Origin of the sequence: Muribaculum gordoncarteri, from assembly GCF_004803695.1 — a bacterium.
GTDB lineage: Bacteria > Bacteroidota > Bacteroidia > Bacteroidales > Muribaculaceae > Muribaculum > Muribaculum gordoncarteri.
Window position 1 is genome coordinate 634,386 of record NZ_CP039393.1, and the last position, 57,671, is coordinate 692,056.

The window sequence follows — 57,671 nt, forward strand, 5'->3', positions numbered from 1 at the left end:
TTCCAGCTCGAAGGGTGTCTTGACGGCCCGTGACACACGCAAAACCTGCGACGCATTGCTTATGGTCGAGGAGGGAAACAGCTTCGACAGCCTCTCGACGGTCATGTAGTCGGTCACGCTCAGCTCGAGGCCGAGGTTGCGCGGCTGCTCGATGCCTTTAGCCTCAAGGTATTCGGCGATTTGCTCGGGCTTGCGGATGTAGTGGATGTTGTCGCCTTTCAGCTCAAGCGGGCGTCGGATAAAATATGTGACATCACCGTCGGCCGGCAGGTAGACATAGCCGTTTATCACGCGGCCTGTCACATAGTATATGTTGGCATTGTCGGATATGAGAATGGCGTCAAGATTCTGCTGAATCATGGCGCTGCGTATCTTGGCAATGCGAAGGTTGATTTCGTCAATCGGGGTCAATGCATGTAATTCCATAATTGAATTTTGGGTTTTGGCCCTCGGGGAGCCGTGGTTGTCATTTCTTAGGAGAAACGAATGTGATACCTATTTGTTCAATGTCGCATAGTGTGTCGACACGCATTATGTGTCGAACCATTAGCGGAGAGCCGTTTATTATCGAAGCGGGATATTCCACCGTGTCGCTGTACTGGTAGCTTGCGCCGAAACCGTTGCCGTGCCAACGCCCGTAAATGTCGGATAGCTCAAGATTTACGGTGTCACGCCGCAGGACGCCTCCGGGGGTGTTGCGCGTAATCTCCAACCACAGGTTGCTGAACTCATATTCATTGTTGTGGCGTATTGCTACGGTGAGCAGTCCGGTTGCTGTCGAGTCCTCGATCGACGGGACGAATTTGACTGTGTCGCCGTAAAGCCAACCTTCGGCAGGCAGATTCCTGAATTCACTAAAATCATTGTGCCCGGGAACGCATGCTCCCAGACACAATGTCATTATTGCTATTATGGAAAGTAGTTTAGGCAGGTGTGTCATTGCTCGGTTGAGTTGACGGTTTGTTGCCGTTGTCGCGACGGTTGTTGTTGCCGTCACGTTGCGGCTGGCGATTGTCATTGCGCTTGTTGTCACGCTTGGGCTGCTGGCGTTGACCGTTATTGTCGGGCCTTGGCTGACGGTTGCCGCCTCCATCCTTGCTGGAATTGCCGTTGGGCTTCGGCGGGCGTGGCGGTCGCTGTTGCTGCTGTTTGGGCTCGCCGCCCTCCTGCTTGTTGCGCTCCTTGGGCTGATTGGGCTGTGGTGCGTTATTGCCGTTTTTGCGCTTCTTTTTCTTCGCTTTGTCAAATCGAGTCACGCTGTCCTGGCCAACAAGCTCGACAAACTCCTTGGGCGGCTTGGGCTTCTCGTTGTCCTCCAATGCCAGCTTTTCGGGCTTCTCGCCGCGCTTGTTCATTGTGATCACCTCAAATGCCCGGTCGGCGCTTATAGTCACCAGATTGGCCGGCATCGACTTGTCGGTCGAGTAGGTTATCTCGCGCTTGAATATATCGGTCTTGAAGTGATAGTAGGTGCTGTCGAGGGTTTCGAGGGCGATTTCACGCGAAGGCATGCGCTTTACGCTTTCGACATAAGTGTCGACCTCGAAGTTGAGGCAACATTTCAGCTTGGCACACTGTCCGGCAAGTTTCTGCGGGTTGAGCGATATGTCCTGATAGCGTGCCGCGCTTGTAGCCACCGACACAAAGTTGGTCATCCAGCTCGAGCAGCACAGCGGTCGTCCGCACGGGCCTATACCGCCGATGTGACCAGCTTCCTGGCGTGCGCCAATCTGCTTCATCTCGATTCTCACCTTAAATGTTTCGGCAAGAACCTTGATGAGCTGTCGGAAGTCGACACGCTCGTCGGCGATGTAGTAGAATATCGCCTTGTTGCCGTCGCCCTGATACTCGACATCGCCGATTTTCATGTTCAGCTTGAGGCTTTCGGCGATTTTGCGCGAACGTATCATCGTGTCGTTCTCCTTGGCTTTGGCCTCTTCATACTTTTCGAGGTCGTTGGCCTTTGCCTTGCGGAATATTCGGCGTATTTCGGCATCGGGACGCACATTGGCTTTCTTCATCTGGATAGCCACAAGGCGTCCGGTGAGCGTCACCATGCCTATGTCGTGACCCGGTGAAGCCTCTACGGCAACCATGTCGCCGATGGAGAGCTGCAGGTTGGACGAGTTTTTGTAAAACCCTTTTCGGGTGTTCTTGAATTGGACCTCGACCATGTCGAAGTCGGCATATCCGCCGGGAATGTCATCGAGCCAGTTGTAACAATGCAACTTGCCTCGCGGAGCGCATTTGCTGCTGCAATTGCCTTCCGTGCACTTGGAGCATCGGTCGCATTCCGACAACTCGCGACGGCATTTGTCGTCAAATTCTTTTGCCATAGTACTCTCTTAATGAAAGATTACTTGGCGAAGCTTACCGAACGAGTTTCGCGGATTACAGTTATCTTTACTTGGCCCGGATAGGTCATTTCGTCCTGAATGCGCTTAGCGATTTCAGCCGACAGCTTTTCGGTTTCGACATCGTCTATCTTGTCGGCTCCTACGATTACGCGGAGCTCGCGTCCGGCCTGTATAGCATAGGTCTTTATTACTCCGGGGTAGGAGAGTGCGAGCTGCTCAAGGTCGTTGAGGCGCTTGATGTAGGCTTCCACGATTTCGCGGCGAGCGCCGGGACGGGCGCCTGATATGGCGTCGCACACCTGTACGATGGGTGCAAGCAGTGTTGTCTGCTCGATTTCGTCATGATGGGCGCCTATGGCGTTGCATATTTCGGGCTTTTCCTTGTATTTCTCGGCGAGCTTCATACCCAGCAGTGCGTGGGGCAGTTCGGGCTCCTCGTCGGGCACTTTGCCTATGTCGTGCAACAGTCCGGCGCGACGGGCCTTCTTGGGGTTGAGGCCGAGTTCCGAAGCCATGATTGCACATAGGTTGGCTGTTTCGCGTGAGTGCTGGAGCAGGTTCTGTCCGTAGCTTGAGCGATATTTCATCTTTCCAACGAGGCGAATCAGGTCGGGGTGCAATCCGTGGATACCGAGGTCGATGGCGGTTCGCTTGCCGGTTTCCACGATTTCTTCTTCGATCTGCTTGCGCACCTTGGCCACCACTTCCTCGATGCGGGCGGGGTGGATGCGGCCGTCGGCCACGAGCTGATGCAGGGCGAGGCGGGCGATTTCGCGGCGCACGGGGTCAAATCCTGAAAGTACGATGGCCTCGGGGGTGTCGTCGACTATGATTTCAATGCCGGTAGCGGCTTCAAGTGCGCGTATGTTGCGGCCTTCGCGACCGATGATGCGACCTTTGATTTCGTCGGAGTCGATGTGGAACACGGTGACCGAGTTTTCGATAGCCGTTTCAGTGGCTACGCGCTGTATCGACTGCACTACGATGCGCTTGGCCTCCTTGTTGGCGGTGAGCTTGGCTTCATCCATGATGTCGTTGATGTAGCTGGCCGCTGCTGTCTTGGCTTCGTCACGCAGTGATTCGATTAATTTTTCCTTTGCTTCGTCGGCCGACAGTCCCGATATGTGTTCCAGGGTGTCCTGAGCGGTGCGGGTGAGCTTGTCGAGCTCGGTCTTCTGGCTTTCAAGCACTTGTGACTGTGCGTCAAGGTTTGCCTTTATTGCTTCGTTTTCGTTGCGACGGCGGGCTATGTCGCCTTGCTGCTGATTAAGCTGCAGTTCGCGCTGCTTGATTCGGGCTTCGGCCGCTTGTATCTTAGTCAAGCGCTGGTTGGCTTGCTTTTCGGCTTCGGCTTTTATCTGTAGTTCTTCTTCGCGTGCTTCGAGCAGTTTCTTTTGCTTAATCATCTCCGATTCCTGTTGAGCCTCTTCGATTATTGTCTTGGCTTGGCTGCGTGCCGATGACTTCTGGATGGCCACTCCTATGGCCAGACCTATGACGGCCGCCGCTATGCCCACTAAGACGTATATTAATAATGATGTCATAAAATGGTATATAATAAATGGTTAAAAAAATTGCACCCTCAATTGTCGACATCCCCGATGGAATGCGGTGACAATTGTAAGTGCAGGTTAATACGCTCTAATACTGTGGGATAGAGCTGAGATAACTATATCATTCGACCTTCAGAAGCATTTGGTCGAGTTCGTCCTCAAATTGTGTCAAAACCTCTTGGGTGGCCTGTGACTGTTGGCGTTGCTCAAGATACATTTTGGCAAACTGATAGGCCACCATGGCCAGAACTTCCTTTGAAGTCTTGTTTTTCTTGTAGGCTTCCATCCATTTGCTCCAGACGAGATTCACGTTATACTCGGCTGAACGAACGATTTCTTCCTCCTGAAGCTTCACCGACATGGCCATCGGGTCGAGGTCGGCAAGGCGTATAGTTATATTCAGTTTATCTTTCATTGCATCATTCGCTTAGTTCGGAGATGCATCTGTCGATTTCCCGCACTAACTCGGAAAGCCTGGCACGGCTCAGCTCAATGTCCTTGCGCGATGGAATCGCGGTAGTGACAATGGTCAGATATTCGACTCTGCGGTTTAGCTCTTCTATCTCCTTGCGCATGTCGTAAACAGTCGTTTCCAACTCTTCTATCCGTGCCTGTGCCTCATCTCTCTCTTTGAGAACTATAGAGTAGCGTTCTGTGAGCAATCGGGCTTTACGGCTTATGCGGTCAAGTGTTTGCTGCAGGTCGCTTGCCATTATTTCCAAGTTTTTACAAAAGTACTAAAAAATATTGTTGTTCCACAATTTTGCTGAAAAAAATTGCGTAAAAAAGTTATCCCACGTTAACAAGTATTGGGGAGCGGGGTTAAATGTGACAATATGACCGTGCTAAAGTACGGGGCTTAACAGCCTTACGAGCGACTCCTTGACTTTTTGTGTAGCGGGGCGTTTGCGCCACTGGTTGGAACTTACCCTCATGCACTTCTTCTGGTCCTCCAGAAATATTTCGCGCATGCGGCTGTTGACGGCGTGGGAGTATATGAACACGTTGCTCTCGAAGTTGTATTCAAAGCTTCGGAAGTCAAAGTTGGTGGAGCCTACCGACACAAACTCGTCGTCGACGATCACCGTCTTGGCGTGCATCATGCTTGGCTCGTAGAGATAGACCTTTATGCCCGAGCGCAGGCACTCCTGGATGTAGGAGAATGAGGCGTAAGTGAGTATCGATGAGTCACTTCGGGCGGGGATCATGAGCCGCACATCGACTTTTGACAAGGCCACTGTCTGCAATGTGCGCAGCAGGCTCTCGGTGGGCAGGAAGTAGGGCGTTTGGATGTAGACACACTGCTTCGCTCCCGCTATGGCTTTGTGAAACATCATTGCGATGTTGCTCCAATGGCTTGTGGGACCGCTCGTGAGCATCTGTATGCCCGATGTGAATCCCGGTGCATCGGGAATGTTGGTATCGGTGGTTTCTTCAAGCAGCGGCTGACCCATGAAGCTCCAGTCGACGGCAAATGAGTATTGGAGTGCGCCTACAGCCGGACCGGTTATGCGCAGATGTGTGTCGCGCCACGGCCCTTCGCCGGTGCCGTAGATGTAACGGTCGGCGATGTTCATGCCGCCTATGTAGCCTATGGTGCCGTCGATTATCACTATCTTGCGGTGGTTGCGCCAGTTTATGCGTGTGGCGAAGTGGGGGAATGTCACGCGGAAAAACGGATAGACCATTACGCCCGCCTCGCGAAGCTGCTTGAAAAACTTGTTTTTGGTCTTTATGGAGCCTATGTGGTCATATATTATCCTCACCTTGACCCCTTCGCGCGCCTTGCGCATGAGCAGCTCGCCTATCCGGGTGCCTATGCGGTCGTCGTCGAAGATGTAGTACTGCAGGTGTATGTATTGCCGTGCGTTTTCGATGTCGGCCATGAGCGAGTCAAATTTCGCTTGGCCCGAGGTGAATATCTCCACTTTGTTACCTGGATAGTAAATGGCTCCCGACAGGGTCTGCGCCAGCTTGACCTGCTGTATGCTCTCGTCGCTGAAGGGTATAGTGTTGATGTCGATGCTGCGAAATGACTCGCGCTTGCGCAGTCGCCTGCGGTTGCGGCGTGTGATCATGCGCGTGTTCTTCAGGCTTCGGCCGAAAAATATGTAGAAGATGACGCCGAGCACCGGCACCATCAGCAGCACCGTTATCCACGCGAGCGACTTTACCGGATTGCGATTTTCCGATAGCACGACGGCTACGAGGCTTATTATGGTGCCAACGTAGGCGGCGATTAGCAGTGCGTAATACCAGGCCATTGATTTATTATGTGCATTAAATCATCCGCTAAGATAGTAAAAACTTGCTTAGATTGTTCAGCAGGGCGGTAAAAAAAATAGCGGAGATTGCAACATTGTGCAATCTCCGCTGATGAGCGTTATGTCAAATTCCGATTATTCGGCTACTACTTCAAAGGGAATCTCAACTGAAACTTCCTTGTGAAGCTTGATGGTAGCGTTGTATTTGCCAACTTCCTTTACATTCTCCTTGAGAACGATGAGCTTGCGGTCGATGTTGTGACCGAGCTTCTCTAGAGCCTCGGCGATCTGGAGAGCGTTGACTGAACCGAATATTGTGCCGGTTGCGCTTGTCTTTGCTCCGATGGTGAGGGCTACTCCTTCAAGTGAAGCTGCAACTGCCTCGGCGTCGGCCTTGATCTTGGCGAGCTTGTGGGCGCGCTGGCGCTGATCCTCGGCAAGAACCTTGAGGGCTGCGGGGGTTGCGATGACTGCCTTTCCCTGGGGGATAAGGTAGTTGCGGCCGTAACCGCTCTTTACTTCAACGACATCGTCCTTGTATCCAAGGTTGTTAATGTCTTCTTTAAGTATAATTTTCATAATGTATTGTCTCCTTTAACGTTAAAGATTATTTCATCAAGTCGGTTACATAGGGAAGCAATGCCAAGTGACGGGCGCGCTTTACGGCCTGAGCCACGCGACGCTGAAACTTGAGCGAAGTGCCTGTGATGCGACGGGGAAGGAGCTTTCCTTGCTCGTTGAGGAACTTCTTGAGGAATTCGGGATCCTTGTAGTCGATATACTTGATGCCACTTCTCTTAAAGCGACAATATTTTTTCTTCTTAACGTCAACCGACAGAGGGGTGAGATAACGGATTTCTGATTGAGCTTGTGCCATGTCTTAGTTCTCCTTTACTTCTTGTGATGCATTATTTTTTGCTGCTCTCAGGCTGCGACGCTTGATGGCGTACTCTTCAGCGTACTTGTCAAGACGGAATGTGAGGAAACGCAGAACGCGCTCGTCGCGACGGAATTGAGTTTCGAGCTTCTTGATTACTTCGGGATTTGCGTCAAATTCCAAAAGTGTGTAGAAGCCGGTCGACTTCTTCTGGATGGGATAGGCAAGCTTGCGCAGTCCCCAGTTCTCTTCGTTGACAATAGCTCCGGCGTTGTCGGTGATGACTGCCTTGAACTTGTCTACCGCTTCCTTCATCTGAGCATCAGACAAAACGGGAGTTAAAATGAAAACGGTTTCGTAATGGTTCATGTTAAACGTTAATTTAAAATGTTTTGTTAAAAAATCGAGTGCAAAGGTATTGATTTTTTTTGGATTGCGCAAGTGAAGGGCTGATTTTTAAGCTATAAAAATCAAGAAGGCCGTCGCTGTTGTTGATGCGACGGCCTTGCAATGTAATCTTTAAGTAGAGCGCAGGGCTTACTTGCGGATACCAAGCTCCTTCTGGGCGATGATTGCACGGTAGCGGTTGATGTCCTTTCTGATCAGGTAGTCGAGAAGACGACGACGCTTACCTACAAGTGCCTTAAGAGCGCGCGCAGTGGTATAATCTTTGTGATTTGACTTAAGATGTTCAGTCAAATGAGCAATACGAACCGAGAATAATGCTATCTGAGCTTCAGGTGAGCCAGTATCAGTCTTGCCCTTACCGTATTTCTCAAAGATTTCTACTTTTTCTTCAGAATTTAAATGCATTCTTAAAGGAATTAATAGTTAATAATTATGATAGTGCTCGCAAATGAGCGCACAAAGGTAGTGATTTATCCCGTTATGGCCAAATCCTTAGTCGAGATTTTTGCCTTTTGCGGGGTTGCGATAATGAATTTTGCCTTCAAGATACTCCTGAGTGGCAATCAGTGTGGGCTTCGGGAGCTTCTCGTAGTAGCGTGAAATCTCGATTTGCTCACGGTTTTCCGAAATTTCTTCGAGGTTGTCGTTGAGCGATGCAAACTCCTGCAGCTTCTTTTCAAGGTCGTGCTTCATCTCGCCGGCAATCTGGTTGGCGCGTTTGGCGATGATGCACACGGTTTCGTAAATGTTACCGGTGTCCTCCGACATCTTAATAAGGTCACGAGTCGTGGTCGTGAGGGGTGCATTGGATTTCTTGTAGTCCATTATTAATAATGTATAGTTGTGAGATTTATTCGTTTACGTATTTGCTGGCAATCTTCATTATATTGTCGGCCTCCTTGCGGTTTTCCGAGTCGGGATAGTTGTTGATGAACGAGTAGTATTCATCGACTACATCGCGGAATCGGTCGGCTTTCTTCTCCTCGATACTTTGTGACGCTTCCTGATAGCGTGCTTTCAGTATGAGCATCTCAAGCTCCTCCTTGTACTTGGAGTAGGGATAGTTCTTTATGGCGTTGCGGGCCACAATCACGGCCGACTCGTAGTTGTTGCCGCCGTAATTGCCGAGATTGTAGTAGAGCTGTGCATTCTGCAGCTCCTTGAGGGTGAGCTTGTCCTGAAGCTCGAATATCGCGTTTTGTGCCACGGGCACTTTGTCGCTGCGCGGGTAGTAGTCGAGAAACGCCTGAAGCTCCTCGATGCCTTTTATGGTTTCGCTCTGGTCGAGCTGAGGTTCGGGCGAGTCGAGGTAGTAACCGTAGCCCGAGTAGAAGCGTGCAAGCTCGGCATATTTGCCTTTGGGGTAGCGGCTGTAGTAGGTGTGGAAATAGAGTCCCGAGTTGTAGTAGTCCTTGTTCTCGTAGTAGCTGAGGGCAAGTAGATAGAGCGATTCCTCGGCGTTTTTGGTGCCTTTGAGCTGCGTTACGATGTCGGTCAGCACGGTTGTCGCCTGGGTGTAACGCTTCTGCTCGAATGCACGGCGCGCGAAGTCGAGCTTCTCGTCGGGATTGGTGCTTTTTAATATTCGCTGGTACTCGCCGCATGATGTGAGGGCGAGCATTAGAACGGATAATGTTATATAAATGTATTTACGCATATATGCAATCAAATATTCAAGCTGCAAAGTTAAAAATAAATCGCGACAGGAGCAGAAAAATGTGCGCTTTTTTTGATGAAAAACGCTATTTGAGCTTTTTTAAGCTACAAAATTAATATAAATAGCCTCCCGTTTCGGCTTTTTTAGTTAAGTTTGCACTCGGTAGTTTGACAGTTGCATTTTCATGAATCTTTTTTGCTGGCACGCTTGCACGTGTCAAATTTTATTACTATCTTTGTAGCACCGTGTAGCAATCAACGGCAGGGCGGCATAATATGAAGCTGAAAATAACCAAGACAAAAAAGACTTCCATCCTTTATGTACAGAAGGCATACAGGGACAAGAACGGCAAAAGTACCTCAAGAATCCATGAGCGCCTTGGAACGCTTGAGGAAGTTCGTCAGAGATGCGGAGACAGAGATCCTGTTGAATGGGCCAGGGGATATATCGCCAGGCTTACGGCACAGGAGAAGGAGGGCCGGCAGGTGATAATATCACGTCTGTCGCCCACAAAGCTTATTGAAAAAGGCGAGGCTCAGAGTTGCGAGAGCGGATATCTGTTTCTTAAACGGCTGTACCATAAGGTCGGGATGGACAGGATATGCGAGGCAATCTCACGTAAACATAAGTTCGACTTCGATTTCAACAAAGTTCTGGAGCTGATGGTCTACGAACGGCTTTTGAGACCGGCTTCAAAACTAGGTAATTATCGCAGGAGCGGAAGCTATATCGAGCCTTTTGATATAGAAAAACAGCATATCTACAGGAGTCTGGATATCCTGGACAGACACGGTGAATACATCCAGAAGAGACTTTTCCTTAATTCGTCAAAGGTTGTCGAACGGGATACGACCGTCATGTACTATGACTGCACCAACTATTTTTTCGAGAGAGAATCTGCCGATCCGGACTATGTGACAGACAAAAAAGGGAACGTTCATGAACGTATACGCAAGTACGGAGTCTCCAAGGAACATCGACCGAACCCCATCGTACAGATGGGTATGTTCATCGACAACTCCGGCATGCCGGTTGCGATGTGCATCAATCCCGGCAATGCCAACGAACAGACTACCTTGATTCCAACTGAAAAGATTATAGTTGAGAAGATGGGGGTCAGCAAGATTGTAGTCTGTACAGACGGAGGTCTCTCTTCTGAAGGCAACCGGTCATATAACTCCACAGCAGAAAGATCATTCATAACGGTGCAGTCAATAAAGAAACTGGAGGATAATCTCAGGGACTGGTGTCTGGAACCGACAGGATGGAAACTTGTAAAGTCCGACACGGTACAAAAAGACAAGCGGTACCGGGATGCAGACGAGGATGAACTGGAGTTTGACCTGACTGATGCCGATACTGCCCGTTATTACGGAGACCGCACTTTTTATCGCGAGCGTTGGATTGTCAATGAAAAGACAAAGTTCTCTCAAAGATTGATTGTGACATTTTCATACAAATACCGCGACTACCTCCGATTCCTGCGTCAACGCGAGATTGACAAGGCTGACAGCAATGCACGTGGAAACAGGACATTGACCAAATCTTATAAGAGCCCTGACAGGTTCCTTTCCGAGACCTACGCCACAGAAGACGGCGAGGTTGCGGTATTCAGAACCGTCTCCCTGAATCTTGACGCCATATCAGAAGAAGAAAAATATGACGGCTTCTATGCGATATGTACGGATCTGTCTGACAATGTGACGAAAATCATCGAACTGAACCATAACCGCTGGGAGTCGGAGGATGCCTTCAGGGTCATCAAGACTGACTTCAAGGGTCGACCCGTCTTCGTCTGGACGGCGGAACACATAAGGGCCCACTTCATTGTCTGCTTTATCACACTACTGCTCTTCAGAATAATGGAAAAGGAACTGAACTATAAATACACATCCTCCGCTATAATTGAGAAACTACGGTCAATGACTATGAACATAGTCAAGGGAGAAGGCTACAAGCCTAACTTCACACGGGATGATCTTACCGATGACCTACATGCCAAAGCCGGCTTCAGACTCGACACCGAGATTGTTACTCGTCAGAAAATCAAACAGATTATTGCTAATATTAAAAAAGGTTAAATATAGATAACCCCATTCCAGTGCTACATATATAGACCCTTTTGCACATGGCTTCACGCCAATGTACAAAAGGGTTTGCTCGTTTTTGGACTGTAAAAGATGGGAAAATAAATCGCGACAGGAGCAGAAAAATGTGCGCTTTTTTTGATGAAAAACGCTATTTGAGCTTTTTTAAGCTACAAAATTAATATAAATAGCCTCCCGTTTCGGCTTTTTTAGTTAAGTTTGCACTCTAAACTGACATTCTTGTCGGCCGCTCTTGCATTAATCGCCGGGTCGGTTGACACAACTGGGATTGTCGATAAATTGATTTTACGCGTGGAAGACAAAACTGACAAAAAGACTAATAAGCCGGTCGACTTCATAAAAAAGCATCCGATACTCTTCAACCTGTTTTTGATAGTGCTTGTCGGGTGTGGCATCATCTGGCTTACACTTGTGGCATTGGATGTGTGGACAGGTCACGGCGAATATCGCGTGGTTCCCGACATGAAGGGACTGAGCTACGAGCAGGCCGTGAAGGCGCTCGACGAAGCCGGGCTTCGTGCCGAGCTTTCCGATTCTATCTATGACTCGTCGACCCGCCCCGGCACGGTGCTTGAGCAGTCGCCCAAGGTCAATGCCAAGGTAAAGCCCAACCGCACCGTCTATCTCACCATAAATGCCTTTTCACCGAGAATGATTTCGGTGCCGAGCCTCACCGACATGTCGTTGCGGCAGGCACGTTCAACCCTTGAGGGACTTGGATTTGAGAAGATAAGGGAGCTTTATGTTCCGAGCGAGTACAAGGATTTGGTGCTCGGTGTCAGGTTCAACGGTATCGAGCTGGATCCGGGAGCACGTGTTCCCGCCTCGGCTTCGCTGACCATTGTTGTGGGGCAGGGTATAACCGAGGAGTCGTCCGACACGATTGTTGACATGGCTGTCGCCGATGATGCTGAGGCCGAAGTGCTCGACCTTGATTGATGAAAAACCGAGAATCGTTTCATTTATTATGCAAGACTCAGCCCCGCAGTGTAAGCCGATGACCGATGATGACGACGAACTCGATGCCTTGGAAGGCGTCGACGGTGTCGAGGGTGATGACGGCGGCGGACTATATGAGCATTTCCGTTTTGTAGCCGATAAGGGACAGCAGTTGCTGCGTGTCGACAAGTTTCTTGTGGCGCGCATCGAGAAGTCGTCGCGTAACCGCATACAGCAGGCCGCCGATGCCGGATGCATTCTCGTCAACGGCAAGCCGGTGAAATCCAACTATCGTGTAAAGCCCCTCGATGTAGTGAGCGTAGTCATGGACCGTCCGCGTTACGAGCTTGAGATAATAGCCGAGGACATTCCTCTCGACATTGTGTATGAGGACGAGCATCTGCTCGTGGTTAACAAGCCTGCCGGGCTTGTGGTGCATCCCGGTCACGGCAACTATCACGGAACCCTCGTAAACGCGCTTGCATTTCATTTCCGTGACAATCCCGATTATGATGTCAACGACCCGAGAATGGGACTTGTGCATCGAATCGACAAGGATACTTCGGGACTGCTCGTTGTGGCCAAGACGCCTGATGCCAAGACTCATCTCGGTAAGCAGTTCTTCAACAAGACCACCAAGCGTGAATATGTGGCCGTTGTGTGGGGACAGCCTCGCCCTGCTTCGGGACGCATCGAGGGTAACATCGGACGCAGCCTGAAGGACCGGCTGCAGATGGCGGTGTTCCCCGAGGGCGATTATGGCAAGCATGCCGTGACACATTACGACACGGTGGAGCCGCTCGGCTATGTGAGCGTGGTGAAGTGTGTGCTCGAAACGGGCCGCACCCATCAGATAAGGGTTCACATGAAGCACATCGGACATTCCCTTTTCAATGACGCGCGTTACGGCGGCGACCAGATACTTCGAGGCACCCCCGGAGGGAAGTACAAGCAATTTGTGGCAAACTGCTTTGCCGTGTGTCCGCGGCAGGCGCTCCATGCCCGTACATTGGGCTTCGTGCATCCCGAAACAGGTGAGGAAATGTTTTTTTCGGCACCTGTGCCACCCGACATGACGGAGCTCATTGAAAAGTGGCGAAACTACAATCAGGGCTCCGAGTGATTAAGATTTCGTAAAGAAATTGCCGTGCTTCATGATTTTCTAATGTAAAATTGTTATCTTTGAGGAAATTGGATATTTCCATATATATTATAGAAATACAGACATGAATAAGGAAGAACAACTTTTTAATGATATCTGTCCCTATCCCGACAGTATGTTCCACGAAAAAATGGAGCACCTTGTAAAGGAACCGGGTTTTGAACATGCCGTAAAATGGGTTCTGCCGCAGGTCGATTTTCAGGAGTTCTGTAAGGAGCTGCTGCAGGTACAAGATAAAGAAACTTTCCAGCGAAAGATAATGTGGCCCTTCTTGGAGATGCTGGCTGCAAAAACCACTTCGGGCGTAACTATGGACGGCGTGGAGAATATAGATTGCTCAAAAGCCTATACTTTCATCACCAATCATCGTGACATAGTGCTCGACACATCATTCCTTAACTTGTGCTTCCTGCGTGCGGGACTTCCCACCACTGAGGTTGCCATAGGAAGCAATCTGTTGATCTACGAGTGGATAAGCGACCTCGTGCGCCTCAACAAGAGTTTTATCGTAAAGCGTAATCTGCCTCGTGCAAAGGCTCTGGAGGCAGCAAGCGAGCTGTCGGCCTACATTCACTATGCCGTAAGCGACCGCCGTCAGTCGGTGTGGATTGCCGAGCGCGAGGGCCGAAGCAAAGATTCAAGCGACCTTGCCCAGGACAGCTTGATAAAGATGCTCGGATTGGCCGGCGGACATGATTTCCACGACAACCTGATGGAAATTAATCTTATGCCCGTGTCGATTTCCTATGAGTATGACCCCAACGACTACCTGAAGGCTCGTGAGTTCCTGCTGAAACGCCGCAATCCCGATTTCAAGAAGTCGCAGCGCGACGACCTCTTCAGCATGGAAACCGGACTGCTTCAGCCCAAGGGTCGAGTACACTATACTGTAGGCAACACGTTGACCGATGAACTTAAGGAGCTGCCCAACGATCTTGACAAGACTTCGATAGCGCGTGATGTGTGCCAGTTGGTTGACTGCCAGATACATTCGGGTTTCAAGATATTCCCCATCAACTACATTGCCTACGACAAGCTGCACGACACCGATGAGTTTGCCCGTCATTACAATGACGACGATGTGGCCGGCTTCGAGCGATACATCGACGAGCAGTTGGCTAAAGTGGAGGATGTTCCCGACTTGACCGCCGACGATATGGCCTATATGCAGAAGATGATGCTCACCATGTATGCCAATCCATTGAAAAACAAGATGTCGGCAAGCCGTTATTGCCGAAAGTAGTTGAACCGGTAATCATAGCGAAAACGATATGCGTCTGCCTATTTTAACAATGATAATCCTGATAGTTGTCAATGTTTTTGTCGACATCTATATATGGCGATGCATCGTGAATAAAGAGCGCAAGCGTTGGCCCGGTGTGACCTATGCCTGGAGCTCGTTGTTCTTCATCATCTTCATCATCGTCACCGTAGCGTTGCCTCGGCGAAGCGGCAGCGATGCAGTGTTGCTTGCCGTGATGTGGATGCTCTATACCTACCTCTCGGTCTATCTCTCCAAATACGTTTTCTGTATAATAAGTTTCATCGGCCTCATTCCGCGACTGTGGCGCGGAAAGCGTTGGAAGGCCATGAACATTATAGGATCGGTGGCCGCGGTAGCTGTATTTTTGACTATGTGGTGGGGTGCGTTGATTAATCGCACCCGCTACCAGATAAAGGAGGTGGAGATTGAATTTGCCGACCTGCCCGACGCTTTCGACGGGTATCGCGTGCTTCAGTTCTCCGATTTCCATGTGGGCACTTATGGCTCCGACACAACTTTTGTCAGCGAAATCGTTGATGTAATCAACAATCAACGCGCCGACCTGGTGCTGTTTACCGGCGACATAGTGAACCGTCGCACCGATGAACTGTTGCCTCAGGTCAAGCCTCTGTCACGGCTCAAGGCTGCCGACGAAGTATATTCGATTCTTGGCAACCATGACTACGGTGACTATAAGAAATGGCCGTCGGCCGAAATGAAGAGCGAAAACATGAACATGATGTATCGCCTGCAACGTGACATGGGATGGAATCTTATGAACAACCGGTCGGAGTACATAAGACGAGGAAATGATTCTATCGCGCTTATCGGTGTTGAGAACTGGGGCGACCCGCCTTTCACCGTGTATGGCGACCTCGACAAGGCTTATCCCATGCAGTCCGACAGCACATTCAAGATTCTGATGACTCACAATCCCGCCCATTGGAGTGAAAAGATAGCCGACAACGATACAGTCAACATTGCCCTGTCGCTGTCGGGTCACACCCATGCCATGCAATGCCAGATAGGCTCATGGTCGCCCGCCGAGTGGCGATATGACAATTGGGGCGGATTATACGACGATTTATCTTCACGACATAAACTTTATGTAAACATCGGGCTCGGTACGGTGGCCTTGCCGGCACGTATCGGTGCGACTCCCGAAATAACTGTATTAACACTACGAAAAGCTCATTGATTATATCCATGACTAATGACTATTCCTCTATTATTGCACAAGAACTGAACATCCCGCGCAAGTCGGTCGCGGCAACTATAAAACTCCTTGACGACGGTGCGACAATACCGTTTATAAGCCGTTACCGCAAGGAGGCTACCGGAGCCCTTGACGAAGTCGGGGTGCACAACGTGCAGCTGCGTTATGAAGCTTTGAAGGCGTTGACCAAGCGCAAGGAAACTATTATCGACACCATAAAGGAGCAAGGTAAGCTCACTGCCGACCTTAAACGCCGCATAGAGGAAACTCTCGATTCGGCAACACTCGAGGATTTATATATGCCTTTCCGCCCTCGCAGGCGCACACGTGCCCAGATGGCCGCCGAGAAGGGGCTTGAGCCGCTTGCACGCATGATAATGGCACAGAATCTCGACGATGCAGCAAGTGCCGCCAAGCGATTCAAGAACGACGATGTACCCGATGTCGACAGCGCCATAGACGGTGCATGTGACATAATAGCCGAGTGGATGAGCGAAAGTGAAAAAGCACGTTCAATCGTAAGGTCGCGTTACATGCGCAATGCCGTGATATCGTCCAAAGTGGTGAAGGGCAAGGAGGAGGAAGGTCGAAATTACGAAAACTACTACGATTTCTCTTCGCCGTTGCGCACCTGCACATCCCATCGCCTCCTGGCCATACTGCGCGGTGCCGATGAGGGATTTCTCAAGGTCACGGTGACAATCGACGATGACGAGATGGTCGACCGACTGTCACGCCTGTTTGTAAAGGCCGGTACATCCGATAAGATAGCCTCGCTTATGCGACTCACCGTGAAGGACAGCTACAAGCGTCTTATAAAGCCGTCGATTGAGAGTGAAGCGTTGGCCGCCGCCAAGGTGCGTGCCGACGATGCCGCGATAGCCATGTTTGCCGAGAATGTGCGTCAGCTTCTTCTCGCGCCTCCGTTGGGACGCAAGAGAGTGCTTGCCATCGATCCGGGTTTCCGCACCGGTTGCAAGATTGTATGCCTTGACGAGCAGGGCAATCTGATGCACACCGAGGTGATATATCCCAATCCGCCTCAGAACGATTTCCACGGAGCCGCCTTTAAGCTGAGCCGTCTTGTGGAGTCCTACCGCATCGATGCCATAGCCGTAGGTAACGGCACGGCAAGCCGCGAAACCGAGAAGTTCCTTGAGTCGCTGCGTTATCCCCGCAAGATTCAGATATTTGTCGTGAGCGAGAACGGCGCTTCCATATACTCGGCTTCCAAGGTTGCGCGTGACGAGTTCCCCGATTACGATGTCACGGTGCGTGGAGCCGTGTCGATTGGCCGCAGATTGATTGACCCTCTTGCCGAATTGGTGAAGATTGACCCCAAGTCGATAGGGGTGGGGCAGTATCAGCACGATGTCGACCAGAATAAGTTGAAGGAGGCCCTGAACTATACGGTGGAAAGCTGTGTCAATATGGTTGGCGTCAATGTCAACACTGCGTCACGTGAGCTGCTCTCCTATGTATCGGGTATCGGGCCGGCACTCGCTTCCAATATTGTGGCTTATCGAGCTGAAAACGGTGACTTCCGCAGCCGCCGGGAGCTGCTAAGCGTTCCGCGCATGGGTGAAAAGGCATTTCAGCAGTGTGCCGGATTCCTGCGTATTCCCGGTGCCGACAATGTGCTCGACAACACGGCCGTGCACCCCGAGCGTTACGAACTGATCGAGCAGATAGCGGCCGACAACGGCGGCGATGTCGAGAAGCTGGTAAAGGACGCTTCGATGCGACGCAGTGTCGACTTGTCGCGTTACATCACCAAGCAGGTGGGATTGCCTACGTTGTCCGACATATTCCTTGAACTGGAGAAGCCCGGACGCGACCCGCGTGCAACGGTCGAGGTGATGGAGTTTGACGACCGCATCAAGGATATACATGACCTGCAGCCCGGACTTGAGCTGAACGGCATCGTCAACAACATAACGGCATTTGGCTGCTTTGTCGATTTGGGAATAAAGGAGAACGGACTTGTCCACATCTCGCAGTTGTGCGACAGGTTCATCTCGTCGCCTGCCGAAGTGGTGAGCGTGCATCAGCACGTGACGGTGAGGGTGCTCGATGTCGACTACGAGCGTGGTCGCATAGCATTGACTATGAAAGGGGTGCCGCAGCGATGAACGCCTTTGTCGTAAGCATCGGAAGCAATGTCATCGAGCGTGAAGCGATGATGTCACGCACTGTCAAGTGGCTTGAAGAGCAATTTGACGATGTAAGGGTGTCCGAGATTTACGAAACCCCTGAGTACAGCAGGCGTTACGATCCCTATTTTAATTGTGTGGCTTCGGCATCGACCCGCATGTCGCTGGACGATGCTGTAAAGCTGATGAAGGAGTGGGAGATGAAGTGCGGGCGCACACCTCAGTCCAAGATTACCGGAAAAGTGGTGATTGACCTCGACATAGTAATTTGGAATGACTCGGTCGTGAGGCCCAAGGAGTTGTCACGCGACTATTTCTTGCGCGGCTATCGCATGATGTTTCAGTAAGAGCCGGTTCGACAATAAACGTTATTCAGTTTCAAGCACTATGCTTTTGGAGCATCCGGCCGCCGAGGCCATGATGCCTACACCGCCGTTGATGTTGGTGTAGACCTTCACCGGGTTGGCAAGTCCGAGGTTGCCGAGGATGCTGTTTATGCCCGAGTGAGAGCGGTGTACCGACATCAGATAGGTGTAGTAGTCCTTGCTTATGTGGTGTAGCGTCACCTTTTCCTCGATTTTGTCTATAGTGTCGGATGTACGCAGATTGTGGATGAAACTCAGGTGTATCGTTTCTCCGTCCGACGATATGTCACGAAACAATGGTATTCTGTTGCCCGCCGAGAATGATTCATCGAGAATCGACTCGTTGGATGAGAATATGTCGTCAATTGACAGGTCGAAGTCCTCGTCGGCCCCACCCGTGGTTCCGTTTAGGGCGAGATAGTAGTAGTCGTCGCTTCCCTCGGGGTCGTTGAAACTCAATGTGTAGTAGATTCGGTAGAGGTAGCCGTACCTCGTTTGGTTGTCGGGATCGATTATTATGTGATTGGTGTCGATAAGTTTCTGTACGCGGCCTTCCATTGACTCAATTTCCACTTTCTTGGGAATTTCCGAAGTGCCCGATACCGAAGGGTAGTCGGAGTGTGACGCCGTGATTGTTATTATGTCACCTTCATGAGCCGTTACGGGTGAGGTGTATAGCTTCGACTCGGCATCAAATGTCATCAGCGATGAAATCTGTCCGTTTAAGCTCAATATCACTACCGCGTCATCCTGCGTTACATCGGGGCGGTTCTCGCTGTGGTTCCATGTGCGCGTTATGCTTGCCGATATTGTTGCGTCGGGGGTGACGAGCGAGTTAAGCACAAGCACCTGTGAGCCGTTTTCATCGATGTCGATAGTCGATGTGCATGCCGTGACGAGTGCAGTGGTTACGATGAGTTGTATGATGAGTCTTATTCGTGACATGGCGGTTAAAATTTCAGGGTGTAGGACACCGAAGGAATCAGTGGAATCATGCGCAGCTTCTCGTAAACGGCACCTTTGCCTGGAGCATGCATGCGCTTCCTTATCGCGATAACGTTCATGTTGCAGTAGGCGTTGTAGAGGCTGAAATTCCACACACCCTCTTTGCCGTTGACACCTTTTACGTGCAGGTTGGCGCCTATGTCGAGTCGGTGATAGGCGGGTAGTCGGTAGTTGTTGATCGATGTGATGTAGTCTATTGTTTCGTTCTCCCAGCTGCCTGTTATTTCGTTGGTTCCGGGAAGCGGATTATAGCTCTTGGTGGGCAGCGTTATGCGGTTGCCGCTCATTATCGTCCATCCGGCGTTTATTTCCCAACGGTCGTTTATGCGCCAGTTGGCCACGATGTTGGCCTTGTGACGGTTGTCGTAGGCCGATGGAAATTTTTGTCCGTTGTTCTTCTTTTCAAACCGTCGCTCGTTCCATAGCATACTGTAGCTGATGTGTCCCGTTATGTTGCCGAAGGTCTTGCGCACCGACATGTCGATGCCTCTCACCTTGCCGTCGCCTACGGTCAGCTTTTCATAGATTATGGTGTTGGAGGGGTAGTAATAGTAGTCGTCGCGATAGTCGATGAGGTTGTACATTCGCTTGTAGTAGGCTTCCATCGACAGCATGTAACGGTTGTTGATGTTGTAATAGGCTCCGATCGATGCCTTGCGGCTCTTCTGCGGCTTGAAGTCGCCGGCAATCGGAATCCACATGTCGGTAGGAAGACTCAAGGCTGTTTCACGCAGCTGATGGTTGTACTGCGACAGCTGTGTGAACGAAGCCTTCACACACAATGAAGGTATCGGACGATACATCGCCGATACCCTCGGATTAAGTTTGAGGTAGTCTTTGTTGCCAGGATTGATCCATGAACTGAGCGACACGCCCGCCAATATGGCCCAATGCCGGTTAATGTGCCACTCGTCGTCGATGTATAGGTTCATCTCATGGGGGTGAGAGCTGTACTGAAGTGTCGTGGAGGTGTTGGTGTTGTGGTTGACTTTCCTGATGAACTCGGTGAGGTAGGGGATGAATACGTGATATGTGTAGTTGACGCCGAAGTTCAGATGGTGGCTGTGAGTCAGTTGCCAGTCGTAGTTTACTCGCAGCGAATAGTCGTCGATGAGATTATGGATTTTGGATGTCGTCGATGAGATGAGGTCGTTGAGAAATGTGTTTTTGTACTTCATCTTACGCTTCAGCATCGAGTTGTAACGTGAAAATGACATCGATATCTCGCCAAACAGCTGTGGAGTGTAGACATGATTCCAGTTGGCCGACACGATGAAGCTGCCCCAGTCGAGGGTGCTTATGTCGCTCGACTCCTCAAGATCCTTGTCGTGACGGTGCTTTCGTTTGGTGCCGCCTTTAAAGAAGTCGTTGCCGTAGTAGACCATCAGGTGCAGGCGGCTGCGGTCGTTGAAGTGATAGGTGGTTTTGGCGTTGAAGTCGGTGAATGCGTAACGTGACACAATCTTGCTCTTGTTTTCATTGATGGCCGCGTTATATATGGCTATGCCGGGTATCGACAGCAGGTCAAACCACGATCGGCGCACCGAAATCGTATAGGTCATGCGATTCTTTATTATGGGGCCTTCGATGTTGAAGCTTCCCGATGTCAATCCTATTTTCCAGCTGCCTTGACGGCGCGTCAGGTTGCCGTCGCGTGTGCGTATGTCGATTATCGACGAGAGGCGCCCGTCGTAGCGTGACGGAAACGATGACTTGTAGAAGTCGACATTGTTTATCGCATCGGTGTTGAACGACGACAACATCCCTGCGAGGTGATTTACCTGATAAAGCGGCACGTTGTCGAGCAGATACATGTTCTGGTCGTCGCTTCCGCCGTGTACCTGCAGCCCGGAAAATCCCTCTACGCCGGGAATCACTCCGGGTTGGAACTGAAGTGACTTTATGATGTCGCTTTCGCCAAACAGCGTTGGCGTCGATGTGATCGAATAGCGGTTCATGGAGAGGTTGCCGATGACCGGCGACTCAAATGTAAGTTCGGAATTCTTGTCGCCCACTATTATTACCTCGTCGAGCTTGCCCGACGGCGTGAGCGTTATGTCGAGTCGATTGTCGAGCTTAAGCGAGTCGAGGCGTATCGAAATGGGGGTATAGCCGGTGAGCGTGACATTGATGTCAGCTTCGGAAGAGGTTACGGGCAGGCTGTAAAAGCCATTGCTGTTGCTTGTGGTGAACGCTCCCGAGTTGGCGTCACGCACGATGGCTCCTATGGCAGCCTCTCCCGATTCCTCCTCACGTACAAAACCGCTTATTACCCGTTTGGGGCTTAATACCGCTTCGCGTCGCAGTATTATATTGTTGTCCTTTACGCTGTAAGTGACACGCGTGTCCTTTAATATTGCGTCAAGGCACTCTTTCAGTGTTGCGTCTTCGAGATGCAGGGTTATCTTGCGGTCGGGGATGTCCGATGTTATGTAGATGAGGTTGATGCCCGACTGCGCCTTAACCTCCTTGAGCACCTCTTTTATGGGTTGTGAGTTGACATTGATTGTGATACGCCCGGCGGCCGAAGCTACGGCTGCCAAGGTCAGTATCAACAACAATGCCAACCTATTGCGCATTGTCCGCTATTTTTAATTGTGTTCCGAGCAGGGAGTTTATTTCGTTGACGAGTTGTTGAGCATCGCCCTTGAAGTAAAGAGTTAATGAGGGGTCGTTTTTGGGGAGTCCGGTTACAGTGACTCCGTAAACGCGTTCGATTGTGCCTGCAATCTTGCTCAGAGGCATGTTGTCAAACTCGACATTGCCGTCGACCCATGCAAATGCGTTTACATCGTCGATTGCCTGAACCTTAAGTGCTCTGTCGGTGGCTATGGCCATTGTGCCGCGCTCGAGTGTCGCGGTTCCGCTGGGGCATGTCACCTCCACTTTTCCCTCCTGCACCTGCACGATTGTGCTTTGTGACTCATCGTCCACCGCAAATCGTGTTCCGAGCACAGTCACTGTGGCTACATCGGTGTTTACGGTGAATGGCGACGACTCGTTGTGCGTTACATCGAAGAATGCACGGCCGTCAAGCGTTATGTCACGCTTTTCGGCAAATGTTGACATGTCGTAGGTCAACTTGGCTCCGCGTGTCAGCGTGACACGTGAGTCATCGGGAAGCAGATAGGTGGTGTTGGCGTCATTGCAAGCCAGCGTTACGGGATGCGGTTCAGCCAATGATGATGACGAATTGATGAGATGTCGAATGACAAATGCCGATCCCACAATCACAATTACGGCAGCCGCTATGGCTATGACGCGACGACGATAGTAGCTGCTCGTACACGGAATGTCGAGCTTGCTCCAGGCCTGTCCGGCATCGAATGCTCCCTGGCGATAATGACGGGCTACAAATTGCAATGAACGTTCGTCGGCCGATGTGAGATTTATGTTATTTTCCTGCATAGAATAAACTTAATTGTTGTGTTTTACTATACATGATGCACATTTGTCGAAATACCCCTATCGTAAATTGAAAAATTTTCAACAAAAAATCCAAAAATATATGCGCAGAGCTGCTCCCTTGACCGCATCACGCAGTCGTTCAAGGGCTTTGCTTATGTGATGCTCAACAGTGCGCACTGATAGATTCAGCTCTTCGGCTATCTGGGCATAGGTCATTCCGTCGCGCTTCGACATGAGGAACACGTTACGGCACTGATCGGGCAGCTTGTCGATGACGCCCCACAGCCGCGAGTCACGCTCCGAGGTGTCAATGGCCTCTTCAAGCGGCAGGTCGGAGTAGGATTCGTCGAAACTCACCTTGTTGATGCTGCCGCGCATGGCCATCAATGCGTTGTTGCGCACGGCGGTGTACATGTATCGGCGCAGGTCGGATATTTCGGTGCCTCGGTTGAGGCTTTCCCACACCTGGGCGAAACTTTCCTGAACTACATCCTCGGCACTATCTATGTCGCCTGTTATTCGCAGGGCATACATGCCGAGCGGGCGATATAGAGTGCGGTACTGAAGTTCAAATGCCCGGACTTCCATGACTATTGTTCCTTAAAGCCGGTTTCACTGAAGAGTTGCTTGTCGTCGGCCACGCTGTTGCCTATTGTGGTGAGCATGTCACCCATGAGCGCACCGTTCATTCCGCCGCGCATTATGCGTCGCATCGATTCGGGCGACAGCCTCATGCGTCCTCCGGCAAAGCGCAGGGTTGCCTTGGGCGCGATGAAGCGGAACAGTGCTACGGTGCGTATTATCTCTTCCTCCGACAATAGCGGAGTGTCCTCAAGCTTGGTACCCTTTATGGGGTTGAGGATGTTGATCGGGATGGATACCGCACCGGCATTTCGGGCCTCTTCGGCAAGTTCAAGGCGCTGGCGCATCGATTCGCCCATGCCTATTATGCCTCCGCAGCACACATCAAGTCCTATTTCACGTGCAAGAGCTATTGTCTTCAGTTTGTCGGCTTGGGTGTGGGTGGAGCAAAGCGAGGGGAAGTAGCTTGCCGAGGTTTCCAGATTGCAGTGATAACGCTTTACTCCGGCCTCCTTGAGCTGCATCAGTTCGTCGCGGTTGAGCAATCCCATGGATGCACACAAGTACAGCCCCGTCGACTCGCCCAACTTGCGGTAGAGGTCGCAGAAGCGTGACATGTCACGCGGAGCTACTTTGCGTCCGCTCGTCACGAGTGAGTATCGTTTTATTCCGTGGGTTTCGTTAAGCATTGCGGCGCGCATGGCTTCATTTTCGGGCACGAAGTCATACTCCTCGATGCCGGTATTGTGGAAGCGTGACTGCGCGCACCATTTGCAGTCCTCGCTGCATCGTCCCGAGCGGGCGTTGACTATCGAGCAGGTGTCGATGACATCGCCGCACCATCGGATGCGTATTTCGTCGGCTGCGTCAGCGAGCATGTCGGCAGAATAGGATTCGTTCAGCTTCAGAGCATCGTCCACAGTTGCCGGATTGCCGTTGAGAGCCTCTTTTTTCAATCGTTCAAGCATGATGAAGATAATGTTGGTTAAACAAAGATACGAATAAGTCGAGAACAAAAGAAAATTTATTTTGCTTTTGTCGAGCGAGAGTATCTAAGACATTAGCCAAAGATACGAATAAGTCGAGAACTAATGCCCGGCCGATGCCGATTAATTAATATTTTTTAGCTAAGTTTGCGCTCAAAATTCCCAACTGCTATGTCAACAAAAGTCAAGCGCATTATAATTGCAAGCGTAATCGCGGCGGTGGTAATCGTGATTGCGTCAATAGCCGTGAGGGCCTGTCGTGAAAATCGGCTACTTGAAGAGGGGTCGGTTGATGTCAAGGCTGTGATAGAGAAGGTCGAGCGCCGTCACCATGAGGAGCGCTATCAGCGAATAAGGCATCGTGTTCACCGTCAGCCCGCCTATACCTCCTATACGATATATTTCGCCTACACTGTCGACGGTGTGGAGTATCACGATGACTTTACCACGCGAAAGGGAATGTTGCGTTCGCTCTACAAGGGCGACTCCATCATCATAACCTATGCCATAAAGGATCCTGCCGTGACAAGGGTCGACACCAAGCGCATAAAAAGGCGCGGCCTGCCGGTGTTTACCGACTGACCGCGCTACCGTTAACGTTTATTGTCGAACCGGCTCTAAGACCACGTTCCGACACAGCCCCGGGGGTTATTCATTCTTAAGCCTTATTACAGGATTCTCGTTCACGATTTTTCGTGTCATGACATAGACGCAAAGCACTATGGCGACAAGCACGGCAATCGATGCGAGAATGTAGTATCCGGCGAGGAAGTTGACTTCAATGGTGAACTGCTCCAGCCATATTTTGCCTGTAAACCAAGCCGCAACGGCACCTGCGATTATCGACGGAACGGCAATCGACACGATGTCACGTATGAGCAGGCTGAACAGGTGGTGTGACTCGGCTCCGTTCACCTTGCGGATGGCTATCTCCTTGCCTCGGCGCTGCACTTCGTTGCGTATGTAACCGATGAATCCCATGAGAGTTATGAAGAGGATTACCACGCAGGCCATGACGGTGGCGTTGCGGAACTGCCGCACGTTTTCGTAAGTGTCGGATATCTCCTTCTCCATCAGTGAGAATTCAATGTCGTAGGCCGGAAACAGCTCCTTCATCGACTCTTCGAGCTGCAGGAAGTTTTGCTTGAACGGCTCCTTTACGCGCAGATACATCGTCGGGTAGAAGTATCGGTTGTAGAACATCAGGTAGGGCATGGGTTCTTCAAAGAATCCGCCTATGTTGAAGTCACGCAACAGTCCCGTTACTGTCACGGGATGCTTGGCGATTTTGCTGCTTTCGGGCACGATGCGTCCCACGATGTCATCGCCCCAGTTCATGAGCCGCGCAAACTCCTCGTTGACCGCTATTTCGTTATCGTCCCTCGGCTCGCGACCTTTAATCAAGGTCATGCCCATGAAGTCGATGTAACCGTTGATGCAGTCATCGTAACGTGACGAGAAAAGATCGTTGCCGCTATTGTCCGACACCATCATTCCGCTGTAGCCCCACACCGGGTTGTAGTAGGACGCGCTCAGGCCTTCAATCACGGGCAGGTCACGCAGGGCATTGTAGGCCGCATCCACCTCCTTTGCGGTTTGTCCCGGCACCTCGGCTATGACAACACGCTCGGGATTGTAGCCGAGGTCGTGATTCATCACCTCATGATATTGCAAAGCGGCTACGGTCATCATGCACACAATGAATGTGACGCCGGCAAACTCGACGCAGAGCAGCGTGCGCGTCCACGGATTGCGGCGCGAGCTGAAGCGACGGAATATGTTGCTGACAGGGATGCGGCTGAATATGCGTCCCGGTATGATTCCGCCAATGAGCACGAATATGAGCATTATGCTTATCGGTACCCACAACCGTGACGGCTCAAGCATCTGCTTCGGCGTGATGTTGATAGTGTCCTTTATCATGTCGCCAAACACCAGTGTGAGGATGACCATGAGCACAAGCGCGCAGCCGAGCACCATGAGAGTTTCGATGATGAACATGCTGAATATGGTGGGGCTTCCGGCACCGTTGCATTTGTGGATGCCTATCGACTTGGCCCTCTTTGACAGTGACGCTATTGTGATGAGCACGTAGTTCAGCGTCGTGATGAAGAGCAGGGCCAGGCTGAGCACGAGCATTATGCGGTCCATGCGCCTCACCTCGTCGTTGCTCATGTAGGTGTCGGTGAGCGGTGCTGCATCGATTACGAGCTGCAGCGACTCGGTGTCGGGCAGATTTTTCTGCAACATCTCATTAATGCGGCGGTTGAGTTCCACGGGATCGACACCGTCGGCTACCCTGATGAATTCGGGCCAGCTGTCGCCTCCGTTCCATGAGTAGTTGCCCCTTTCACGGCTCCAAAGCGTGGGCATGGATATAACGGCTTTATGCGGGGCCGTTACGTTGTCGGGCAGGTCACGGTATATGCCTTTTACGGTGAGTTCCCACTCGTTGTTGTACTTAAGCACCTCTCCTATGGGGTCGTCGCCGCCGAATATCATCAGTGCGTAACTTTCGCTCAGGTACACGACATCCTTTTGGGCGAGGTCGGTCACCGGGTCGCCTTTCAACACCTCGATGCCCATTGTCTTGAAAAACAGTGAGTCGGCGGCTATCGCTTTCTCGGAAAACTTTGTGTCACCCCGAAAAAGACCTTGCCCCATGTTGCGGTTGGTAGTCGTGGCGGCGACAACCATTTCGGGCAGTTCCTCGTAGATGGCTCCCGCAAGTTTTCCCAGACATTGCTGCTGCCGGTCGAGAGTATTGCCGTTGATGGTGTACTGCATCCACAGCTGATAGAGCTGCCGGTGATTGTCGTAGCAGGTGTCGAAACTATGGTTCAATGCCATGCGCGACATGAGCAGGATTGTCATGAGCAGTCCCAGTGCCACCGATATTATCTTGATGGCGTTGGAGTTTCCGGGACCCGACATGGCCCGCCACGAATAATATAGCTGTTTCATGTAGCTGGTCGACTGTTAGAGTTGGTTGTCGTTTGACACGTTGGCGACGATGTTTCCGTCGAAGAGATGGATGATGCGGTGGGCATATCCCGCGTCGTGCTTTGAGTGCGTCACCATGACGATTGTCGTGCCCTGACGGTTGAGCTCGGTGAGCAGTTCCATCACTTCGGCACCGTTCTTCGAGTCGAGGTTACCGGTGGGCTCATCGGCGAGTATCAGCTTGGGATCGGTGATGACGGCGCGCGCTATTGCCACACGTTGCTGCTGACCTCCCGAGAGCTGCTGGGGAAGTGCTTGGCGCGGTGGCTGATGTTCATGCGCTTCAGCATTTCGTTCACGCGTTTTTTGCGCTCCGAGGCGCTGAGTCCCATGTAGGTGAGCGGCAGTTCCACGTTCTCAAATACGTTAAGCTCGTCGATGAGGTTGAACGACTGGAACACGAATCCTATCTCGCCTTTGCGCAGGCGTGTGCGCTCCTTTTCCTTAAGATTGGCCACTTCGGTGTCATTGAGCTTGTAACTTCCGCCGGTGGGGTTGTCGAGCAGTCCGAGGATGTTGAGCAGCGTTGACTTGCCGCATCCCGAGGGGCCCATTACGGCTACAAACTCGCCTTTGTCGACATTGATGTTTACCTTGTCGAGCGCTACGGTTTCAACTTCCGATGTACGGAACACTTTGCTGAGATTTTCAATCTTAATCATGATAGTTGTTTTTTAGTGTTATATTTTATTCTGATTTTAAATTCGATGAGGGATTTTCACATGCCTTATGCCTGGTCATGGCCACGGCACACACCACTATGAGCGTCAGCACCACAATGGCCGAGATCACATAGTACAGCGTCAGGTAAGGAACTGTCACGGAGAAACTGTCAAGCCACATGTCGCTTATCAGGAATGCGGCCACAGTGCCGAGAACTACCGCCGGGACGGCTATCCAAAGCATTCCCGATGTAATCATCTTTACTATCAGGAGTGATGAAGCTCCGCTTATCTTGCGTATGGCTATCTCCTTGGAGCGGCGTTGCATCTCATCGCGCAGGAAGCCCGTAAGTCCCACAAACGCTATCAATGCGATTATGACGGCAACCGACAGGAATATGCGTTGTATGATTTTGGTATTCGAGTTTTGCTCGTCGGCTATGCTCTTGTAGCTTACAAGGTTGTATTCGCTTTCAGGATAATGATTTTTAATCTCGGCTTCAAGCTTGGTGAAGTTTGCGTTAAAAGGCTCCTTGAGCTTTATGGATATGTAAGGCACAATTTCGGGATTGTAATACATTATCAACGGCTTGATTTCTTCATTGAATGACTGCTGATAGTCCTTTATTATGCCTACGATGCGTTGTCGGTTGTGACGGTCGGTGCCTACCGTCAGATTGGGATTTTTGTCGAGCAGATTTTCCTCACGTAGGTTCATTTTCTTTATGAAAGTCTGGTTGACCACCGCTTCGCCTACATTTTTCGGAGCACGGCCCTGGAGGAGCGTCATTCCCATTACATCGATGTAGTTTTCCGAAATTTCGTCATAGGGTGAATAGAACATTGCATTGCCCTCGTCATTGTATATATTTTCACCTACGTGTCCCCACACGGGTGTGAATGCCGAGTAGGCCGTTTCTTCGATATATGGCATGTTTCGGGTCAAGTTTATGATGCCGTCCACTTTTCCGGGTTCATACCGGCTGAACATGAACAGGGCTTTGTCGTGGATATTCCATCCGCGATCCTTGTTGGAGATGTAGATGTACTGGGCGGTAATCATCACAAGCCAAGCCATAACGAAGGCCACGCCTGCAAATTCAATGAAAAGCAATATGCGTTTCCACAGTGAATTGCGTTCCCTGAAGCGGCGGAACACATTGGCCACCGGAATTTTGGAGAATATATGTGCAGGAATCACACCGCCCACTATTATAGTGACGGCCATCACCACCAAGGCGATGATTATTTTATCAGGCAACGGTGTCTTTCCGAATGAATCGTTGTATAATTCGGCTATCATGGGCTTGAATAACGCTGCGGTGGCAACCATTACGACAAGCGACATGAGCACTATCAATGTGGTTTCGGCAATGAACATGGAGAATATCGTGCCTTTGCCGGCTCCGTTGCACTTGTGCACACCGATCATCTTGGCGCGTTTTGAGAGCGACGACACTGACAGCAGCGCGTAGTTCAGAATCGCGATAAACAGCACGATCAGTGCGGTTGAAAGTAGTATCACGATCATGTTACGGGTGTACTCATATTCAAATACTCCGTAATTGATGGGGCGTGCCATTGCTTCGTATGAAAGGCCGTCGGCCTCGGGGCGATTTTTCTGAAGTATATTGTTAAGCTTCTTGTTGAGCACCTCGATGTCGGTGCCTTTTTTCACGCGCAGTAAGGTTTGCCAGGCCAATTGGTCGTTCCATCCGTGGCCTATGTAATTGTTGCCGAGTTTATAAACGGTAGGCATCGACAACACTATGTCAGGTCGGGTCGAAGTGTTTGGCGGTAATGATTTGTAGACTCCCACAATTTCGACATCTTCCGAGTCAAAAAAGAATCTCATGTGTTTCCCTATCGGGTCGCCTCCGGGAAAATTTTCTTTCACGAAATTGGTGCTGACAAATGCTGTTCCGGGCCGCGCCAGCTCGACCGAGGGATTGCCTTTAAGCACCTCGATGCCCATTGTAGTGAAGAAAAGCGAGTCGGCGGCGACGCCCGTTGAATTTACTTCCTGACCGTCCATCTTGAAGTAGCCTCCTCCGCTGTAAAAATTGGTCAGAACCGTCGATGACTCTACAAGATCGCTCAGCTCTTCGTTGATGTGTTGGCTGAACGGGCCGAACGTCATTGGCGAAGGATTTCGGCTTTCATTTTCCATCTTGGGCTGGGTCCATACCATATAGAGTTTCCGGTAGTCGCGATAGCCCGTGTCCATACCGGTGTAGTAGGAGATAATGGTGAGCAGCACAATGGCTACCATGAGCCCGGCTCCGAGCGACAACACCTTGATGAATGTTGTCGATCGGGCATTCACTATTGTACGCCATGCGTAGTATACCTGTTTCATTTTGTTTTATTGGGATATTTATTCGTTTCGCAGTGATGTTACGGGATTTTCTTTAGCTATGCGCTGTGTCATTAGTGCTACCACAGCAATTACGACTATGATGAGGAGGAGCGCGATTGCTACGTACCACAATCCGATTCCGCTTACGACTGTGGAGTATTGGCTGAACCATGCCCGTTGAAAGAACCATGCCGCCAATGTGCCTATAGCTACTGCGGGAACGGCGGTTTTCAGCATGTTGGAACACAGCAGCTCGACGACTTCACGGGCTGTCGCACCGTTTATCTTGCGTATGGCAATCTCCTTGCTCTTTCGTTGGATTTCATCGTTTATGAATCCTATCATTCCCATCGAGGTTATAATCACGATTATGATTATAGCAAGAGAGAAGATGAATATCATGATTTTTATCGATGAGTATCCGTTGGCGCCTAATTCGCTCACTTGAAGTATCCAGAAACCGTCATTGCCCATGTAGTCGCTGAGCGATTCGTTAAGGAGCTTGATGCTCTCATTTACGGGTCGTTTAAGGCGCACCGTGAAAGGTGACGCCGGGTTGCCGATATAATGCATTATGATGGGTTCCTGCTCATCGTAGAATCCGCCTATGTTGAAGTCCTTTACAATTCCGGTGATGCGTACTCGTCCACGTTCGGCATTGGTAAACAGGCCCTCGCCGGCTGTAGGCGATGTGTTTTCGGGAAGTCCCGACTTTCGCAGAAACTCTTGGTTGACAATTGCTTCGCCTTCCTGCTGAGGAGCGCGTCCGGCCAGCAGGGTCATGCCCATGACCTCGACATAGTTGGGCGAGCAATCGTCGGTGCGGCTTGAGAAGATTATGTTTCCGTTGTCGTCGCGTATATATTCACCCGAGTAACCGAATGCCGGGCACGAGTAGGATGATGCTATTCCCTCCACCGCCTGATGGCTTCGGATGAAGTTATAGGCTGCTTCGGGCGATATGTCCATGGTCATGTTTTCGACCTGAACCAATAGATCGGAATCGTAACCCTTGTCGGCCGTGCGCAAGTGCCGGTATTGTAGCGATGTCGCGCACAGCCATGCAAATACGAATGACACACCCACCAGCTCTATAAACAGGAGCACGCGCTTCCACCCGTTATTGCGCTCGGAAAAGCGACGGAACACCTGCGACACCGGAACGCGGGCAAACAGTCGGCCGGGAATAACCGCTCCCACGGCTACCATCATCAGTGCCACGGCTACTATCACCCATGCACGGTCGGCGTTAAGCATTTCGGTCAGCGGGTTGCCTGTCAATTCACTTATCGTGTCATTGAACAGCCACCACATTATTCCCATCAGCAACAGAGCAATCAGGGTGATGGTGACGGTTTCCAATACAAACATTCCGAATATTTTATTGCTGTCGGCTCCGCAACACTTGTGGACTCCGATAGCCTTTGCCCTCTTGCTCAATGTGGATATTGACATTAGGGCGTAGTTTAACGCCGTAATCAGGAACAGTGCCAGAGCCAAAGCTCCGAGTATCATGAGCTGGCGTCGTAAGTCGCTGTTTTTAAGGATGGAGTCACGAATTGATATGGCAAATGTTTCGCAGCTGTTGTCGTCGGCCGGCGGTGCGTGACGCTCGGTGACTTGATTTATGAGTGCATGGAGCCGCTCGGGATCGATGTCCTTGTCCTTAAGTCGCACGAATTCGGTCCATCCCGAACCTCCGTCCCAGCCAAAATAGCCTATGCCTCGATTAAGTAACGACGGGAGCGACAGCACGATGTCGCATGTGATGTCGCAATTGGCGGGCAACGCTTCGAATACACCCTTTATCGTAGCCTTGTCGTTGCCTCTTATCAGTTGGGTTCCCACGGGATTTTCGCCATGGAAAACTTCGTCGACCATGCGGGTGCTTACATATATCACATCATTCTGTTGAAGATCCAGGCGCGGATTTCCGCTTATCACATTGATACCCATTGTTTCAAAGAATAGCGAGTCGGCTGCGGTGGTGAAATAGGGCAGATTCCGGCCGTCGGCCATGTCAAAGCAGTTGCCTAAGTCGCGCATTGCCACCGCCGATTCAATCACGTCGGGCAGCTCCTCGTAGAGGCTTCCTGCGAGCTTTCCGTAGCATTGCCGTGTTATATCCGATTTTTTTCCTGCCGTTTCAAACTGCATCATCAGCTGGTAAATGCTGTCATAGTCGCGAAGGCATTTGTTGTAGCTTAGAGTGTAGGCAATGCCTGCAAACAATATTATACTCATGCCGAGTCCAAGCGTCAGCGACAGGACTTTGATTGTCGTTGCCGCCTTGTTTTGTGACAATGACCGAAGTGTATAGTATATCTGTTTCATTTTGGGTGATATTTATTCGCTTTTTAAAGATACTACGGGGTTTTCAAGCGCGACACGGCGTGTGAGCAGTGTTGCCGTGACGGTTACGGCCAGCAACACCGTGACAGCCGACACCGGGTACCACACTCCGATGTGCGGTGCCACGATGGTGTATTGCATGAACCACTCGCGCAGGGATAACCATGCCACGACTGTGCCGATGAGTGTGGCGGGAACTGCCGTCATCATTAAATCGCGGCACAACAGCTCGATAATCTGCCGTGACGACGCTCCGTTGATTTTCCGCACTGCAATCTCCTTGCTTCGACGGTATATGTCGTCGCCTATGAATCCCACCAGCCCTATGACGGTTATGATGATGCACACAGCGAGCGCGATGCAATATATGGTTATTATGTTTCTGACAGGTGCGTTTTTTGCATCCTCCAGCTCTTTGACCGAGGAGGTAAACCATCCGTCATTTCCGAGTGATTCAGCGAGATTTTTGTTCAATGCGTTGAAATTTTTGCGGAAGGGCTCTTTCAGTTTTATGAGGAACCAAGCCGGTGACTCATTGGTGTAGGTCATGATGATGGGCTCGCTGATTCCATGGATGCGGTTGCCGCCGATGTCGAAGTCCTTGACTATGCCCGTCACGTTGACCGGTGAGTTCTGGAGGAAGACGGTGAATCGGCCCGACATGGCTTCGGGTGAATCATCGCGGAGTCCGTATTGCCTCACAAATTCCTCGTTGACGAGGGCTTCGCCGTCACGTTGCGGCAGGGAGCCTGATTTCAACTGCATCTCGGCCAGCTCCACGATGTTGGGAGAGCACATGTCGTAGCGGCTTGAAAATATGGGATTGCGGCTGTCGTCCATAACCGTTCGTGACGGATATTGCGCAATGGGTGAGCCGAATGATATAGCGGTTCCTTCAACGTAGGGCAGATTGTTGAGATGACTCATCATCCCTTCGGGTTGGTTGGTCTGCATCATCACCAATCGGTCAGGATTGTAGCCCTTGTCGATGTTGCAGATGTGGATGTATTGCACCGTAGTGACGCACAGCCATGCGAAAATAAGTGCCACAGCGGCTATTTCGACAAAGAGCAGTGCGCGTTTCCATCCCGGGTTGTTGCGGGAGAAGCGTCGGAATATGCTTGTCACGGGTATTCGCGTGAATATGGGCACCGGAATCATGACGCCTATCGCGGTTATCACTGCAACCACGGCGACTATGATCCATGCCCTGCCTGCGCTGAACAGGTCGTTGAGCGTGATGCCTATTTTGCTTTCGAGGGGTTCGCTTGCGATGAATAGGATGGCCCACATCAGCAACAGGGCAATTATGATGGTGACAAAGGTTTCAATGAAGAACATCGAGCCGATGGCCGCGTCGCCGGCTCCGCAGCATTTGTGGACGCCTATGCCTTTGGTGCGCTTGCTGAGCGACGATATCGACATGAGCACATAGTTGAGTGCCGTTATCAGCATTATAGCCAGCGCTATGGCTCCCATGACGAAGACGAGTCGGCGCACATTGGGGTCGTCAAGCGTTATTTTGCGAATAGGGATGGCAAATATCTCGGCGCTGCTATCGTCGGTGGGCGGTGCGTGATTCACCAGTACTTGGTTTATCAGCCGGTGGAGCAGCTTGGGGTCGATGTCGTTGTCCTTCAGGCGTATGTAACTGTGCCAGCCGTTGTTCTCTATCTCCATGCGGCGGTTCTGATTGTCCCACCTGTCATATCCCCAGATGCCGAGGCGCGTCTGCGGCAGAGTGAAGAGTATGTCGGGACTGTTGAGCGAATTGTTGGATGGCAGCGACTTGAATATGCCTTTTATAGTGCCTTCCTGCTCTCCGTCGAAAAATGAGAGTTTGCGGCCAACGGGATTTTCTCCGTGCATGAAATCATTCACAAATTGCGAACTCACGTATATGGCGCCGGGCTGCTGCATGTCGAGTGATGGATTGCCTGACAATACTTCGATGCCCATCGTGGCGAAGAACATCGAGTCGACGGCGAGGCTTTGACCGTAAATGCGTTCACCGTCGAGAGTCGAGAACGAATCTTCGCCTAAATCCCTGACGGTAGTGGCCGACTCTACTATATCGGGCAACTCCTCGAGCAAAGCGCCCGCAAGTCCGCCGTAGCACTCTGCGATTTGTCCCGATTCATTGCCTGCGGTTTTATAGTCGGTTTTCAGTTGATAGAGGTTCTCGTAACCGTTCAGACAGGTGTCGTAACTCAAATCATAGGCTATTCGTGTGAACAATATAATACATATACCCAGCCCTAAGGCAAATGATACAACCTTGATGGCTGTAGTCGCCTTGTTGTGCCAAAGAGTGGTCAATGAATAGTATATTAGTTTCATCTTGGATTATTTGATAAAAATGATCGGTTTACTTAAAATAGTTGTAAATATCGTGCCAAACTTGCAATCGATTGACAGTCAACGGTTTGTTTTCCATGCTGTTTCCGCAAGTGTAAAATTTTTAGACACAAGCGTATGATTTGTTGACAGTATGGCGGCTCTAAAAATGATTGTTTATTTACAAAGTTATACAATAATTTTGTAGATTTGTCCATTATGAGTAAACGCAATAAAATAGTTGTAGTCGACGATAATCGGGGTGTGCTTGCTGCGGTTAGCCTTCTGTTGCGTCCCTATTTCAATCAGGTGATTACGCTTCAGTCGCCTGTAAGGCTTGAAGAGGTGCTGCGTGACGGTGTTCCCGACTGCCTGTTGCTTGACATGAATTTCAGTGCGGGAATCAACACCGGCAATGAAGGCATATATTGGCTGAACCGTGTGAAGCGTCTTTATCCCGACCTGCCTGTAGTGCTGTTTACTGCTTACGGTGACATAGACCTCGCCGTGAGAGGAATGAAGGAGGGCGCGGTCGATTTCATCATAAAGCCGTGGGACAATGCAAGGCTTGTCGACACGCTGCTGAAGGCTTCAGGCGGCCGGAAGTCGAGAAATGCGGCTGCCGATGACGATAACTCCATGTATTGGGGCGAGAGCAAGGCCATGCTTGCGCTTAAGTCGCTTGTTGAGCGAATAGCTCCTACCGATGCAAATGTGCTTATTACGGGAGAGAACGGTACCGGCAAGGAGGTGCTTGCACGTGCGGTGCATCGTCGCTCGGCGCGTCACTCGCGTCCCATGCTCAGCGTCGACATGGGGTCGGTGACCGAAACCCTGTTTGAGAGCGAGTTGTTTGGCCACGTTAAGGGTGCATTTACCAATGCGTCGGCCGACAGGGCGGGAAAGTTTGAAGCTGCCGACGGCAGCACTCTCTTCATGGACGAAATAGGCAATCTGCCTCCCTACCTGCAGTCCAAGCTGTTAACCGTCATCCAGAACCGCAAGATCGTGAGGGTGGGGAGCAACAAGCCGGTCGATGTAGACATAAGACTTATATGCGCCACCAACTGCGACCTGCAGGCCATGGTTGCCGACGGACGCTTCCGTCAGGATTTGCTCTATCGCATCAACACCATACACCTTGAAATACCTCCGTTGCGTCAGCGAAAGGATGACATAGTGCCTCTTGCCGAAATGTTCATGAAGCGTTTCAGCGAGAAGTACAAGCGAGAGGCGTCGGAGCTCGACGGCTCGGCGCGTGACAAACTCATGTCACACTATTGGCCCGGCAACATTCGCGAGCTTGAGCATGCGGTCGAGAAAGCCGTGATAATAAGCGACGGCCCTGTGTTGAGGGCTTCGCACTTCGAGCTTCCTAAGGTTGAGGCTTCCGTTCCGGGCGATGTGGCCGGAGCCACTCTTGAAGATATGGAACGACAGATGATAACCGCAGCCGTCAACGACTGTCACGGGAACTTGAGCGCGGTTGCGTCACGCCTTGGCATAACGCGCCAGACACTCTACAACAAGATGAAAAAATTCGGATTATGAAAGGCTTTTTGTTGCGTATAGCGGTTGTAGTCGTTTTGTGTGCCGTAATCGGCGGGCTGTGCCTTTCACGCGACTGGATTGTCGCGTCATTTTGTGGGATTGGGCTCATTTTCCTCATCGTGGAGTTGTGCAGCTACTACAAGCGCAGCGACCGCAAGATAAAACTGCTTCTTTCAGCCTTGGAGAACGGCGACAGCAGTGTGCGCTTCTCGACCCGCAGGCTGCACTCGGTCAATTCCGAGGTCAACACGATGCTCAACAGCATAGCGCAGATACTTAATGAGGTGCGCACCGATGCGGCCCGGCGTGACAAGTACTACGAGGTGATACTCGATTTTGTCGATACGGGAATAATCGTGCTTAACTCGGCCGGTGCCGTGTATCAGAAAAACAGGGCGGCGCTGCAGATGCTGGGCCTGGAGGTGTTCACCCACCTTAGGCAGCTTAAGGGGCATCCCGAACTCATGGAGGCTTTGGCTCAATGCGGGTCGGGCGACAAGCTGCAGGTCGACATGACCTTGCCGCGCGGCAAGGTGACGCTGTCGTTGAGGGTGTCGGGGATGATGCTGAGAGGCGAACTGATGCGTATCGTTGCGTTGAGCGACATCAACCGTGCGCTTGACGAGCGTGAAATAACCACATGGATGAAGCTTACGCGCGTCATGACTCATGAAATTATGAACTCGCTCACCCCCATAACATCGCTTAGCGAAACGTTGATGACGATGCCCGATGACAATATCGACGAGATAAGGCAGGGCATGTCGACAATCTATTCCACAAGCCGTGACCTGATAGGTTTTGTGGCCTCCTACCGCAAGCTGACGCACATTCCCACACCTTGTCCGCGATTGTTCAACGTGAAGCCGTTTCTTGAGCGCATGATTGAACTTGCCAGGTATCAGGTGGAGGCGTCCAATGTGAGGATGACAGTTACGGAGTGTGCCGACGACCTTATCGTCTATGCCGATGAAAACCTGGTAGCCCAGGTGGTCACCAACCTGCTGAAGAATGCCGTTGAGGCTATGAACCACAAGGGTGAAGTGACCATGAAAGCCTGCAGCGACAGTAACGAGAGCGTCAACATCGAGATAGCCAACGACGGGCCGCGCATCGACGATGAAGTGGCACAGCAGATATTCGTGCCTTTCTTCACCACCAAGCCAAGCGGATCGGGCATAGGCCTGAGTCTGAGCAAGCAGATAATGCACCTCAACGGCGGCACGCTCACGCTGAGGCCCTATTCGTCATGCAGCAACACGACATTTGTCCTCACATTCTCCTGACGCTATCTCTCGCCCCAGCGCGAACGTAACGGATAGCGGCTCGGGTGCAGCAACAGTCTTAGCGAAGTGGGGTAGGAGAAGTAGGCCCATATCCAGTTGATGAGCACGGTGAACTTGTTGCGCATACCGAGTATTGAAATCAGATGCACAAACATCCAGCAGAACCATGCCGGGAAGCCCGAAAGTTGCACGTGATTCAGGTCGGCTACGGCGCGATTGCGTCCCACGGTGGCCATCGACCCTTTGTCCTTGTATCGGAACGGAGTCTTGAATTCCCCGTCATTGAGATTTTTTGCAAGTGTGCGCGCCTGCTGTATTGCCACTTGTGCCAGTTGCGGGCATCCGTGAGGATATGCGTCGTCGGCGTGATACGATATGTCGCCTATAATGAATAGATCGTCGATTCCCTGTGCGCGATTGAACTCATCGACCACAAACCGATGCCCCGGACCCATTTCAGGTGACGCTCCCTTGAACTCGAATGTCACGCCCGTGACTCCCGCCGTCCATATCACCATTTCGGAGTAGATTTTCGTGCCGTCGGAGAAGGTCAATACATTGTCTTCATAGGACTGCATGCGCCGTTGCAGGTGCACATCCACCATGAGGCTTTTTAGATATTCAAGCGCGTGACGCGAAGCCGAGGGACTCATGACCTGAAGCAGCCTGTCGGAACCTTCGACAAGGATTATCTGCACCTCATCGGGATTGATTCGCGGATATTCGCGATGGATTATGTAACGCTTCATCTCGCCTATGGCTCCGGCCACCTCAACTCCGGTAGGGCCGCCTCCGATGACAACGAAGCTTAGCAGCTTGCGACGCTCTTCAAGGTCGGTGGTGATGCTTGCGCGTTCGAGGCGGTCGAGAATCTCGTTGCGGCATCGCAGCGCCTCGCTCGTGCTCTTCAGCGTGTACACATATTTATATAGGTCGGTCATGTTGAAGTAGTTGTTGATCGTGCCGGCCGCAATGACGAGTTTGTCGTAGTGTATGGTTTCAAATTGTGTAGTCAGTTTCTTCTCGACGACATCGATTGTCTTCACCTCGCCCATGTTGTAGATGGGGCGCGGCTTCATTTTGCGCATTTCGCGCCTGAATGGAAACGAGATGCTGGCGGGGTCGAGGCCCGATGATGCGATTTGATAAAATAACGGCGGAAAGCTGTGATAGTTGTTACGGTCGATGAGCAGCACGTCATACTTGTTTCGGTCAATGCGCTTTATGAAATTTATTCCGGCAAATCCTCCGCCCACCACTACTATTTTTTCTTTGGAATCCATGTAGATATGTTATTTTTTCAAAATTCGTAAAATAATCAATATTAATGGCGTATCTTTACACGATATTTTGCAATGGATGCTATAAATCGATATTCAATGATATACCTAAGATATATACTCGTTTTTGTCATATTATGTTCATCGTGGACATCATCTATTTTTGCGCAGATTAATGCCGAGCAGGTTCTGAGGGTAGGACGCAACACACTCTATCTCGAGGACTACGTGTTGTCGATTCAATATTTCAATCAGGTGATAGCCGCAAAGCCCACCCTTGCGCAGCCCTATTTCTACCGTGCCATAGCCAAGATAAGTCTTGACGACTATCAGGGAGCCGAGAAGGACGCCTCTACTGCAATTAAATATAATCCGTTCATAACCAACGCCTACGAGGTGAGAGGAGTTGCCCGCCAGAATCTCGGCAAGCTGAAGGAGGCCATTGAGGATTACACTACGGCACTCGAGCAGTTGCCCGAAAACAAGGGAATCCTGTTTAACAAGGCTATGGCCGAGGAGGAGCTTAAGGATTACGATGCCGCCGAGACCACCTATGCGACTTTGCTCGGCGCTTATCCCAACTACGACAACGGTTATGTGGGGCGTGCCAAGCTGCGTCTTGCCAAGGGTGACACTATCAGCGCCGTGGCCGACCTTGACAAGGCATTGAAATTGAATAAAAACGCGACCAACGCCTATGTGTTGCGCGCTGATATAGCAATCCAGTCGTCGCGTGACTTCAAAACGGCCCTTGACGACATGAACGAGGCCATAAAGCTTCAGCCACAGTATGCGGGCTTCTATATCAACCGAGCTTTCCTGCGTTACAACCTCGATGACTATTTCGGCGCTATGGCCGACTATGACTACGCTATCCAGCTTGACCCGTTGAATACCGCCGCGCTTTTCAACCGAGGACTGCTTCGCGCCGAGGTGCACGACAACAACAAGGCAATCGACGACTTCAGCAAGGTGCTCGACCTTGAGAGCGACAACTATAAAGCGCTTTATAACCGAGCCATACTTTACAAGGAGATTGCCGACTACAAGAGTTCGGTAGCCGACCTCAATCGCGTAATCGAGGCGTTTCCCTCGTTTTCGGGTGCCTATTTCGCCCGTTCCGAAAATCTGCGTATGATGGGTGACATGGCTTCGGCCGAGCGTGACTACAAGCGTTCGATGGCTCTTGCCAAGCAGCCTGTGAGCGATGACGGCAATAGGGATGAGAACAGCAGCAGTGCCGATGTTGTGAATGAGTCGCAGGAGGCCGTGGCTAAGCGCTTCACTTCGTTGTTGACAATCGACAATAATGTCGGCGCACGCGAGGAGTATAACACCGCCGGAATAAAGGGTCGTGTCCAGGATCGTAACGTGGCGATAGAGGTTGAGCCTATGTTCACACTCAGCTACTATGTCACCACCAACGAGATAAAGGAGATGCCTTACTACATCAAGGAGATCGACGACCTTAACTCAACCCGAATGCTGCGTTTCATAGTCATGGTGACCAATCATGAGCCCCAGCTTTCCGATGAAGAGGCCATAGCAAGGCACTTTGCGTCGATTGAATATTATAACTCCTACATAGCGACTCACCAGCCCCGAGCCATCGACTACTTCGGACGGGCTATGGATTTCTTCACGTTGCGCAACTATCAGGCTGCGTTGACCGACCTTGACCGTGCCATAGAGCTTACACCCGACTTCACGCTTGCCTATATGCTGCGTGCTGTTGTCAAGCTGAGAAATGCCGAAACCGAGCGATTGTCGGGAGAGTCGAAGACCGAGCCCGGATTGCGTGACTTTGGTGCGCAAGGTGCCAAGATGCTGGCCTCGACCGTTATGGCCGACATTGACAAGGTGATAGAGCTGTCGCCGCGCATGGCCTTCGCCCACTACAACAAGGGCAACGTGCTTGTGTCGCTCGGCGATTATACTTCGGCCATAAGCGCCTACACCAAGGCTATCGAGCTTAAGGCCGACCTTGGGGAGGCCTATTACAACCGCGGCTATCTCTACCTGATGCTCGGCAATAAGGATGCCGGCATAGCCGATCTTAGCAAGGCCGGTGAGCTTGGAATCGTTCCCAGTTACAACCTGTTGAAGCGAATGACTCGCTGATGCGGAAATTTTGTGGATGATTCTGTGGCGTGATTGCGGAATTTTGACTATTTTTGACATTATACTTTATACTATCATAAAATACCTATTTTTCTTATGTTACCTGAAGATCTAAAGACACTTGAGCAGAAGGGCATCAGCCCTGAAGCTTTCAATGCCCAGATTAAGAGATTTGAAACCGGATTTCCTTACCTGCGCATCCTTGATTCGGCACGCGTGGGTTGTGGAATAATCAGTCTTGACGATGCCGGCCGTGAAAAGGCTGTTGCACGTTGGGATGAATATTTGTCACATGGCGGACAGGTTTTCAAGTTCGTTCCTGCATCGGGTGCCGCATCACGTATGTTTAAAGCGCTTTTTGAATTCCTTGATGCCGAGGCCAACGAGCCGGCCGAGGGAAGTGCTATGGCCGACTTCTTCAAGCGCCTGCCTGACTTCGCTTTCTATGCCGAGCTTGACGCAGTGTGCCAGACCCTTTACGGAAAGGATATACCCGCATTGCTCGACGGAGGCGAATACAAGAAGATTGTAGCCGCTCTGCTTGGCAAGGAGGGAATGAATTATGGAAGCCTGCCCAAGGGACTGCTTAAATTCCATCTCTATGCCGATGGTGCGCGCACTCCTCTTGAAGAGCATCTTGTTGAGGGCGCACAGACCGCTACCGACAGCCAAGGTGTGGTTAACCTTCACTTCACTGTTTCGCCCGAGCACCGCACGTTGTTTGAGGCAAAGATTGCCGAAGCGGTTCCCGCACTGGAGAAGAAGCTTGGCGTGAAGTACAACATAAGCCTTTCGGAGCAGAAGAAGTCGACCGACACGGTTGCCGTGAATCCCGACAACACTCCCTTCCGCGAGGACGGCAAGCTGTTGTTCCGTCCCGGAGGTCACGGTGCCTTGATCGAGAATCTCAACGACATCGACTCGGCTGTCGTGTTTATCAAGAATATCGACAACGTGGTTCCCGACTCGCAGCGTGGCGTAACCTTGGAGTATAAGAAAGTGATTGCAGGATACCTGATTGAGGTACACGACAAGATTGAAGAGTATATGCGCAAAATCAATGCAGGCGACTACACAATGGACGATGTGCGCGAAATGATATCGTTCATGCACGACACTCTCAATCTGCGTGACGATGCGATGAAGAACCTTGAGGATGTCGACCTTGTGCTCTACATCAAGAATAAGCTCAATCGCCCCATAAGAGTGTGCGGAATGGTGCGTAACGAAGGCGAACCCGGCGGTGGCCCGTATATCGCTTACAATCCCGACGGCTCTACCTCGCCTCAGATTCTCGAAAGCACTCAGATTGATCCTGCCAACAGCCAGTACAAGGAGATGGTGGCCCGCGCCACTCACTTCAATCCGGTTGACCTCGTGTGCTTCCTGAAGGATGTCGACGGTAACAAGTTTGACCTTCCCCGTTATGTCGACCCCGACACCGGCTTCATCTCGTCGAAGTCACGCAACGGAAAGGAGCTTCGCGCACTTGAACTTCCCGGATTGTGGAACGGTGCCATGAGCGACTGGAACACGGTGTTCATCGAGGTGCCCATCGGTACGTTCAACCCTGTCAAGACCGTCAACGACCTGCTCCGTCCCGCTCATCAAGGTTAATGCCGTCGAGGCACAAACATTAAGTTCGCGTCAGGCGTTATAACAGTGTCATGAATAAGAAGGATGCTGTAAAAAAGATTTGGCGTGAAAGCTTTGATGATTCAGAGCAGTATGTCGACATGTTTTTCTCCCGGATTTACCGCGACGACGACGCTATGTTGCTCGTCGATAACGGAATCCCGTCGAGCTCATTGCTGTTACAACGTTACGCCATGAACTTTCATGGCGTAACTGTTTCTATAGGTTACGTGTGCGGGGCGGCCACTATCAAGGATGCCCGTTGTCACGGACTGATGCACCGGCTCATGAGCGATGCGCTGCGGGAGTCCTATCGCCGTGGCGATGTGCTGTGCTCGCTCATTCCCGCCAATGAATGGCTGTTCCACTACTACGGCCATCAGGGATTCTCGCCGGTGTTCTATGTCGATGTCGAGCGTTACACATCGATGCACACGTTCCGTCACTCGGGTAAGTATTTCCGGTTTGAAGATGTCGACTCGGACGATGCCTACGATTTCTTCAACACCATGATGAGGCAGCGCCCGTGCTGTGTTCAACATTCGCGTGAGCAGTATGACTGGATATTGATGGACAATTCGATCGACTCGGGCACGGTGCTCGGCATTGTCGACGGAATGGACAACATCGCCGCTCTCGCATTTGTAGTGTCACACGACGGCATCGCGCTGGTCAAGGATGTGCTTGCCGTGGACAATGATGCACGTGACGCCATCCTGGAGGAGATACACAATCTTTACGCCGACATGCCTGTAACGGTGCTCGGATACTACACTCCGGGACGCGAGGAGCTTGTGGCGCGCGGCATGGCGAGGATTGTCAATGCCTTCCGCTGCCTTGAGATAATAGCATCGGTCTATCCTCGGCTGAAGCTTGTGATGAGGCTGTGTGACTCAATCGTGCCTGAAAACAGCCATGTCTACAGGATTCACGATGGATTGTGTGAGATAGATGACGACTACGAGGGGCAGTGTGACTTCGATATTGACATAGAGGTTCTGACCTCGATAATATTCGGTAACGATGTCACGCGCCGGTTGCTCGATTTCCCGGCAACGCGCCCCTTCATAAGCCTTATGCTCGATTAAAAAAACAGATTGTTATGATACGTGAACTTATATCTGCGACAATGCTCGCATTGTCGGTCATTACAGTGTCGGCCGATAACGACGGCAAGGTTGAGAGCATCAACCAAGCCGAATTTTCGGAAAAGATATTTGATTACTCGACCCGTGAGAAACCGGTGATAAAGTCGGAGCGTCCGGCTGTCATCGATTTCTGGGCACCGTGGTGCGGTCCGTGCCGACGACTCGCTCCGGTGATGGATTCACTCGCCGTGCGCTACAAGGGCAAGGTGGATTTCTACAAAATAAACATTGACAATAACGAAGCTATAGCCAGGCAGTTGCGTGTAAGCTCGATACCCCTTGTACTATTTGTTCCGGTCGACGGCAACGATGTGCAGGGCATGATGGGAGTATATCCCACCGACGCCTATGTCGATGTCGTGGATGAGTATCTGCTGGGAATGCCTTCAAAGTCGCGTTAGGCCGTAAGCTCTATCGACTTCTCCTCGGCAATTCGCCTCATGTTGAGGATGGCGTAACGCATGCGACCGAGTGCGGTGTTTATGCTCACTCCGGTAGCGTCGGCGATTTCCTTGAAGCTCATGTCGTTGTAGTAACGCATCTTCAGCACTTCGCGCTGAGAGTCGGGGAGTGCTTCGATGAGGTTGCGCACATCGGCGTGTATCTGGTCGATTACAAGGTGATCCTCGATGTTGTCGTCACACAGGTCACGACGGTTCATCAGGTCGGCGCTGTATTCATCGGTCGACACGTTGTTCTCCGACTTTGACTGCCGGTAGTAGTCGATTATGAGGTTGTGGGCTATGCGTGTAAGCCAGGAGCCGAATTTTCCCGTTTCGGTGTATCGTCCCTGTTTCAAAGTCATTATGATTTTTATAAAGGTGTCTTGAAAGATGTCGTCGGCGACATCTTTGTTCTTTACAATGTGCATTATGTAGGAAAATACTTTGGATTGATGACGGGTTAAAAGCGTGTCAAAAGCCTCGTTGTTTCCTTCGAGATAGAGCTCTACCAACTGCTGGTCGGTAAGATTGGTCAAATTTTGCATTATTGTCAGAAAATTGTTGATTGGAGTAGAGGTGTACTTATAGGCGGTAAGGTTAAAATGGTTAATAATGGATGTTTTTACAAATGTAGTCAAAAACATTGAAATATTCAATGGTTTAAGATAATAAAATTGTGATTTTTGAGTTGTCGCATCAAATTGCGTTACGTTGATAATAAACAGGGTTGTGATGGCGTTGTAAATATGTGTCGTTATTTAAAATTGCCTATGGATAGAAAGTCTACTCAACATAACTCCCCGATAAAAGCCTCAAAGTGCCGTAAGGATGTCGAGGCTCTACCCGACAAACGCACCATCGAGTTTATAAGGATGTTTGCTCGAGGTTACCATTGCGAGCCGACCCTTGCACGAGGGTTGCAGGATATGGTGCTTAACTGATGTGACGCTATCGGCGTGACGGATTGTAGCCCGACCCGATGAGTGGCGATGCCGAGTTGTAGAATGTCGAGTCGAGCATTTGCCTGAGCGTGACCTCGGGATGGCTTTTCATGTAAGATTCTATTATGCGTAACCCTATGTAGCGTCCGGCGCGTCCTGGCGACTGTGGGTGGAGCAGTGTCGTGTGAGGTGCCGTCGCCGTGAGTCGTGACGCTATCTCCATGTCGGTGGAGTAGAGCATCTTCCTTTCGATCAAGGCATTCCACGCCGGAGCTTCGTTATCCACGAGCCATGTCAGCTGTGACTTGTCGTAGCCTAATGCTGTGGCTATGTCACTTCCGGGGACAAGTTGCATGACGGCTTTCACAAGGGCTCCCTCATAAAGCAATCGGCTCAGCACGGTGGCATCGTTTGACGGTCGGTAGGGATAGGCCGTGGCGATGATCGATTCGGCTATGTCGTAGGGCAGCCGTGCGGCGGTTTTGGTGGCTCGGCGGTAACCGTCAAGGTGTTTGTAGCCCTCGTAGTCACATCCCAGATAGTGGTTCAGACCCAACAACATCACCGTGTCGGCGAGAATTATCGACTGATTGTAGGTGATTACCGCGCTGTAGATTTCGGGCGGCGTTATGTCGGGGAACTCGTCACCCATGCGGCTGTATATGCACCCCGTGACGGCCTCGATTGAGTCGAGCGACAAGAAGCGTGATTCTATGTCGGGAGTGAAAACTCTCACCCCTCGGCTTTGGGAGTAGGCGGTCAGCGACGAGTCGTTGATGTCGTTACCGAGCATGATGCGCAGCGCAACGGCAAATGTGTCACGTAGGGCCTGTCGGTCGGCACTGTCGGCTGAGGCATAGCGGTAGGCCGCTATGTCAAATCGATGTATTTCAACAGGTGCGCAATCGTCGACCGGTGCCTTGCCGCAGCCGATGAGCATTGCCGTCGACAGCACGGTCAGGATTGCCTTAAGCTTGTGGTTCATTTATTGATTGGGTTCTGATTGTCGCAAATTTAGCCTATTTTTGTATTTATGGAGCAGATTGTTGTTCAAAAATGCTTCATTTCTATGCTTCACGGACAAAAATGTGCCGTATGTTGACGAAAATACGAGGCTATTTCTTAATTTTGTAGTGAATTTCAACCAAACTATGCTCCGATTGATTAGACTTATATTGTGCCTCTTCGTCGTGTCGTTGACTTCGCTGTCGATTATGGCCGGTGACTTCATCGTAGTCCTCGACCCCGGTCATGGAGGTCATGACTACGGAGCTATCGGTGCAAAGGCAAGGGAGAAGGACATAAACCTCGGCGTGGCCCTCAAGCTCGGCGCGCTATTGAAAAAGGAGAAAGGTGTCAAGGTAGTCTACACCCGCGACGGCGACTACTTCAAGACGCTGCAGCAGCGTGCCGACATTGCCAACAAGGCTCATGGCGACCTCTTCATCTCGATTCACACCAATTCACTCGACAAGAAAGCACGTAACCGCAAGACGATAAGCGGTGCGTCGACCTACACTCTCGGTCTTCACAAGAGTGCCGAGAACCTTGCGGTGGCTAAGCGTGAGAATGCCGTGATGATGCTTGAGGATGACTTCTCGACAACCTATTGCGGGTTTGATCCCAACTCAACCGAGTCCTACATCATATTCGAGCTTAGCCAGAACAACCATCTCGACCAGAGTATCGACTTTGCCGGCAAACTTCAGTCGGAGATGAAGTCGACAGCCGGAAGGGTTGACAGGGGAGTGAGGCAGGCCGGATTCTGGGTCCTCGCAAAGACGAGCATGCCCGCGGTGCTGATTGAGCTTGATTTTATATGCAATCCCACTGTCGAGCGTTACCTCGCTTCGGAGAGCGGACAGAAAAAGTTTGCCGAGGCGATTCACAACGCCTTCAAGAGCTATAAGACCGCCTACGACCATCGTCAGGGCGTGGAGCCTGAGCCCGATGTCGATGTCGACGACGATCAGCAGTCGGTTGATGATGACTCCGACAAGAAAAAGCGCAAGGAGATGAGTGAACGCAAGAAGCGTGCCCGCAACCGTCCCGAGTCGATCGAGGGAAATAAATCGTCGGCCAAGGAGGTTGTCGTCGATGACGGCGATGTCGCTTCCGAAAGCTCCGAAGAGGGATTGCGTTACAAGATTCAGTTCCTTACAAGCGGAAAGCCTCTTTCCAAGAAGTCGAAGGAGTTCAAGGGGTTGAAGAATGTCGATTCCTACCGTGACGGAGGTCTTCACAAATACACCGTAGGCAACTACAAGTCGATGGATGACGCCGAGAAGGAGTTGCGAAAGGTCAGAGCTAAATTCCCCGAGGCTTTCGTGATTACCATGCGCGACGGTAAACGTATAAAATGATTAGATTGTTTAAATAGTAAACATACACAAAAAAGATGAAACGCTATTCAAGAGAGTTGATAATAGGAATGTCGGTGCTTGTGGCGCTGCTGGTGCTTTTCTTCGGCATCGATTACCTTAAAGGCATCAACGTGTTCAAGGCCGCCAACTATTACTATGTGTCCTATACCAATGTAAACGGACTTACAGTGTCGTCGCCTGTTACCATCAATGGATTCAAGGTGGGTCAGGTGCGTGACATAAACTATGAATATGACAATCCCGGTCATGTGCTTGTGGAGCTTTCGCTCGACAAGAAACTTAAGGTGCCCTCGGGCAGCAAGGCTATCATAAAGAGCGACCTGCTCGGTACGGCTTCGGTAGAGCTGCAGTTTTCCACCTCGGCCGACAGCCACGATGTGGGCGACAAGCTGATAGGTGAGGCTATGCCTTCGATGCTCGATAATGTTGCGAGCGAGCTGATGCCTACGGTTAGCTCCATATTCCCGAAGGTTGATTCGCTGCTTACCTCGGTCAATAGACTCGTGTCGGATTCGGCATTGCTTTCATCGGTGAAGCGTCTTGACAAGATTACTGCCAACCTGGAGGCTACCACCGTAAACCTCAACCGCACGCTTGCAACGATGCCCAAGGTGATGACTACGGTCGACGGCGTGGCGTTGAACCTCGACACCATAACGGCCAATCTCGCCCTCGTGTCGCAGGAGCTGAAGGAGATGCCCATCGAGTCGACATTGCAGAATGTCCATGACATAACTGCCGACATGAAGGTTCTTACCGGAAAGCTGAATTCGACCGACAATTCACTCGGACTGCTGCTTAACGACCGAGGCCTCTATGACCACCTTAACGGGGCCGCAGGTGGATTGGATTCGCTCCTGTTTGATGTGAAGAAGAATCCCAAACGATATATTCCGCCGATTAAGGTATTTTGACGGTAGTTGTCGCTTATTTGGAATCATTCTAAATAGTTGATAACTGTCGGCGGAAAATGTTCCACAATCCACTCCTTAGTGGTAAAGCAATGTTCAGGGAGTTTCACGGAACTCCCTGAACATTTTATTTAACATTTGTGATTGTGCTAAAGTGCTGGCTATTAGTCGAATGATATTCTATAGCTATCGTGGATGTGATTAAAATGTTAAAGGTTTGATAATGCGCTGACTGACAGATGTGTTGCAAAACCATTATAAAATCCAAATTTTTTCTTCATTGTTTTTGTAAAAAAAAACGAAGAAATTTGCAATACAAAGATAAGCCCTAAAGAATAACTACAGATGGAAAAGACTCACATTAATTTGTGGGAGGACTGCCTTGAAATATTTAAGGACAATCTTCCTACGGAACAATTTGACGCCTGGTTCAAGCCTATAACATCAATAAGCTTTGATGGCCGTACGCTTAAATTGATGGTTCCGACATCCTTTTTCGTTGAGCAGCTTGAGGAGAAATATATGAAGCTCCTTGCGCCGACTCTTCGTAAAGTTTACGGACCCAAGGTGCAGCTTTTCTATCAGTATGACACAGTGGCCAAGGACCCCACCTCGTCGGTCACTATCGAAAGCTCGCGTCCGAGTCCCGCCGTGCAGCCCCATTCGGTCAATCCTTTTAAGACCGATGTCGTTGCCGACTTTGACTCGCAGCTTAATCCGCGTTACACATTTGAGAACTATTGCGGCAGCATCAGCAACAAGATTGCACGTTCCATCGGAGAGGCTATCGCATCCAATCCCAAGTGCAAGACTTTCAACCCTCTGTTTATCTTTGGGCCTACCGGTGTAGGCAAGACTCATCTTATTCAGGCTATAGGCATACGCATCAAGGAGCGCAATCCGCAAAGCCGTGTGCTCTATGTGTCGGCGCGCCTCTTCGAGAGCCAGTACACTACCGCCGCAACAGCCAAGCCGAGCCGCATCAATGACTTCATCAACTTCTATCAGTCGATCGATGTGCTGATAATCGACGACATTCAGGACCTCATGCGCAAGACTGCTACACAGAATGCGTTTTTCCACATCTTCAATCATCTGCATCAGAATCAGCGACAGATAATCCTGTCGAGCGACTGTGCGCCCTCCGAGATGATGGATATGCACGACCGACTGCTGTCACGCTTCAAGTGGGGAATGACCGCCGAACTTGAGCGTCCCGACCTCGACCTGCGTCGTGAGGTGCTGACTCAGAAAGCTTCACAGGACGGACTCGATCTTCCGTGTGAGGTAATCGAATACATAGCCGCCAATGTCACCGACAGCATCCGCGAGCTTGAGGGCATCGTGGTGTCGCTGATGGCCCATGCTACGGTGCTTGGCAAGGAGGTGACGCTCGACCTCGCCCAGTCGGTGCTGGCCAATGCCGTGAAGATACAGCGCAAGACTGTAAACTTTGAAATGATTGCTCAGTGTGTGAGCGACTACTATAATATAGAGCCCGACCAGCTCTTCACCAAGAACCGTAAGCGCGAAATTTCCGATGCCCGACAGATGGTTATGTACTTGTCGAAGCGTCATGCCAAGATGCCTGTCACGGCAATAGGCGCAAGACTTTCACGCACTCATGCCACGGTGCTTCACGCTTGCCGTAACATAGAGGAGCGACTTTCGCTTGAAGCTGCGTTACGCGATGACGTGTCGAAGATCGAGGCTTCGCTTACATGTTGATTGTGCAGTTTTTATTTAAAATGTAGATTAAGGTAAGGCGGCTGTGAAATCAGTCGCCTTTTAGTATCTATTAACGGGTGTGTGCCTGATTGTCGCACAGGTGAAGGACTACCTTTGCCATGTAATCTTTAGGCAATCGATATGGGAACAATCAACACATCCGACATTATTTTCGCCACGCTTTTTCAGCATGGCCGTCAGGTAGTCACACTCCGTCTAAGCGGGCTTTCATCGTTCAGTGACATAATCAGGCAAGTGCGCCGTGCATCGGCCGGATGCATCGGGCTTGTCACTCTTCATCTCCGCAATTGCACCCAAGGCTGGAGCGGCAATCGCCCTATAATGATGCGTGGATGCGATGTGGCTCCGGTGCAGCTGTCGCTTTTCTGATTGGATGTTATTTGTGGCAGAGGGGGTGAAAATGTGATGTTTTTGTAGAATTATTCTTATTTGTACGATTATTATGTATAAATTTGTGCAAAGCAATGCAACTTATACATCATATTTCATAATAAATTACAATGAGAAAGTTTATCCAACGGCTCGTGTGTGTTGCATGCATGGCCGTGGCTATGCCGAGTTTTGTTTCGGCACAGCAGCAGATGCCGCCTATACCGGTGGACGATCAAGTAAGGATAGGTAAGCTTGACAACGGTCTTACTTACTATATTCGTCACAATGAATATCCCAAAGGACAAGCCGATTTCTATATCGCACAGAAGGTCGGCTCAATACTTGAAGAGGATAATCAGCGTGGCCTTGCTCACTTCCTTGAGCACATGTGTTTTAACGGCACCAAGAATTTCCCCGGAAACGAAATCGTTTCGTGGCTCGAAAGCGTGGGTGTAAAGTTTGGTCAAAACCTTAATGCACGCACCGATGTGGATGAAACCATCTACAATATATCGAAGGTGCCCACAGCGCGTGAAAGCGTACAGGATTCCTGCCTGCTCATCCTTCATGACTGGGCCGACGGGCTGCTGCTCGAGGATGCCGAGATCGACAAGGAGCGCGGTGTGATACACGAGGAGTGGCGCAGTACCAACGTTGGCTCCAATCGCATTCTCGAGAACCTTCTTCCGGTTATATATCCGGGCGACCGTTACGCTTACAGAATGCCTATCGGAACGATGGAGGTGGTCGATAACTTCCCTTATCAGGCTCTGCGTGACTACTACGAGAAGTGGTATCGTCCCGACCAGCAGTGTATAGCCGTTGTGGGTGATGTCGATGTCGACCGCATAGAGGGAAAGATCAAGGAGATGTTTGCCGACATAAAGATGCCCGAAAATCCCGCACCCCGCGTCTACTATCCTGTCGCCGACAATGACAAGCCCATCATCGCCATTGGAAAGGACAAGGAGCAGTCAAGGGCTCTCGTGCAGCTTATGTTCAAGCGTGATGCAACACCCGACTCGCTGAAGGGCAATCTCGACTACCTCGTCGAGCTTTATGTTGTCAACATGATGACCAACATGCTAAATTCGCGTCTTTCCGACATTATGTCGACTTCCGACGCTCCCTTTGCCGTGGCACAGGCCATGGATGGACGATTCCTTGCTGCCAAGACCAAGAAGGCGCTCACTCTTGCCGGACTTGCAAAGGGCAATGACATAAAGCCGGTAATCGAATCGATCTATCGTGAAGCATTGCGTGCAAAGCGTGGCGGATTCACCGCTACCGAATATGACCGTGCCCGCAATGAGTTCCTTTCGGCACTTGAGGCTGCTTATAAGAACCGCAATACACAGTCGTCATCGGTACTGGTCGAGGAGTATGTGCGAAACTTTATCGACAACGAGCCCATTCCCGGTATCGAGAATGAGTATAATATAATGAATCTGCTCGCCAAGCAGATTCCGGTAGAGGTGATTAATATGGCTATGTTGTCGTTGATTCCCGACAAAAACCTCGTGGTTCTTGCCATGTTGCCCGACAACGGACAATTCATAATCCCCACCGAAGCCGAACTTTCCGATGTGCTGACAAAGGTGGCTGCTGAAGACATATCGGCCCATGTCGATGAGGTGAAGAGCGAGCCGCTTATCGCTCAGCTTCCCAAGCCCGGCACTGTAGTGTCGGTGGGCGAGGACAAGCTCTACGGTGCAACCGTGTGGACTCTTTCCAACGGCATAAAGGTTGTGTTTAAGCACACCGACTTCAAGGATGACGAAATCCTCTTTATGGCCACTGCCAACGGCGGAACATCGGTCTATGGAGCCGACGACGACCTGAACCTGCGATTCCTGCCAATCGCCATGCTGCAGTCGGGCCTTGGCAGCTACACCAACTCTGACCTGTCGAAATATCTTGCCGGTAAGCAGGCTTCGGTGAGCGTTACGCTCGACGACTATGCCCGCAGCGTGAGCGGCTCATGTGTGGTTAAGGATCTTCCTTCGCTGATGGAGTTGATATACATGACTTTCACCGCCTACAACATAACTCCCGACGAATTTGCTTCGACCCAGAATGTCTATACCGGTGCATTGCAGAATCAGGAGGCAAATCCCGAATACCAGTTTGGCAAGGGATTCCAGATGGACACTTACGTATCTCCGCGTAATTACGCCGTGGATGTAGCTACAATTCAGAATGCCAACCGTGAGCGCATTCTTGATATAATTCATCAGCAGCTTGCCGATGCGGGTCAGTTCACGTTCTATTTCGTGGGTAATGTCAATGCCGAAACCCTCAAGCCGCTCGTGGAGCAGTACATAGCCACACTGCCCAAGGGCGCGGCTCCTAAGGAGGTTAAGCTTGCCGGACTCGGATTTAAGAAGGGTGCCTCGACCGACCGTGAAACATTCAAGATGGATATTCCGCAGACCTATGTCGGCATTACCTTGACAGGTGATATGCCTTACACATCCAAGAACCAGAAGCTCGCTTCGATTGCCGGACAGATATTGACCGGTCGTCTTGTGAAGCTTGTTCGCGAGGATGAGGGCGCCGTATATTCAATCAGCGCACAGGGTGCAATGCAGCGCGTTTCCGACAATCCCGTGGTGATGCAGTCGGCATTCCCCATGAAGCCTGAAATGAAGGACAAGGTGCTCGGCATAATCGCCGAACAGTTTGATGACATGTCACGCAACATCACTCCCGAGGAGCTTGCCAAGGTGAAGGAGTTCATGGTCAAGAGTGCCACCGAGGGGCTTGAGCGCAATGCCTCATGGCTGTCGGCCATGGTAGGTTACAACAGGCTGCCAGTTGACACCCTCACTGATGCTGTCGATGTCATAAACTCAATCACTGAGGACGATGTTGAGGCATTCATGAGCGAGCTGATGAAGCAGAACAACTATCGTGTCTACATTCTCGACCCTGCCGAGTAATCGCGATTCTGTAATTGCATAATATAAAGAAGGAGCCATGCCCGATGTGAGGCATGGCTCCTTTGGTTTTGTATCCGTTGGCGGTTGATTTAGAGCCGTTAATATTTATTGTCGAACCGGCTCTTACTCCATCAGGAAGTTCTCGCGGATGAAGTCGTAGTATATCTTTGAGAAGCGCTCGTTGTTCTCGCGCGGATAACGCACATCGGTAAATACCTGGGCGAGGGTGGTCTTGCCGTTCTCCTCGATGAATTTGCGGCTGTCCTCGCGGGCCTCCTTTTCGGCATAGATGTCACGTATATCCTCCACGGAGTAGTCGTGATATGCCTCCTCGTGGATTATTCCCTCGACGGGAATGCGGTCTGACAGCGGTGCATCGCCCTCGGGATAGCCCACGGTGAGCGTTACGAGGGGAATCACCCGTTTGGGCAGGTTGAGCACTTTTGCTATTTCGGGAGCAGTATAGGTGGTTGTGCCAAGGTAGCAGCATCCAAGTCCGTGCATTTCGGCTATGGTGTTGAACTGCTGTGCGAAAATGCAGGTATCGAGAGCTCCTGTCATGAACGACTGGAAATTGTCGTAGCCAGGAACGGCGTCACTTGCCTCGCACCACTTCACAAATCGGTTGTAGTCGATGCAGAATGTGAGCAGCACGCTGCATCCTGTGGCCGAGGGCTGGTTGAAGTGCAACGGGGCGAGAGCTCTCTTTCCTTCCTCCGATCGGGTTACGATTACCGAGTAGAGCTGCATGTTGCCGGTGGTGGGAGCGTGCGATGCCTCTTCAAGCATCTCTTTCAGCAACTGTGGCTCGACCTCGCGTGAGCTATAGCGGCGCACTGTGCGCCGTGTCTTGAAATAATTGTCGATATTCATGTGTAGAATGTATAAATGTTATTTCACTGTGTGCGAATGTACGATTATTTGTCAACATATCCAAGAAATAAAGTGAGTTCGTTGAAATAAAGTGTGCTCGTTTTCTTATGTTGCCGTCAGTTTCTGTTTTGGAAAACTTTTGAACATTGCTATTTTATTTAATTTGTTGATTATTAGTTATATCGTATTTTGTTTTGGAAAACTTATCAACATAGTGCGTTTTTATCGATTAATCATTTGGATAACTGAAATGCTTTTATGTATCTTTGCGGTGTAGAAAATTTTTAAGGCTTATCTTTTTTAATAACCAACCTGTCTAATAAAATTTAAACATAGAATAGTGGCTACGATTTACACTTACGACGAAGCTCAGCAGGCTTCGTTGGACTATTTTGGAGGTGATGAACTTGCTGCTCGCGTTTGGGTAACCAAGTATGCGCTCAAGGACTCATTCGGCAATCTCTTCGAGAAAACGCCCGACGACATGCATCGTCGCATCGCACGCGAAATCGCGCGCGTGGAGAACAATTATCCTAACCCTATGAGCGAGGACGAAGTGTTTGAGCTCATTCGCAACTTTAAGTATATCGTTCCGCAAGGCAGTCCCATGTCGGGCATAGGCAACAACTATCAGGTTGGTTCGCTTAGTAACTGCTTTGTCATCGGCATTGACGGCACCCCCGACTCCTACGGCGGCATAATGAAGATCGACGAGGAGCAGGTGCAGCTCATGAAGCGCCGAGGCGGAGTGGGGCACGACCTCAGCCACATTCGACCCAAGGGTATGCCGGTAAAGAATTCGGCATTGACCTCTACGGGACTGGTGCCCTTCATGGAGCGTTACTCCAACTCTACCCGCGAGGTGGCTCAGGACGGACGCCGTGGCGCGTTGATGATGACCGTAAGCATAAAGCATCCCGACAGCGAGGCATTCATCGATGCCAAGATGACTGAAGGTAAGGTGACGGGTGCCAATGTGTCGGTGCGCATCGACGATGACTTCATGCAGGCTGCCGTTGACAACAAGCCCTACGTTCAGCAATATCCCGTTGACTCCGACGAGCCTATAGTGAAGAAGGAGGTAGAGGCTGCCGCGTTGTGGGGTAAGATTGTGCACAACGCATGGAAATCGGCCGAGCCGGGAGTGCTTTTCTGGGATACCGTGACACGCGAATCGGTGCCCGACTGTTACGCCGATCTCGGATTCCGCACCATCTCCACCAATCCGTGTGGCGAAATACCGTTGTGTCCCTACGACAGCTGCCGACTGCTCGCTATAAATCTCTACAGCTATGTGCGCAATCCGTTCACTCCCGAGGCTTCGTTTGATTTCGACCTCTTCAAGACGCACGTGGCCAAGGCTCAGCGCATGATGGACGACATCATCGACCTTGAGATGGAGAAGATCGACAAAATTATAGATAAAATCGACTCCGACCCCGAAAACGCCGAGGTTAAGCAGACCGAGCGTCACCTTTGGGAGAAGATTCGCTCAAAGACATTGAAAGGCCGTCGCACGGGCGTGGGAACAACAGCCGAGGGCGACATGATTGCCGCACTTGGACTGCGTTACGGTACTCCCGAGGCTACCGACTTCTCGGTTGAGGTACACAAGGCCCTTGCAATTGCAGCCTATGGCTCGTCGGTAAACATGGCCAAGGAGCGTGGCGCATTTGAGGTCTACGACGCCGAGCGTGAGAAAAACAATCCCTATATCAATCGTCTTCGTGAGGCATCGCCCGAGCTATATGACGAAATGGTGGCCAACGGACGACGCAATATCGCCTGTCTTACCATCGCCCCCACCGGAACCACGAGCTTGATGACGCAGACCACATCGGGTATTGAGCCGGTGTTCCTGCCTGTCTACAAGCGTCGTCGCAAGGTGAATCCCAATGACCCTGAAGTGCACATCGATTATGTTGACGAAACAGGTGACGCATTTGAGGAGTACATCGTTTACCATCCCAAGTTCCTCAAGTGGATGGAGGTCAACGGTATCGAGCGAAAGGACTCCTACACTCAGGAGGAGCTTGACGCACTTGTGGCCCGTTCGCCTTACTACAAGGCCACTTCCAACGATGTAGACTGGATGGAGAAGGTGAAGATGCAGGGTCGTGTGCAGAAGTGGGTCGATCACTCTATTTCGGTGACCATAAATCTGCCCTCCGATGTTACCGAGGAGCTTGTCAACCGCCTTTATGTCGAGGCTTGGCGCTCGGGATGCAAGGGATGCACCGTCTATCGCGACGGTTCCCGCTCGGGAGTGCTTGTGGCTGTCGAGAAGAAGGCCGAGCCGACTGTCAAGGATACCGACGCCCATGTTCACAAGCGTCCCATCGAGCTTGAAGCCGATGTGGTAAGATTCCAGAACAACAAGGAGAAGTGGATTGCCTTCGTGGGACTGCTCGACGGTGAGCCTTACGAGATTTTCACCGGTCTTGCCGACGACGAGGACGGAATCTTCTGCCCCAAGAGCGTTACTCACGGAAAGATTATCAAGGCCATCGACGATAAGGGCAACAAGCGTTACGACTTCCAGTTTGTAAACAAGCGTGGTTACAAGACCACCATCGAGGGACTTTCCGACAAGTTCAACCCCGAGTACTGGAACTATGCCAAGCTTATCTCCGGTGTGTTGCGTTACGGAATGCCTATTGACCAGGTGTTGAAGCTTGTGGGTACTCTTGAACTCGACAGCCAGTCGATAAATACATGGAAGATGGGTGTTGAGCGTGCGTTGAAGAAGTATCTCCCCAACGGCACCAAGGCCAACGGACAGAAGTGTCCCAACTGTGGCAACGATACTCTTATTTATCAGGAAGGATGCCTGATATGCACATCCTGCGGCACTTCAAAATGCGGATAAAGGATTATAAAAGTATATAAATTGTAAAAAATGGCTAATGGCGGAAAAATTTCCTGTCAATTAGCCGTTTTTTATTTATAATGTAACTAACTTTACAGAGTCTGTTTATAGCGATTATAAAGAATTCTAAAGATTGACTGAAATTCAAA

48 protein-coding genes and 1 pseudogene (1 of these 49 only partly in view) are annotated in these 57,671 nt (G+C 50.9%); 21 read left to right on the top strand and 28 right to left on the bottom strand.

Annotation, left to right across the window (positions count from 1 at the left end; genetic code table 11):
• The 13 genes from E7746_RS02725 to E7746_RS02785 form a co-directional block, all read right to left on the bottom strand.
• On the bottom strand, positions 1-426 hold the 5' end (the start) of the coding sequence (locus E7746_RS02725) for a M24 family metallopeptidase (RefSeq protein ID WP_136409755.1). Its footprint begins 756 nt before the window's first position; only the first 426 of its 1,182 coding nucleotides appear in the window; the start codon lies at positions 424-426; its stop codon lies beyond the left edge, outside the window.
• 40 nt (positions 427-466) lie between these two features.
• Entirely contained in the window at positions 467-940 is a 474-nt protein-coding gene (locus E7746_RS02730) for a gliding motility lipoprotein GldH (protein WP_168184280.1), read from the bottom strand.
• Complete coding sequence (locus E7746_RS02735) at positions 924-2,336, bottom strand: PSP1 domain-containing protein (RefSeq protein WP_136409757.1); 1,413 nt, start codon at positions 2,334-2,336, stop codon at positions 924-926. Before E7746_RS02735 ends, E7746_RS02730 begins: the two co-directional genes overlap by 17 nt.
• A gap of 20 nt (positions 2,337-2,356) precedes the next feature.
• Entirely contained in the window at positions 2,357-3,901 is a 1,545-nt protein-coding gene (rny, locus tag E7746_RS02740; protein WP_136409758.1) for a ribonuclease Y, read from the bottom strand.
• 130 nt (positions 3,902-4,031) lie between these two features.
• On the bottom strand, positions 4,032-4,325 hold the full coding sequence (gene zapA, locus E7746_RS02745) for a cell division protein ZapA (protein WP_136409759.1): 294 nt from the start codon (positions 4,323-4,325) through the stop codon (positions 4,032-4,034).
• Positions 4,326-4,329: 4 nt separating this feature from the next.
• Positions 4,330-4,632, bottom strand: a complete 303-nt coding sequence (locus E7746_RS02750; protein WP_238337312.1) for a hypothetical protein — start codon at positions 4,630-4,632, stop codon at positions 4,330-4,332.
• A gap of 123 nt (positions 4,633-4,755) precedes the next feature.
• Positions 4,756-6,174, bottom strand: a complete 1,419-nt coding sequence (gene cls, locus E7746_RS02755; RefSeq protein WP_136409761.1) for a cardiolipin synthase — start codon at positions 6,172-6,174, stop codon at positions 4,756-4,758.
• Between the two features lie 135 nt (positions 6,175-6,309).
• Positions 6,310-6,753: a 50S ribosomal protein L9 gene (gene rplI / locus E7746_RS02760; RefSeq protein WP_123396155.1), complete on the bottom strand. Its 444-nt coding sequence runs from the start codon at positions 6,751-6,753 to the stop codon at positions 6,310-6,312.
• A 28-nt stretch (positions 6,754-6,781) separates the two neighbouring features.
• Complete coding sequence (gene rpsR / locus E7746_RS02765; protein ID WP_068961324.1) at positions 6,782-7,051, bottom strand: 30S ribosomal protein S18; 270 nt, start codon at positions 7,049-7,051, stop codon at positions 6,782-6,784.
• A 3-nt stretch (positions 7,052-7,054) separates the two neighbouring features.
• A complete protein-coding gene (rpsF, locus tag E7746_RS02770; RefSeq protein WP_123396154.1) occupies positions 7,055-7,420 on the bottom strand; it encodes a 30S ribosomal protein S6 in 366 nt (121 codons plus the stop codon).
• A 168-nt stretch (positions 7,421-7,588) separates the two neighbouring features.
• The gene (gene rpsO / locus E7746_RS02775) at positions 7,589-7,864 is read right to left on the bottom strand and encodes a 30S ribosomal protein S15 (RefSeq protein ID WP_123396153.1); all 276 of its coding nucleotides are present in this window, start codon (positions 7,862-7,864) and stop codon (positions 7,589-7,591) included.
• Between the two features lie 87 nt (positions 7,865-7,951).
• Positions 7,952-8,284, bottom strand: coding sequence for a DNA-directed RNA polymerase subunit omega (locus tag E7746_RS02780; protein ID WP_123396152.1), 333 nt, complete (start codon positions 8,282-8,284; stop codon positions 7,952-7,954).
• A 25-nt stretch (positions 8,285-8,309) separates the two neighbouring features.
• Positions 8,310-9,116: an outer membrane protein assembly factor BamD gene (locus tag E7746_RS02785; protein ID WP_123396151.1), complete on the bottom strand. Its 807-nt coding sequence runs from the start codon at positions 9,114-9,116 to the stop codon at positions 8,310-8,312.
• A gap of 275 nt (positions 9,117-9,391) precedes the next feature.
• Here E7746_RS02785 and E7746_RS02790 point away from each other — a divergent pair, with 275 nt between their 5' ends.
• The 7 genes from E7746_RS02790 to E7746_RS02820 all read left to right on the top strand — a co-directional run bounded on the left by E7746_RS02790 (position 9,392) and on the right by E7746_RS02820 (position 18,305).
• A complete protein-coding gene (locus E7746_RS02790; RefSeq protein WP_136409411.1) occupies positions 9,392-11,197 on the top strand; it encodes an IS1634 family transposase in 1,806 nt (601 codons plus the stop codon).
• Between the two features lie 318 nt (positions 11,198-11,515).
• The gene (locus E7746_RS02795) at positions 11,516-12,163 is read left to right on the top strand and encodes a PASTA domain-containing protein (protein ID WP_136409762.1); all 648 of its coding nucleotides are present in this window, start codon (positions 11,516-11,518) and stop codon (positions 12,161-12,163) included.
• Between the two features lie 28 nt (positions 12,164-12,191).
• Complete coding sequence (locus E7746_RS02800; RefSeq protein WP_370640276.1) at positions 12,192-13,286, top strand: RluA family pseudouridine synthase; 1,095 nt, start codon at positions 12,192-12,194, stop codon at positions 13,284-13,286.
• Between the two features lie 103 nt (positions 13,287-13,389).
• Positions 13,390-14,568, top strand: coding sequence for an acyltransferase (locus E7746_RS02805; RefSeq protein ID WP_136409763.1), 1,179 nt, complete (start codon positions 13,390-13,392; stop codon positions 14,566-14,568).
• 49 nt (positions 14,569-14,617) lie between these two features.
• A complete protein-coding gene (locus E7746_RS02810; protein ID WP_168184281.1) occupies positions 14,618-15,787 on the top strand; it encodes a metallophosphoesterase in 1,170 nt (389 codons plus the stop codon).
• 8 nt (positions 15,788-15,795) lie between these two features.
• Positions 15,796-17,937 (top strand): Tex family protein, encoded by a 2,142-nt coding sequence (locus tag E7746_RS02815; protein ID WP_123396146.1) that lies wholly within the window; start codon positions 15,796-15,798, stop codon positions 17,935-17,937.
• Positions 17,934-18,305, top strand: a complete 372-nt coding sequence (locus E7746_RS02820; protein ID WP_123396145.1) for a 2-amino-4-hydroxy-6-hydroxymethyldihydropteridine diphosphokinase — start codon at positions 17,934-17,936, stop codon at positions 18,303-18,305. The genes E7746_RS02815 and E7746_RS02820 overlap by 4 nt, the downstream gene beginning before the upstream one ends.
• Before the next feature lie 21 nt (positions 18,306-18,326).
• Here the strand turns inward: E7746_RS02820 and E7746_RS02825 are convergent, their stop codons facing one another.
• The 5 genes from E7746_RS02825 to bioB all read right to left on the bottom strand — a co-directional run bounded on the left by E7746_RS02825 (position 18,327) and on the right by bioB (position 24,286).
• The gene (locus tag E7746_RS02825) at positions 18,327-19,268 is read right to left on the bottom strand and encodes a DUF4249 domain-containing protein (protein WP_123396144.1); all 942 of its coding nucleotides are present in this window, start codon (positions 19,266-19,268) and stop codon (positions 18,327-18,329) included.
• A gap of 5 nt (positions 19,269-19,273) precedes the next feature.
• Positions 19,274-21,907: a TonB-dependent receptor gene (locus tag E7746_RS02830; protein ID WP_136409765.1), complete on the bottom strand. Its 2,634-nt coding sequence runs from the start codon at positions 21,905-21,907 to the stop codon at positions 19,274-19,276.
• Positions 21,897-22,736, bottom strand: a complete 840-nt coding sequence (locus E7746_RS02835; protein WP_123396142.1) for a FecR family protein — start codon at positions 22,734-22,736, stop codon at positions 21,897-21,899. Before E7746_RS02835 ends, E7746_RS02830 begins: the two co-directional genes overlap by 11 nt.
• A 78-nt stretch (positions 22,737-22,814) precedes the next feature.
• On the bottom strand, positions 22,815-23,324 hold the full coding sequence (locus E7746_RS02840) for a sigma-70 family RNA polymerase sigma factor (protein WP_238337313.1): 510 nt from the start codon (positions 23,322-23,324) through the stop codon (positions 22,815-22,817).
• A 2-nt stretch (positions 23,325-23,326) separates the two neighbouring features.
• The gene (bioB, locus tag E7746_RS02845; RefSeq protein WP_123396140.1) at positions 23,327-24,286 is read right to left on the bottom strand and encodes a biotin synthase BioB; all 960 of its coding nucleotides are present in this window, start codon (positions 24,284-24,286) and stop codon (positions 23,327-23,329) included.
• A gap of 189 nt (positions 24,287-24,475) precedes the next feature.
• Between bioB and E7746_RS02850 the strand changes: the two genes are divergently transcribed.
• Entirely contained in the window at positions 24,476-24,886 is a 411-nt protein-coding gene (locus E7746_RS02850; RefSeq protein ID WP_123396139.1) for a hypothetical protein, read from the top strand.
• A gap of 66 nt (positions 24,887-24,952) precedes the next feature.
• Here E7746_RS02850 and E7746_RS02855 read toward each other — a convergent pair whose 3' ends face one another.
• From E7746_RS02855 to E7746_RS02875, 6 genes and pseudogenes are all read right to left on the bottom strand, one after another.
• On the bottom strand, positions 24,953-27,268 hold the full coding sequence (locus tag E7746_RS02855) for an ABC transporter permease (protein WP_136409766.1): 2,316 nt from the start codon (positions 27,266-27,268) through the stop codon (positions 24,953-24,955).
• 15 nt (positions 27,269-27,283) lie between these two features.
• Entirely contained in the window at positions 27,284-27,523 is a 240-nt protein-coding gene (locus E7746_RS15375) for a hypothetical protein (RefSeq protein ID WP_394347701.1), read from the bottom strand.
• Positions 27,524-27,969 (bottom strand): annotated as a pseudogene (locus E7746_RS02860) (ABC transporter ATP-binding protein); the annotation flags it as partial.
• 25 nt (positions 27,970-27,994) lie between these two features.
• Positions 27,995-30,328 carry an ABC transporter permease gene (locus E7746_RS02865; RefSeq protein WP_136409767.1) on the bottom strand — a complete coding sequence of 778 codons (2,334 nt, stop codon included), beginning with the start codon at positions 30,326-30,328 and terminating at the stop codon, positions 27,995-27,997.
• 18 nt (positions 30,329-30,346) lie between these two features.
• Positions 30,347-32,662 carry an ABC transporter permease gene (locus tag E7746_RS02870; RefSeq protein WP_136409768.1) on the bottom strand — a complete coding sequence of 772 codons (2,316 nt, stop codon included), beginning with the start codon at positions 32,660-32,662 and terminating at the stop codon, positions 30,347-30,349.
• 12 nt (positions 32,663-32,674) lie between these two features.
• The gene (locus E7746_RS02875) at positions 32,675-35,020 is read right to left on the bottom strand and encodes an ABC transporter permease (RefSeq protein WP_136409769.1); all 2,346 of its coding nucleotides are present in this window, start codon (positions 35,018-35,020) and stop codon (positions 32,675-32,677) included.
• Positions 35,021-35,236: 216 nt separating this feature from the next.
• Between E7746_RS02875 and E7746_RS02880 the strand changes: the two genes are divergently transcribed.
• Positions 35,237-36,568: a sigma-54-dependent transcriptional regulator gene (locus E7746_RS02880; RefSeq protein WP_135947397.1), complete on the top strand. Its 1,332-nt coding sequence runs from the start codon at positions 35,237-35,239 to the stop codon at positions 36,566-36,568.
• Positions 36,565-37,854 (top strand): sensor histidine kinase, encoded by a 1,290-nt coding sequence (locus E7746_RS02885; RefSeq protein WP_136409770.1) that lies wholly within the window; start codon positions 36,565-36,567, stop codon positions 37,852-37,854. The genes E7746_RS02880 and E7746_RS02885 overlap by 4 nt, the downstream gene beginning before the upstream one ends.
• Before the next feature lie 2 nt (positions 37,855-37,856).
• On the opposite strand, the gene E7746_RS02890 is transcribed toward E7746_RS02885, so the two are convergent.
• Positions 37,857-39,137: an NAD(P)/FAD-dependent oxidoreductase gene (locus E7746_RS02890; RefSeq protein WP_123396130.1), complete on the bottom strand. Its 1,281-nt coding sequence runs from the start codon at positions 39,135-39,137 to the stop codon at positions 37,857-37,859.
• Positions 39,138-39,233: 96 nt separating this feature from the next.
• Here E7746_RS02890 and E7746_RS02895 point away from each other — a divergent pair, with 96 nt between their 5' ends.
• The 4 genes from E7746_RS02895 (at position 39,234) to E7746_RS02910 (ending at position 44,439) form a co-directional block, all read left to right on the top strand.
• Positions 39,234-41,255 (top strand): tetratricopeptide repeat protein, encoded by a 2,022-nt coding sequence (locus E7746_RS02895; RefSeq protein ID WP_168184282.1) that lies wholly within the window; start codon positions 39,234-39,236, stop codon positions 41,253-41,255.
• 96 nt (positions 41,256-41,351) lie between these two features.
• Positions 41,352-42,872, top strand: a complete 1,521-nt coding sequence (locus E7746_RS02900; RefSeq protein ID WP_135947400.1) for a DUF4301 family protein — start codon at positions 41,352-41,354, stop codon at positions 42,870-42,872.
• A 50-nt stretch (positions 42,873-42,922) separates the two neighbouring features.
• On the top strand, positions 42,923-43,978 hold the full coding sequence (locus tag E7746_RS02905) for a GNAT family N-acetyltransferase (protein ID WP_135947401.1): 1,056 nt from the start codon (positions 42,923-42,925) through the stop codon (positions 43,976-43,978).
• A 14-nt stretch (positions 43,979-43,992) separates the two neighbouring features.
• Positions 43,993-44,439: a thioredoxin family protein gene (locus tag E7746_RS02910; RefSeq protein WP_136409772.1), complete on the top strand. Its 447-nt coding sequence runs from the start codon at positions 43,993-43,995 to the stop codon at positions 44,437-44,439.
• Here the strand turns inward: E7746_RS02910 and E7746_RS02915 are convergent.
• Entirely contained in the window at positions 44,436-45,026 is a 591-nt protein-coding gene (locus E7746_RS02915; RefSeq protein WP_136409773.1) for an RNA polymerase sigma factor, read from the bottom strand. The two genes, E7746_RS02910 and E7746_RS02915, sit on opposite strands and share 4 nt — an antisense overlap.
• Before the next feature lie 225 nt (positions 45,027-45,251).
• Here E7746_RS02915 and E7746_RS15065 point away from each other — a divergent pair, with 225 nt between their 5' ends.
• Positions 45,252-45,422: a hypothetical protein gene (locus E7746_RS15065; RefSeq protein ID WP_168184283.1), complete on the top strand. Its 171-nt coding sequence runs from the start codon at positions 45,252-45,254 to the stop codon at positions 45,420-45,422.
• 7 nt (positions 45,423-45,429) lie between these two features.
• On the opposite strand, the gene E7746_RS02920 is transcribed toward E7746_RS15065, so the two are convergent.
• On the bottom strand, positions 45,430-46,407 hold the full coding sequence (locus tag E7746_RS02920; protein WP_136409774.1) for a gliding motility protein GldB-related protein: 978 nt from the start codon (positions 46,405-46,407) through the stop codon (positions 45,430-45,432).
• A 166-nt stretch (positions 46,408-46,573) separates the two neighbouring features.
• Between E7746_RS02920 and E7746_RS02925 the strand changes: the two genes are divergently transcribed.
• From E7746_RS02925 to E7746_RS02945, 5 genes are all read left to right on the top strand, one after another.
• The gene (locus tag E7746_RS02925) at positions 46,574-47,785 is read left to right on the top strand and encodes an N-acetylmuramoyl-L-alanine amidase family protein (protein ID WP_136409775.1); all 1,212 of its coding nucleotides are present in this window, start codon (positions 46,574-46,576) and stop codon (positions 47,783-47,785) included.
• Between the two features lie 35 nt (positions 47,786-47,820).
• Positions 47,821-48,720, top strand: coding sequence for an MlaD family protein (locus E7746_RS02930; protein WP_136409776.1), 900 nt, complete (start codon positions 47,821-47,823; stop codon positions 48,718-48,720).
• Between the two features lie 342 nt (positions 48,721-49,062).
• A complete protein-coding gene (gene dnaA / locus E7746_RS02935; RefSeq protein WP_136409777.1) occupies positions 49,063-50,445 on the top strand; it encodes a chromosomal replication initiator protein DnaA in 1,383 nt (460 codons plus the stop codon).
• Between the two features lie 141 nt (positions 50,446-50,586).
• Positions 50,587-50,835 (top strand): hypothetical protein, encoded by a 249-nt coding sequence (locus E7746_RS02940; RefSeq protein ID WP_123396121.1) that lies wholly within the window; start codon positions 50,587-50,589, stop codon positions 50,833-50,835.
• A 131-nt stretch (positions 50,836-50,966) separates the two neighbouring features.
• The gene (locus E7746_RS02945; RefSeq protein WP_136409778.1) at positions 50,967-53,780 is read left to right on the top strand and encodes a M16 family metallopeptidase; all 2,814 of its coding nucleotides are present in this window, start codon (positions 50,967-50,969) and stop codon (positions 53,778-53,780) included.
• 123 nt (positions 53,781-53,903) lie between these two features.
• Here the strand turns inward: E7746_RS02945 and E7746_RS02950 are convergent, their stop codons facing one another.
• Positions 53,904-54,653 (bottom strand): nitroreductase family protein, encoded by a 750-nt coding sequence (locus tag E7746_RS02950; protein ID WP_136409779.1) that lies wholly within the window; start codon positions 54,651-54,653, stop codon positions 53,904-53,906.
• 340 nt (positions 54,654-54,993) lie between these two features.
• On the opposite strand from E7746_RS02950, the gene E7746_RS02955 reads away from it, so the two are divergent.
• Positions 54,994-57,522, top strand: a complete 2,529-nt coding sequence (locus E7746_RS02955) for an adenosylcobalamin-dependent ribonucleoside-diphosphate reductase (RefSeq protein WP_370640275.1) — start codon at positions 54,994-54,996, stop codon at positions 57,520-57,522.
• The last annotated feature ends 149 nt before the right edge of the window (positions 57,523-57,671 follow it).

Coding starts and splice junctions, on each gene's coding strand:
- E7746_RS02730 (WP_168184280.1), bottom strand. CDS start 940: ATGACACACCTGCCTAAACTACTTTCCATAATAGCAATAATGACATTG.
- E7746_RS02735 (WP_136409757.1), bottom strand. CDS start 2,336: ATGGCAAAAGAATTTGACGACAAATGCCGTCGCGAGTTGTCGGAATGC.
- rny (WP_136409758.1), bottom strand. CDS start 3,901: ATGACATCATTATTAATATACGTCTTAGTGGGCATAGCGGCGGCCGTC.
- zapA (WP_136409759.1), bottom strand. CDS start 4,325: ATGAAAGATAAACTGAATATAACTATACGCCTTGCCGACCTCGACCCG.
- cls (WP_136409761.1), bottom strand. CDS start 6,174: ATGGCCTGGTATTACGCACTGCTAATCGCCGCCTACGTTGGCACCATA.
- rplI (WP_123396155.1), bottom strand. CDS start 6,753: ATGAAAATTATACTTAAAGAAGACATTAACAACCTTGGATACAAGGAC.
- rpsR (WP_068961324.1), bottom strand. CDS start 7,051: ATGGCACAAGCTCAATCAGAAATCCGTTATCTCACCCCTCTGTCGGTT.
- rpsF (WP_123396154.1), bottom strand. CDS start 7,420: ATGAACCATTACGAAACCGTTTTCATTTTAACTCCCGTTTTGTCTGAT.
- rpsO (WP_123396153.1), bottom strand. CDS start 7,864: ATGCATTTAAATTCTGAAGAAAAAGTAGAAATCTTTGAGAAATACGGT.
- E7746_RS02780 (WP_123396152.1), bottom strand. CDS start 8,284: ATGGACTACAAGAAATCCAATGCACCCCTCACGACCACGACTCGTGAC.
- E7746_RS02785 (WP_123396151.1), bottom strand. CDS start 9,116: ATGCGTAAATACATTTATATAACATTATCCGTTCTAATGCTCGCCCTC.
- E7746_RS02790 (WP_136409411.1), top strand. CDS start 9,392: ATGAAGCTGAAAATAACCAAGACAAAAAAGACTTCCATCCTTTATGTA.
- E7746_RS02800 (WP_370640276.1), top strand. CDS start 12,192: ATGCAAGACTCAGCCCCGCAGTGTAAGCCGATGACCGATGATGACGAC.
- E7746_RS02805 (WP_136409763.1), top strand. CDS start 13,390: ATGAATAAGGAAGAACAACTTTTTAATGATATCTGTCCCTATCCCGAC.
- E7746_RS02810 (WP_168184281.1), top strand. CDS start 14,618: ATGATAATCCTGATAGTTGTCAATGTTTTTGTCGACATCTATATATGG.
- E7746_RS02815 (WP_123396146.1), top strand. CDS start 15,796: ATGACTAATGACTATTCCTCTATTATTGCACAAGAACTGAACATCCCG.
- E7746_RS02820 (WP_123396145.1), top strand. CDS start 17,934: ATGAACGCCTTTGTCGTAAGCATCGGAAGCAATGTCATCGAGCGTGAA.
- E7746_RS02825 (WP_123396144.1), bottom strand. CDS start 19,268: ATGTCACGAATAAGACTCATCATACAACTCATCGTAACCACTGCACTC.
- E7746_RS02830 (WP_136409765.1), bottom strand. CDS start 21,907: ATGCGCAATAGGTTGGCATTGTTGTTGATACTGACCTTGGCAGCCGTA.
- E7746_RS02835 (WP_123396142.1), bottom strand. CDS start 22,736: ATGCAGGAAAATAACATAAATCTCACATCGGCCGACGAACGTTCATTG.
- E7746_RS02840 (WP_238337313.1), bottom strand. CDS start 23,324: ATGGAAGTCCGGGCATTTGAACTTCAGTACCGCACTCTATATCGCCCG.
- bioB (WP_123396140.1), bottom strand. CDS start 24,286: ATGCTTGAACGATTGAAAAAAGAGGCTCTCAACGGCAATCCGGCAACT.
- E7746_RS02850 (WP_123396139.1), top strand. CDS start 24,476: ATGTCAACAAAAGTCAAGCGCATTATAATTGCAAGCGTAATCGCGGCG.
- E7746_RS02855 (WP_136409766.1), bottom strand. CDS start 27,268: ATGAAACAGCTATATTATTCGTGGCGGGCCATGTCGGGTCCCGGAAAC.
- E7746_RS02865 (WP_136409767.1), bottom strand. CDS start 30,328: ATGAAACAGGTATACTACGCATGGCGTACAATAGTGAATGCCCGATCG.
- E7746_RS02870 (WP_136409768.1), bottom strand. CDS start 32,662: ATGAAACAGATATACTATACACTTCGGTCATTGTCACAAAACAAGGCG.
- E7746_RS02875 (WP_136409769.1), bottom strand. CDS start 35,020: ATGAAACTAATATACTATTCATTGACCACTCTTTGGCACAACAAGGCG.
- E7746_RS02880 (WP_135947397.1), top strand. CDS start 35,237: ATGAGTAAACGCAATAAAATAGTTGTAGTCGACGATAATCGGGGTGTG.
- E7746_RS02885 (WP_136409770.1), top strand. CDS start 36,565: ATGAAAGGCTTTTTGTTGCGTATAGCGGTTGTAGTCGTTTTGTGTGCC.
- E7746_RS02890 (WP_123396130.1), bottom strand. CDS start 39,137: ATGGATTCCAAAGAAAAAATAGTAGTGGTGGGCGGAGGATTTGCCGGA.
- E7746_RS02895 (WP_168184282.1), top strand. CDS start 39,234: ATGATATACCTAAGATATATACTCGTTTTTGTCATATTATGTTCATCG.
- E7746_RS02900 (WP_135947400.1), top strand. CDS start 41,352: ATGTTACCTGAAGATCTAAAGACACTTGAGCAGAAGGGCATCAGCCCT.
- E7746_RS02905 (WP_135947401.1), top strand. CDS start 42,923: ATGAATAAGAAGGATGCTGTAAAAAAGATTTGGCGTGAAAGCTTTGAT.
- E7746_RS02910 (WP_136409772.1), top strand. CDS start 43,993: ATGATACGTGAACTTATATCTGCGACAATGCTCGCATTGTCGGTCATT.
- E7746_RS02915 (WP_136409773.1), bottom strand. CDS start 45,026: ATGCAAAATTTGACCAATCTTACCGACCAGCAGTTGGTAGAGCTCTAT.
- E7746_RS15065 (WP_168184283.1), top strand. CDS start 45,252: ATGGATAGAAAGTCTACTCAACATAACTCCCCGATAAAAGCCTCAAAG.
- E7746_RS02920 (WP_136409774.1), bottom strand. CDS start 46,407: ATGAACCACAAGCTTAAGGCAATCCTGACCGTGCTGTCGACGGCAATG.
- E7746_RS02925 (WP_136409775.1), top strand. CDS start 46,574: ATGCTCCGATTGATTAGACTTATATTGTGCCTCTTCGTCGTGTCGTTG.
- E7746_RS02930 (WP_136409776.1), top strand. CDS start 47,821: ATGAAACGCTATTCAAGAGAGTTGATAATAGGAATGTCGGTGCTTGTG.
- dnaA (WP_136409777.1), top strand. CDS start 49,063: ATGGAAAAGACTCACATTAATTTGTGGGAGGACTGCCTTGAAATATTT.
- E7746_RS02940 (WP_123396121.1), top strand. CDS start 50,587: ATGGGAACAATCAACACATCCGACATTATTTTCGCCACGCTTTTTCAG.
- E7746_RS02945 (WP_136409778.1), top strand. CDS start 50,967: ATGAGAAAGTTTATCCAACGGCTCGTGTGTGTTGCATGCATGGCCGTG.
- E7746_RS02950 (WP_136409779.1), bottom strand. CDS start 54,653: ATGAATATCGACAATTATTTCAAGACACGGCGCACAGTGCGCCGCTAT.